The 57,671-nt window shown below is 65.7% G+C and carries 46 protein-coding genes and 1 tRNA gene (1 of these 47 running past the window's edge); 22 read left to right on the forward strand and 25 right to left on the reverse strand.

What is annotated here, in order from left to right:
- The 5 genes from MT490_RS10760 to MT490_RS10780 form a co-directional block, all read left to right on the forward strand.
- Nucleotides 1-675: radical SAM protein (locus MT490_RS10760; RefSeq protein ID WP_297387122.1), on the forward strand; the 675-nt coding region annotated here is incomplete at its 5' end.
- 249 nt (nucleotides 676-924) lie between these two features.
- On the forward strand, nucleotides 925-1,932 hold the full coding sequence (locus MT490_RS10765) for a PhoH family protein (protein WP_297387125.1): 1,008 nt from the start codon (nucleotides 925-927) through the stop codon (nucleotides 1,930-1,932).
- Nucleotides 1,933-2,094: 162 nt separating this feature from the next.
- A complete protein-coding gene (gene ybeY, locus MT490_RS10770; protein ID WP_297387127.1) occupies nucleotides 2,095-2,604 on the forward strand; it encodes an rRNA maturation RNase YbeY in 510 nt (169 codons plus the stop codon).
- A gap of 8 nt (nucleotides 2,605-2,612) precedes the next feature.
- Nucleotides 2,613-3,536, forward strand: a complete 924-nt coding sequence (locus MT490_RS10775) for a hemolysin family protein (protein WP_297387130.1) — start codon at nucleotides 2,613-2,615, stop codon at nucleotides 3,534-3,536.
- A 3-nt stretch (nucleotides 3,537-3,539) separates the two neighbouring features.
- Complete coding sequence (locus tag MT490_RS10780; RefSeq protein WP_297387132.1) at nucleotides 3,540-4,922, forward strand: sorbosone dehydrogenase family protein; 1,383 nt, start codon at nucleotides 3,540-3,542, stop codon at nucleotides 4,920-4,922.
- An 86-nt stretch (nucleotides 4,923-5,008) separates the two neighbouring features.
- Here the strand turns inward: MT490_RS10780 and MT490_RS10785 are convergent, their stop codons facing one another.
- On the reverse strand, nucleotides 5,009-5,311 hold the full coding sequence (locus MT490_RS10785; RefSeq protein ID WP_297387135.1) for a polyhydroxyalkanoic acid system family protein: 303 nt from the start codon (nucleotides 5,309-5,311) through the stop codon (nucleotides 5,009-5,011).
- 240 nt (nucleotides 5,312-5,551) lie between these two features.
- Between MT490_RS10785 and lnt the strand changes: the two genes are divergently transcribed.
- The 6 genes from lnt (at nucleotide 5,552) to MT490_RS10815 (ending at nucleotide 11,212) form a co-directional block, all read left to right on the forward strand.
- Nucleotides 5,552-7,111, forward strand: a complete 1,560-nt coding sequence (gene lnt, locus MT490_RS10790; RefSeq protein WP_297387138.1) for an apolipoprotein N-acyltransferase — start codon at nucleotides 5,552-5,554, stop codon at nucleotides 7,109-7,111.
- Between the two features lie 73 nt (nucleotides 7,112-7,184).
- Nucleotides 7,185-8,396 carry a methionine adenosyltransferase gene (gene metK / locus MT490_RS10795; protein ID WP_297387141.1) on the forward strand — a complete coding sequence of 404 codons (1,212 nt, stop codon included), beginning with the start codon at nucleotides 7,185-7,187 and terminating at the stop codon, nucleotides 8,394-8,396.
- Between the two features lie 143 nt (nucleotides 8,397-8,539).
- The gene (locus tag MT490_RS10800; RefSeq protein ID WP_297387144.1) at nucleotides 8,540-9,301 is read left to right on the forward strand and encodes an EAL domain-containing protein; all 762 of its coding nucleotides are present in this window, start codon (nucleotides 8,540-8,542) and stop codon (nucleotides 9,299-9,301) included.
- 197 nt (nucleotides 9,302-9,498) lie between these two features.
- Nucleotides 9,499-10,344, forward strand: a complete 846-nt coding sequence (locus tag MT490_RS10805) for an EAL domain-containing protein (protein ID WP_297387147.1) — start codon at nucleotides 9,499-9,501, stop codon at nucleotides 10,342-10,344.
- A gap of 25 nt (nucleotides 10,345-10,369) precedes the next feature.
- Complete coding sequence (locus tag MT490_RS10810; RefSeq protein ID WP_297387150.1) at nucleotides 10,370-11,050, forward strand: tRNA (guanine(46)-N(7))-methyltransferase TrmB; 681 nt, start codon at nucleotides 10,370-10,372, stop codon at nucleotides 11,048-11,050.
- 86 nt (nucleotides 11,051-11,136) lie between these two features.
- Nucleotides 11,137-11,212: transfer RNA gene (locus MT490_RS10815), tRNA-Lys, on the forward strand.
- Between the two features lie 82 nt (nucleotides 11,213-11,294).
- On the opposite strand, the gene MT490_RS10820 is transcribed toward MT490_RS10815, so the two are convergent.
- The 3 genes from MT490_RS10820 to MT490_RS10830 are packed head-to-tail and all read right to left on the reverse strand — an operon-like array spanning nucleotide 11,295 to nucleotide 17,031.
- Complete coding sequence (locus MT490_RS10820; RefSeq protein ID WP_297387152.1) at nucleotides 11,295-12,707, reverse strand: efflux transporter outer membrane subunit; 1,413 nt, start codon at nucleotides 12,705-12,707, stop codon at nucleotides 11,295-11,297.
- Nucleotides 12,708-12,711: 4 nt separating this feature from the next.
- Entirely contained in the window at nucleotides 12,712-15,882 is a 3,171-nt protein-coding gene (locus MT490_RS10825) for an efflux RND transporter permease subunit (RefSeq protein ID WP_297387154.1), read from the reverse strand.
- Nucleotides 15,883-15,888: 6 nt separating this feature from the next.
- Complete coding sequence (locus MT490_RS10830) at nucleotides 15,889-17,031, reverse strand: efflux RND transporter periplasmic adaptor subunit (protein WP_297387157.1); 1,143 nt, start codon at nucleotides 17,029-17,031, stop codon at nucleotides 15,889-15,891.
- 113 nt (nucleotides 17,032-17,144) lie between these two features.
- Between MT490_RS10830 and MT490_RS10835 the strand changes: the two genes are divergently transcribed.
- Entirely contained in the window at nucleotides 17,145-17,762 is a 618-nt protein-coding gene (locus MT490_RS10835) for a TetR/AcrR family transcriptional regulator (RefSeq protein ID WP_297387160.1), read from the forward strand.
- A 62-nt stretch (nucleotides 17,763-17,824) separates the two neighbouring features.
- On the opposite strand, the gene MT490_RS10840 is transcribed toward MT490_RS10835, so the two are convergent.
- The 3 genes from MT490_RS10840 to MT490_RS10855 are packed head-to-tail and all read right to left on the reverse strand — an operon-like array spanning nucleotide 17,825 to nucleotide 20,252.
- Entirely contained in the window at nucleotides 17,825-18,301 is a 477-nt protein-coding gene (locus MT490_RS10840; RefSeq protein ID WP_297387161.1) for a heme-binding protein, read from the reverse strand.
- A gap of 20 nt (nucleotides 18,302-18,321) precedes the next feature.
- Nucleotides 18,322-19,146, reverse strand: a complete 825-nt coding sequence (locus MT490_RS20350; RefSeq protein WP_363321742.1) for a carboxymuconolactone decarboxylase family protein — start codon at nucleotides 19,144-19,146, stop codon at nucleotides 18,322-18,324.
- Complete coding sequence (locus MT490_RS10855) at nucleotides 19,143-20,252, reverse strand: aldo/keto reductase (RefSeq protein ID WP_363321743.1); 1,110 nt, start codon at nucleotides 20,250-20,252, stop codon at nucleotides 19,143-19,145. The genes MT490_RS20350 and MT490_RS10855 overlap by 4 nt, the downstream gene beginning before the upstream one ends.
- A 181-nt stretch (nucleotides 20,253-20,433) precedes the next feature.
- Here MT490_RS10855 and MT490_RS10860 point away from each other — a divergent pair, with 181 nt between their 5' ends.
- Nucleotides 20,434-21,324: a LysR family transcriptional regulator gene (locus MT490_RS10860; RefSeq protein ID WP_297387164.1), complete on the forward strand. Its 891-nt coding sequence runs from the start codon at nucleotides 20,434-20,436 to the stop codon at nucleotides 21,322-21,324.
- Nucleotides 21,325-21,365: 41 nt separating this feature from the next.
- On the opposite strand, the gene MT490_RS10865 is transcribed toward MT490_RS10860, so the two are convergent.
- The 3 genes from MT490_RS10865 to MT490_RS10875 form a co-directional block, all read right to left on the reverse strand.
- Nucleotides 21,366-21,974, reverse strand: a complete 609-nt coding sequence (locus tag MT490_RS10865; protein ID WP_297387167.1) for a zinc-dependent alcohol dehydrogenase family protein — start codon at nucleotides 21,972-21,974, stop codon at nucleotides 21,366-21,368.
- Between the two features lie 334 nt (nucleotides 21,975-22,308).
- Nucleotides 22,309-24,711, reverse strand: coding sequence for a glycoside hydrolase family 31 protein (locus MT490_RS10870; protein ID WP_297387169.1), 2,403 nt, complete (start codon nucleotides 24,709-24,711; stop codon nucleotides 22,309-22,311).
- Between the two features lie 138 nt (nucleotides 24,712-24,849).
- Nucleotides 24,850-25,290: a MarR family winged helix-turn-helix transcriptional regulator gene (locus MT490_RS10875; RefSeq protein ID WP_297387174.1), complete on the reverse strand. Its 441-nt coding sequence runs from the start codon at nucleotides 25,288-25,290 to the stop codon at nucleotides 24,850-24,852.
- Nucleotides 25,291-25,423: 133 nt separating this feature from the next.
- On the opposite strand from MT490_RS10875, the gene MT490_RS10880 reads away from it, so the two are divergent.
- The gene (locus MT490_RS10880) at nucleotides 25,424-25,792 is read left to right on the forward strand and encodes an antibiotic biosynthesis monooxygenase family protein (RefSeq protein ID WP_297387176.1); all 369 of its coding nucleotides are present in this window, start codon (nucleotides 25,424-25,426) and stop codon (nucleotides 25,790-25,792) included.
- A gap of 83 nt (nucleotides 25,793-25,875) precedes the next feature.
- Complete coding sequence (locus MT490_RS10885; protein WP_297387179.1) at nucleotides 25,876-27,000, forward strand: arabinogalactan endo-1,4-beta-galactosidase; 1,125 nt, start codon at nucleotides 25,876-25,878, stop codon at nucleotides 26,998-27,000.
- Between the two features lie 111 nt (nucleotides 27,001-27,111).
- Here MT490_RS10885 and MT490_RS10890 read toward each other — a convergent pair whose 3' ends face one another.
- The 5 genes from MT490_RS10890 to MT490_RS10910 all read right to left on the reverse strand — a co-directional run bounded on the left by MT490_RS10890 (nucleotide 27,112) and on the right by MT490_RS10910 (nucleotide 33,869).
- The gene (locus tag MT490_RS10890; RefSeq protein ID WP_297387182.1) at nucleotides 27,112-28,704 is read right to left on the reverse strand and encodes an FAD-dependent oxidoreductase; all 1,593 of its coding nucleotides are present in this window, start codon (nucleotides 28,702-28,704) and stop codon (nucleotides 27,112-27,114) included.
- A gap of 83 nt (nucleotides 28,705-28,787) precedes the next feature.
- The gene (locus tag MT490_RS10895; RefSeq protein WP_297387185.1) at nucleotides 28,788-31,706 is read right to left on the reverse strand and encodes a TonB-dependent receptor; all 2,919 of its coding nucleotides are present in this window, start codon (nucleotides 31,704-31,706) and stop codon (nucleotides 28,788-28,790) included.
- Between the two features lie 82 nt (nucleotides 31,707-31,788).
- The gene (locus MT490_RS10900) at nucleotides 31,789-32,772 is read right to left on the reverse strand and encodes a FecR domain-containing protein (protein ID WP_297387188.1); all 984 of its coding nucleotides are present in this window, start codon (nucleotides 32,770-32,772) and stop codon (nucleotides 31,789-31,791) included.
- Complete coding sequence (locus tag MT490_RS10905; protein WP_297387191.1) at nucleotides 32,769-33,341, reverse strand: RNA polymerase sigma factor; 573 nt, start codon at nucleotides 33,339-33,341, stop codon at nucleotides 32,769-32,771. The genes MT490_RS10900 and MT490_RS10905 overlap by 4 nt, the downstream gene beginning before the upstream one ends.
- A 201-nt stretch (nucleotides 33,342-33,542) precedes the next feature.
- On the reverse strand, nucleotides 33,543-33,869 hold the full coding sequence (locus MT490_RS10910; RefSeq protein ID WP_297387192.1) for an autotransporter outer membrane beta-barrel domain-containing protein: 327 nt from the start codon (nucleotides 33,867-33,869) through the stop codon (nucleotides 33,543-33,545).
- A 148-nt stretch (nucleotides 33,870-34,017) separates the two neighbouring features.
- On the opposite strand from MT490_RS10910, the gene MT490_RS10915 reads away from it, so the two are divergent.
- Nucleotides 34,018-34,173, forward strand: coding sequence for a hypothetical protein (locus MT490_RS10915; RefSeq protein WP_297387194.1), 156 nt, complete (start codon nucleotides 34,018-34,020; stop codon nucleotides 34,171-34,173).
- On the opposite strand, the gene MT490_RS10920 is transcribed toward MT490_RS10915, so the two are convergent.
- Entirely contained in the window at nucleotides 34,170-35,150 is a 981-nt protein-coding gene (locus tag MT490_RS10920; RefSeq protein WP_297387196.1) for a fused MFS/spermidine synthase, read from the reverse strand. The genes MT490_RS10915 and MT490_RS10920 overlap by 4 nt on opposite strands.
- 206 nt (nucleotides 35,151-35,356) lie before the next feature.
- On the opposite strand from MT490_RS10920, the gene MT490_RS10925 reads away from it, so the two are divergent.
- The gene (locus MT490_RS10925; RefSeq protein ID WP_297387198.1) at nucleotides 35,357-35,683 is read left to right on the forward strand and encodes a helix-turn-helix domain-containing protein; all 327 of its coding nucleotides are present in this window, start codon (nucleotides 35,357-35,359) and stop codon (nucleotides 35,681-35,683) included.
- Entirely contained in the window at nucleotides 35,673-37,364 is a 1,692-nt protein-coding gene (locus MT490_RS10930) for a SulP family inorganic anion transporter (RefSeq protein WP_297387201.1), read from the forward strand. Before MT490_RS10925 ends, MT490_RS10930 begins: the two co-directional genes overlap by 11 nt.
- A gap of 680 nt (nucleotides 37,365-38,044) precedes the next feature.
- Here MT490_RS10930 and MT490_RS10935 read toward each other — a convergent pair.
- The 4 genes from MT490_RS10935 to MT490_RS10950 all read right to left on the reverse strand — a co-directional run bounded on the left by MT490_RS10935 (nucleotide 38,045) and on the right by MT490_RS10950 (nucleotide 41,613).
- The gene (locus tag MT490_RS10935; RefSeq protein ID WP_297387204.1) at nucleotides 38,045-39,058 is read right to left on the reverse strand and encodes a glycoside hydrolase family 43 protein; all 1,014 of its coding nucleotides are present in this window, start codon (nucleotides 39,056-39,058) and stop codon (nucleotides 38,045-38,047) included.
- A gap of 142 nt (nucleotides 39,059-39,200) precedes the next feature.
- Complete coding sequence (locus MT490_RS10940) at nucleotides 39,201-40,142, reverse strand: alpha/beta hydrolase (RefSeq protein WP_297387207.1); 942 nt, start codon at nucleotides 40,140-40,142, stop codon at nucleotides 39,201-39,203.
- A gap of 48 nt (nucleotides 40,143-40,190) precedes the next feature.
- Nucleotides 40,191-41,162, reverse strand: coding sequence for a glycoside hydrolase family 43 protein (locus tag MT490_RS10945; protein WP_297387210.1), 972 nt, complete (start codon nucleotides 41,160-41,162; stop codon nucleotides 40,191-40,193).
- A 94-nt stretch (nucleotides 41,163-41,256) separates the two neighbouring features.
- A complete protein-coding gene (locus tag MT490_RS10950; RefSeq protein WP_297387212.1) occupies nucleotides 41,257-41,613 on the reverse strand; it encodes a SapC family protein in 357 nt (118 codons plus the stop codon).
- A gap of 233 nt (nucleotides 41,614-41,846) precedes the next feature.
- Here MT490_RS10950 and MT490_RS10955 point away from each other — a divergent pair, with 233 nt between their 5' ends.
- Both MT490_RS10955 and MT490_RS10960 read left to right on the forward strand, forming a co-directional pair.
- Nucleotides 41,847-44,285, forward strand: coding sequence for a glycoside hydrolase family 2 TIM barrel-domain containing protein (locus tag MT490_RS10955; protein ID WP_297387214.1), 2,439 nt, complete (start codon nucleotides 41,847-41,849; stop codon nucleotides 44,283-44,285).
- Between the two features lie 29 nt (nucleotides 44,286-44,314).
- Nucleotides 44,315-46,195 carry a glycoside hydrolase family 97 protein gene (locus MT490_RS10960; RefSeq protein ID WP_297387216.1) on the forward strand — a complete coding sequence of 627 codons (1,881 nt, stop codon included), beginning with the start codon at nucleotides 44,315-44,317 and terminating at the stop codon, nucleotides 46,193-46,195.
- A gap of 37 nt (nucleotides 46,196-46,232) precedes the next feature.
- On the opposite strand, the gene MT490_RS10965 is transcribed toward MT490_RS10960, so the two are convergent.
- The gene (locus tag MT490_RS10965; protein ID WP_297387219.1) at nucleotides 46,233-47,240 is read right to left on the reverse strand and encodes a zinc-binding alcohol dehydrogenase family protein; all 1,008 of its coding nucleotides are present in this window, start codon (nucleotides 47,238-47,240) and stop codon (nucleotides 46,233-46,235) included.
- Nucleotides 47,241-47,395: 155 nt separating this feature from the next.
- Complete coding sequence (locus tag MT490_RS10970; RefSeq protein WP_297387222.1) at nucleotides 47,396-48,181, reverse strand: IclR family transcriptional regulator; 786 nt, start codon at nucleotides 48,179-48,181, stop codon at nucleotides 47,396-47,398.
- A 281-nt stretch (nucleotides 48,182-48,462) separates the two neighbouring features.
- Here MT490_RS10970 and MT490_RS10975 point away from each other — a divergent pair, with 281 nt between their 5' ends.
- A complete protein-coding gene (locus MT490_RS10975) occupies nucleotides 48,463-50,016 on the forward strand; it encodes an alpha-L-fucosidase (RefSeq protein WP_297387224.1) in 1,554 nt (517 codons plus the stop codon).
- A 113-nt stretch (nucleotides 50,017-50,129) separates the two neighbouring features.
- Nucleotides 50,130-51,473, forward strand: a complete 1,344-nt coding sequence (locus tag MT490_RS10980; protein ID WP_297387226.1) for an alpha-L-fucosidase — start codon at nucleotides 50,130-50,132, stop codon at nucleotides 51,471-51,473.
- Between the two features lie 104 nt (nucleotides 51,474-51,577).
- Here MT490_RS10980 and MT490_RS10985 read toward each other — a convergent pair whose 3' ends face one another.
- The 3 genes from MT490_RS10985 to MT490_RS10995 all read right to left on the reverse strand — a co-directional run.
- Entirely contained in the window at nucleotides 51,578-53,674 is a 2,097-nt protein-coding gene (locus MT490_RS10985; protein ID WP_297387229.1) for a glycoside hydrolase family 9 protein, read from the reverse strand.
- 56 nt (nucleotides 53,675-53,730) lie between these two features.
- The gene (locus MT490_RS10990; RefSeq protein WP_297387233.1) at nucleotides 53,731-56,694 is read right to left on the reverse strand and encodes a TonB-dependent receptor; all 2,964 of its coding nucleotides are present in this window, start codon (nucleotides 56,692-56,694) and stop codon (nucleotides 53,731-53,733) included.
- An 891-nt stretch (nucleotides 56,695-57,585) separates the two neighbouring features.
- Nucleotides 57,586-57,671, reverse strand: the 3' end of a protein-coding gene (locus tag MT490_RS10995) for a hypothetical protein (RefSeq protein WP_297387235.1). The gene runs 484 nt beyond the window's last position; only the last 86 of its 570 coding nucleotides appear in the window; its start codon lies beyond the right edge, outside the window — the gene reads right to left on this strand; it ends in the stop codon at nucleotides 57,586-57,588.

A 57,671-nucleotide genomic window follows, 5' to 3' on the forward strand; every position in this document is an offset into this window, starting at 1 on the left:
CTGATCCACGCGCTCGACCGGATCGAGGGGCTGCACCGCATCCGCTACACCACCAGCCACCCCAACGACATGCGCGAAGGGCTGATCCGCGCGCATGCCGAGGTGGAGAAATTGATGCCCTTCCTCCATCTGCCGGTGCAGTCGGGCAGCGACCGCGTGCTCAAGGCGATGAACCGCAGCCACAGCCGCGACTCGTACCTTCGCATCCTCGACCGCGTCCGCGCCGCGCGGCCCGACATCGCGCTGTCGGGCGACTTCATCGTCGGCTTCCCCGGCGAGACCGACGCCGAGTTCGAGGAGACGCTGAGCCTGGTCGACGCGGTCGGCTATGCCCAGTGCTTCAGCTTCAAATACAGCCCGCGGCCGGGCACTCCGGCGGCCGAGATGATCGACGGTTTCATCTCGGCACAAGCCATGGACGAGCGGCTCCAGCGCCTCCAGGCGCATCTCAACCGCGATCAGGAGGCGTTCAACCGCGCGACGATCGGCAAGACCTGCCACGTGCTGGTCGAGCGCCGCGGCAAGCTTCCCGGCCAGATGCTCGGCAAGTCGCCCTGGCTCCAGTCGGTCTATCTCGAGACCGGCGCCGCGATCGGCGACATGATCCAGGTCGAGATTCGCGCGGGCTATGCGAATTCGCTCACCGGCGTCGAGCGCGTGCGCGCGGCGGCCTGACTCGGTCGCGGCCGTGGCGGGCGGGCGTTCGCCTGTGGCAACTATCGCACACCGTTCGCGCTTGATCGAGCACCCGCAATTTGGCGCTGTCTTTGTAGGATTCGCTCTGCCATCCTCGCTGCGACTCATGCGCACGGAACCACCCGCTCCGCTTCCGGTTAGGCCTATCGAGGCCTCGCATTCCCCGCGTTCCAAAGTTGACGAATGGACCGCGACTCCCGCAACTTTGCCCTGCCCTGAAAGGACCGCATGAGCCGTAAGCCCGTCCCCGCCCAGTCCGGTGAACGCTCGCGGGTGGAAGTCACGTTCGACAAGCCCCAGCTGCTGCCGCAGCTCTTCGGCGAATATGATTCGAACATCCTCGCGCTCGAGGAGCGGCTGGGCGTCTATATCCACGCCCGCGGCCAGCGCGTCGTCATCGAGGGCTCGGCCGAGTCGGTCGCGCATGCCCGCGAGGTGCTCCAGGAGCTCCAGTCGCGCGTCATCCGCGGCGAGGACATCGACACCGGGCTGATCGACGCGGTGATCGCGATGTCGAGCGAGCCGATGTTCACCGGCATCGTCAGCGCCGAGGTGCCCGGGAGCGGCCCGCCGCCGCCGATCATGATCCGCACGCGCAAGAAGACGATCGTGCCGCGCTCGGTCGCGCAGACGCACTACATGCGCGAACTCGTCTCGAACGACATGATCTTCGCACTTGGACCCGCGGGCACCGGCAAGACCTATCTCGCGGTGGCACAGGCGGTGGCGCAACTGATCACCGGCAGCGTCCAGCGGCTGATCCTCTCGCGCCCCGCGGTCGAGGCGGGCGAGCGGCTGGGCTTCCTGCCGGGCGACATGAAGGAGAAGGTCGATCCCTATCTCCGCCCGATCTACGACGCGCTGTACGACTGCCTCCCCGCCGAACAGGTCGAGCGGCGGATCGCGTCGGGCGAGATCGAGATCGCGCCGATCGCCTTCATGCGCGGTCGCACGCTGGCCGACGCGTTCGTGATCCTCGACGAGGCGCAGAACACCACGCCCGCCCAGATGAAGATGTTCCTCACCCGCTTCGGCGCCAACAGCCGGATGGTGATCTGCGGCGACCCCAAGCAGGTCGACCTGCCCGGCGGCCCCCCGGCCTCGGGACTGAACGACGCGATCAACCGGCTAGAAGGCGTGGAGGGCATCGCCTTCTCCTGGTTCACCGCCGCCGACGTGGTGCGCCACCCGATCGTCGGACGCATCGTCCAGGCCTATGAGGGGCCCGATGCTTAGCCGTTACCATTCTCCCCTCCCTGCAAGGGAGGGGATCAAGGGGTGGGTCCAGCGGCTGCCGGGCTCGATGCCCGGCTGTCGCTTCTTGTCGATCCCGCCGAAAGGGCTCGCTGTCGCTCGCACCCACCCCCAACCCCTCCCTTGCAGGGAGGGGAGCGGCGTATGCTTGACGTAGCCGCCCTGCGCGAATCCCCCTGGCCCCCCGGCGACTGGGAGGCGCTTGCCGCGCGCGCCGCCGAGGCCGCGATCGCGGAGACGCCGTTCGGCGAGTGGCTCGACTGGCCGACCGTGATCGAGATCGCCGTCCGGCTGGCGAGCGACGACGAGGTCCGCATGCTCAACCACCAATATCGCCAGAAGGACAAGCCGACCAACGTGCTGTCCTTCCCGATGGTCCAGCCCGACCTGCTCGAGACGGTGACGCAGAACAGCGACGACGGCGAGGTGATCCTGGGCGACATCATCCTCGCGCACGGCATCTGCGTGGCCGAGGCCGAGGAGCGCGGCATCGGCGTGGCGGATCATGCGAGCCACCTGATTGTCCACGGCGTGCTGCATCTGCTAGGCTATGACCATATGGACGAGGCCGAGGCCGAGGCGATGGAAGAGATGGAGCGCGCCGCGCTCGCCGCTCTCGACCTGCACGATCCGTATCCCGTACGCGAGGACTGAACACGAACATGCCCGAGGGCCCCAGTACCGGACACAGTACCGGCACCCACGAGTCCACCCAGGAAAGCGGCGGCATATGGCGGGGAATCCGCAACTTGCTGTTCGGCGACGAGCAGGAAGAGACGCTGCGCGACCGCATCGAGGAAGCGATCGACGAGCATGAGGAGGAAGGCGGCAAGGCGCCCGCCGGCGACCTCGCGCCGATCGAGCGCCAGATGCTCAAGAACCTGCTCCATTTCGGCGAGCGCGACGCCGGCGACATGGGCGTGCCGCGCGCGGACATCGTCGCGGTCGAGGAGGCGACCAGCTTCGCCGGCCTGGTCCAGCTCTTCGCCGAGGCGGGGCACAGCCGCCTGCCGGTCTATCGCGACGAGCTCGATACGATCATCGGCATGGTCCATATCAAGGACGTGTTCGCGATCCTCGCCACCGGCGCCCCCGAGCCCGAGAGCATCGCGGGGCTGATCCGCCAGCCGCTCTACGTGCCCCAGTCGATGGGCGCGCTCGACCTGCTCGCGCAGATGCGCTCGAGCCGCACCCACCTCGCCGTGGTGCTCGACGAATATTCGGGCACCGAGGGGCTGATCACGATCGAGGACCTGATCGAGGAGATCGTCGGCGAGATCGAGGACGAGCATGACGAGGCGCCGACCGCGTTGCTCGTGCCGATCGACGGCGGCGGCTGGGATGCCGATGCCCGCGCCGAGCTCGAGGATGTCGCCGAGACGATCGACCCGCGGCTGGGCGAAGTCGACGAGGATGTCGACACGCTGGGCGGCCTCGCCTTCGTGCTCGCCGGCCACGTGCCCGAGCCCGGCGAGTGCCTGACGCACCCCAGCGGCTGGAAGCTCGAAGTGGTCGCGGCCGACAGCCGCAAGGTCACGCGGCTCCGCCTGCATCCGCCCAAGAAGCGCGCCGAGACCGAGGAATAGATCATGCTCAAGCGCATCCTCATCGTCCTCGCTTTGCTGGTCGCGCTGGCGATCGGCGGCTGGTTCTGGATCAGCCAGCCCGACAAGGCGCGCCTCAGCGAGCAGGCGGTCACCGGCCGGACGCCGCAGCTGACCGAGACGCGCACCGAGAGCTTCCCCACGGTCGGCATCGCCAAGCCGGTGGGCTGGGCGGACGGCGCCAAGCCGATTCCGGCCGCCGGGCTCCAGGTCGCCGCCTTCGCCGACGGGCTCGAGCATCCGCGCTGGCTCTATCGCTTGCCAAATGGCGACGTGCTGGTCGCCGAAACCAATTCGCCGCCGCGCGAAGGCGGCGGGATCACGGGCTGGGTGATGGGGCTGCTGATGGGCCAAGCCGGCGCCGACGTCCCCTCGCCCAACCGCATCACCCTGCTTCGCGACAGCAATGGCGACGGCGTCGCCGACCAGCGATCGGCTTTGCTCACCGGGCTCAACTCGCCCACCGGCATGGCCTTGGTCGGCAACTGGCTCTACATCGCCAACACCGACGCATTGGTCCGCTTCCCCTTCACGCCGGGCCAGACGAAGATCACCGCCAAGCCTGAGAAGATCGTCGACCTGCCCGGCGGCGGCAATCACTGGGCGCGCAACGTGATCGCCGCGCCCGACGGCAAGACCCTTTTCGTGAGCGTGGGCTCCGCCTCGAACATCGCCGAGAACGGCCTCGAGATCGAAGGACCGGCCTATACGGCGCAGACCGCCGCCGAGATGGCGCGCGCCTCGACCAAGCCGGGCCGAGCGATGATCGTGCAGGTCTTCCCCGACACGAAGAAGCTGCGCGTCTATGCCTGGGGCCTGCGCAATCCCAACGGCATGGCGTTCGAGCCCAGGACCGGCGCGCTGTGGACCGTGGTCAACGAGCGCGACATGCTGGGATCGGACATGCCGCCCGATTATCTGACCCAGGTCGATTTCGGCGCCTTCTACGGCTGGCCGTGGAATTACTGGGGCGGCTATGTCGACAAGCGCGTGACGCCCGAGCGCCCGGACCTGCGCGAATATTCGAAGCGCCCCGATTTCGCGCTCGGCGCGCACGTGGCTCCGCTCGGCCTGGCCTTTGCGAGCGACGCGAAGCTGGGCGACGCCTTCACCACCGGCGCGTTCGTCGGCCTGCACGGATCCTGGAACCGCGAGCCCAAGTCGGGCTACAAGGTCGTCTATATCCCCTTCGGCGACAACGGCTTCCCGGCAAAGGACGCCAAGCCCGTCGACGTGCTCACCGGCTTCCTCGCCTCCGACGGCAAGACGACGCGCGGCCGCCCGGTCGGCGTGATCACCGACGCGACCGGCGCGCTGCTGGTGGCGGACGATGTGGGGAACAAGATCTGGCGGGTGAGCGCGAAATAGGCCCCGTCATCCCGGCGAACGCCGGGACCTCGTGCCACGAACCGCTCGCTTGCCGCCTGAGATCCCGGCGTTCGCCGGGATGACGTTCATTTGAGCAGCTTCGTCCCCTTCTCCACCAGCTTCTCGCGGACCTTCGAGGCGAACAGAGCGAGCATCGGCGGCAGGTGGACCTCGGCATGGACATGGGTGTCGAACACCTGCAGCCGGCTCGCGACCGTCTGGCCCATCGCGCTGACGGTGAAATGGAGCGTGTCCCCGTCCCAGCGTTGCTCGACATGCCCGCCGCCGGGCACGATCTCGGCGATCTTGCTCATTCCGCCCGCGATCCGCGCGCGGGCGACATCGCGTCCCAATTTGTGCGGGATATCGACGACGACCGGATCAGCCATCAGCGCGCGAACAACATTGCATCATCACCAGACGCCTTGAATTCGGGCGCGTCGCCCGAAGGATCGCGAAGTGGAGTCATGTGGGCGTCGCTACCAGATCCTCCCCCGGAGGGGGAGGGGGACCGCGAAGCGGTGGAGGGGTACTCTCCACGAGCAACACCGCCTGCGGCAACTACCCCTCCACCAAGCTTCGCTTGGTCCCCCTCCCCCTCCGGGGGAGGATCGGCTAAGCGACAGTCGATGCTCTCCCGCCCCTTGCTCACCGCCCTGATCGCCGGCCTCGTCTCCGCCACCGGTTTCGCGCCGCTCGGCCTGTGGCCGGTCACGTTGCTCGCCTTCGCGATCCTGTTGTGGCTCACCTGGTCCGCGCCGACGCGCAAGGCGGTGCTGCTGCGCGGCTGGGTGTTCGGCGTGGGGCACTTCACCGTCGGCAACAACTGGATCCAGCACGCCTTCGACTTCCAGGACAAGATGCCCCCGGTGCTCGGCTATTTCGCCGTCGTCCTGCTGGCCCTGTACCTGGCGATCTATCCCGCATTCGCGATGGGATTGGCCTGGCGCCTCAGCCACGCCCTAAAGCGGCGCGACGGGGGCACCGGGCCCGATCTCGCCTTCGTGTTCGCCGCCGCGGCTTCGTGGATCGTCACCGAATATCTGCGCGGCGTGCTGTTCACCGGCTATCCGTGGAACCCGCTCGGGGTGATCTGGCTGCCCACGCCGATCGCCCAGTTCGCCGCGTGGATCGGCACCTATGCGCTGTCCGGGATCACCGTGCTCGTCGCCGGCCTGCTGCTGCTCGCCGCCCGGCGCCACTATCGCCCGCTGCTGATCGGCGCGCCCCTGCTGCTGGCGCTGGCATTGCTGCGGGGCGGCCTCGCCCCCACCCCCACCACGCCCGATCCCACCGCGCCCCGCGTCCGCGTGGTCCAGCCCAATATCGGGCAGGAAGGCGTGGGCGAGCCCGATTATCCCGAGCGCGTCCTGGTCAAGCTGCTCGAATGGAGCGGCCGCCCCGGCGCGGCGCCCCGGCTGCTCGTCTGGCCCGAAGGCACGGTCAATTACTATGTCGAGGACGGCTATGCCGATCCGCGCTTCTATGGCCGCGCCGATCCCGTCTGGGTGCGCACCCGCATCGCCGCGAAGCTCGGCCCGAAGGACATGGCACTGATCGGCGGGACCGCGCTCTTCTTCGGGCCGGACGCCAGGGTCAACGGCGCGGGCAATTCGGTGTGGTCGCTCGATTCGGCCGGCACGCTCGGCCAACGCTACGACAAGGCGCATCTCGTCCCCTATGGCGAATATCTGCCGATGCGGACTTTGCTCGCCCCGCTCGGGCTCGCCCGGCTGGTGATGGGTGAAGTCGACTTCGTTCCCGGCCCCGGCCCGCGCGCGATCGAACTTCCCGGCTTCGGCAAGGCGGGGATCCAGATCTGCTACGAGATCATCTTCTCGGGGCAGGTGGTCGATCGCGGCAACCGGCCCGATTTTCTGTTCAATCCGTCGAACGACGCATGGTTCGGAAAATGGGGACCGCCGCAGCATCTGGCGCAGGCGCGGCTGCGCGCGATCGAGGAGGGCCTGCCGATCCTGCGCTCGACGCCCACCGGCATCTCCGCGGTGATCGACGCTGAGGGCCGCCTGCTCGAATCGATCCCGCATGGGCAGGAAGGCGCGATCGAGCTGGCCCTGCCCCGTCCGCTCCCGCCGACCCCGTTCGCGCGCTTGGGCAATTGGCTCGCCTTCCTCGTCGCCGGCGCCCTGTATTTGTTCGCGATTGCGTTCCGGCGCCGCGCCCGCTAGGGGCAGCATATAAGGAAAGCTTTATATGGGCATGGCAACGGCCCGGCTCTCCTTCCCACGATCGAGGAAAATCATGCGTTCCAGCTATCTCTTCACGTCCGAATCGGTTTCGGAAGGCCATCCCGACAAGGTCGCCGACCAGATCTCCGACGCCATCGTCGACCTGTTCCTCTCGAAGGATCCCGAAGCACGAATCGCGTGCGAGACGCTCACCACCACCCAACTCGTGGTCCTCGCCGGCGAGATCCGCGGCAAGGGGATCATGGACGAAGCCGGCAACTGGGCGCCGGGCGTGCAGGAAGAGGTCGAGGCGACCGTCCGCAACACCGTCAAGCGCATCGGCTATGAGCAGTCGGGTTTCCACTGGGAGACGCTGCGCTTCGAGAACAACCTCCACCCGCAGTCCGCGCACATCGCGCAGGGCGTCGACGCCTCGGGCAACAAGGACGAGGGCGCGGGCGATCAGGGCATCATGTTCGGCTATGCGGCCGACGATACGCCCGATCTGATGCCGGCGACGCTCTATTACAGCCACAAGATCCTCGAGCGCATGGCTGCCGATCGCCATTCGGGCGCGGCCGCGTTCCTCGAGCCCGACGCCAAGAGCCAGGTGACGTTGCGCTACGAGGGCAGCAAGCCCGTCGCGGCCACCGCGATCGTCGTCTCGACCCAGCACGGCAAGGGCTATGACGAGGGCGACAAGGAAGCCGAGCTCCACGCTTATGTGAAGAAGGTCGTCGCCGACATTCTCCCGGCCGAGCTGCTTTCGGACGAGACCGTCTACCACATCAACCCGACCGGCAGCTTCGAGATCGGCGGGCCCGACGGCGATGCAGGCGTCACCGGCCGCAAGATCATCGTCGACACCTATGGCGGCGCGGCGCCGCACGGCGGCGGCGCCTTCTCGGGCAAAGACCCCACCAAGGTCGATCGCTCGGCGGCGTACATCACCCGCTATCTCGCCAAGAACATCGTCGCCGCCGGCCTCGCCCAGCGCGTGACGATCCAGCTTGCCTACGCCATCGGCGTGTCCAGGCCGCTGTCGCTCTATGTCGACACCCACGGCACCGGCACCGTCGGCGACGACAGGATCGAGACGGCGATCCAGGGCATCGCGAAGCTGGGCGGGCTGACCCCGCGCGGCATCCGCACGCATCTCGGCCTCAACAAGCCGATCTACGAGAAGACCGCTGCTTACGGTCATTTCGGCCGCAAGGCAGAGGGCGACTTCTTCCCCTGGGAGAAGACCGACCTCGTCGAGGATCTGAAGGCCGCCCTGGCCTGATCCGACCGCGAACGATCATGAAGGCCGGGGAAGCGATTCCCCGGCCTTTCTCGTTGCGGCGCGGCTCCGCAATTTTACGGAACCGTCGTTAACGCTCGGGTAACTGCACTTCTTCACTAGATAGCGTGTAAAGGAGCGGGACGGTGGATTCGCAAGCAGTGGCATCGGAATTGAAACGCAAGCCTGTGTCCGAATCGCGCATCACTATCGCCTTCCAGCCGATCGCCGACACCTCCGGCAACCGCGTCTACGCTTATGAAGCGATCGTGCGCGGCCCGCACGGCGAGACCGCCGCGCAACTTCACCAGTCGCTCGAACCCGAAGCGCGCGCCACGTTCGGCCAGCGCTGCGCCGCCGCGGCGATCCGCTGGTCGATGGCGGCGGGACTGGGCACCAGCGGCGCCCGCCTGCTGCTCCCCGTCCAGGCCGAGACGATCGGTTCGCCCGCCGAGCATCTCGAGCCGATCCTGCGCGTCGCCCGCCAGACCGGGCTTATCGCCGAGCGGCTGATCTTCGCGCTCGAAGGCTATCAGCAGCTACCCGGCCGCGATCTCGCCGAGATCATCGAAGTGCACCGCAAAGCGGGGCCGCTCACTGCGTTCGTCGGGCTCGGCCCCGGTCATGCCGGGCTGGCCTTGTGCGGCCGCTACCTTCCCGAGCTGGTGAAGCTCGAATCGGAGCTCGTCAGCGCGATCGCCAGCAGCTGGTCGCGCCGGCTGGTCCTCGAGGATCTCACGCCGCGCATCCGCAGCCTCGGCCTCAAGGTGATCGCCACGGGAGTCGACAGCGAGCCCGTGCTCCAGCGACTCCGCGGCTTCGGCATCCACCTCGTCCAGGGCGAAGAGATCGCCAGCCCCGCGATTCGCGCGCTGCCGACCCCGACGCCGCGCCGAGCCGCCGCCTGACGATCGGCGCGAGCGCGCCGGCCGCTTCCTTCTCGTACCGTAACGACCCGCGCACCGCCTTGGGCTCCGCGGCGCGACTCCGCGCCGTGGCGAGCGGAACCCCGGAGAATCCCTATTGGTGAGAATCCAACGCGGCGACGCACGGAATGGGCGGCGGTCGCGTTAACCAATATTTCAGGCTTCGAAAGGGGAGCCGTATGACCGCCACCACGTCCGCTGCCGCGCTCAACCGCGCCGATCCGCGCCTCGACCTCGCCATCGCCTTCCACCCGATGATCGCCAAGGGCACCGACCGTCCGTTCGCTTGGCAGGCCGTCGCCACCGGCGGCAACGGACGCAGCTTCGCGGCGCTCTCGGCCTCGCTGCTGCCCGAGCAGCGCCCGGCGCTCGAGGCGCGCCGCATCACGCTGGCGCTGGAGCAGGCCGCCGCGATGGGCATCCACCGCACCGAGGCGCTGATCGCCCTCCCGCTCGGCGCCGCCGCCGGGCTCGCCGAGCCGCTCCTCTCGCATCTGTTCCGCGCCGCGCTGGCGAACGGCGTCGCCACCGACCGGCTGGTGGTCGAGATCAACGCCGACGAGCGCGGCGACTTGGAATCCGCCGCGGCGCTCGCCGAGGCCTGCACCCGGCGCGGCCTCTCGGTGACACTCGACGGTTTCGCCGCGGGGCCGATCGCGCTCAAGCTGCTCGCCCGCTTCACCCCGCGTTTCGTCAAGCTCGACGCGTCGCTGGTCCGGGGCATCGACGCCAGCACCTCGCGCCGGCTGATGGCCGAGGGCGTGATGCGCCTCGCCCGCAACATGGGCGTCACCGTGATCGCGCGCGGCGTCGAACGGCGCGGCGAGCATGACGTGCTCCACGCGATGGGCGTGCGCCACTTCCAGATCGAGACCGCGGCCCTGCCCCAGCCCGGCCTTCGCCGCGAGCCGCGCAGCACCGTCGCGCAGCCCACGCATCGCCGGCTGGCGCATCGCAATCGCCCCGCCTTCCCGCTGCGCTCCACGCGCGCTTCCGACATCGCCTTCGTCGCACAGGTTGCGTAGCGCCGCGGCGACGCTAACAGGCGGCATGGCCGATCCGATCACCATCCGCCGCCTCTATGGCCGCGCCAAGGGACACAAGCTCCGTCAGGGCCAGGCCGCGCTCGTCGAGGAGATGCTGCCCCGCGTGAGCGTCCCCGAAAGCGGGCCGCTCGACGCCGCCACTTTGTTCGGCAAGGATCGCCCGCTCGAGTTCGAGATCGGCTTCGGCGGCGGCGAGCATCTCGCCGGCCAGGCCGCGATGCGGCCCGGACACGGCTTCATCGGTTGCGAGCCCTTCCTCAACGGCGTGGTCGGCGCGCTCAACCATATCCGCGACGACAAGCTCGACAATGTCCGCCTCCACATGGGCGACGCGCTCGAAGTGCTCGAACGCCTGCCCGACGCCAGCCTCGACCGGCTCTATCTGCTCCATCCCGATCCCTGGCCCAAGGCGCGCCACGCCAAGCGCCGCATGGTCAATAACGGCCCGCTCGACCTGATCGCGGCCAAGTTGAAGCCCGGCTGCGAGTTCCGCCTCGGCACCGACGATCCGACCTATTGCCGCTGGTCGATGATGGTGATGAACCAGCGCCGCGACTTCGTGTGGCAAGCACGCAGCGCCGCCGATTTCCTCACCCGCCCCGCCGACTGGCCCGAGACGCGCTACGAGCGCAAGGCGCGGCGGCAGGGACACGAGGTCTGGTATTTCCGCTACGTGCGGGTCTGAGCCTCATAGGCCGAGCTCCACTGCGGCGGAAGGGTTCCATCCTCCGGTTGACCGCCGCGATACCCGCGCCTAGGTGGCGGCAGCGTGGGTCCGTAGCTCAGTCGGTAGAGCAAGCGACTTTTAATCGAGAGGTCCCGGGTTCGAATCCCGGCGGACCCACCAACCTCTCTTGTGCACTGACACAAGTTGGCATTGCCACTCAGTGGGTGCAGCTAGTGCCTAGGCGCGACACAGGCTTGGGCTTTCAGGTCAGTCCGCCTCCGAGCGCCCGATAGAGCTCGACGAGGTTGGCTGCGTGCGTGAGCCGGGCAGTGACCAGCTGCTGCCGTGCGGCATAGGCCGTGCGTTGCGCGTCGAGGCTGGTCAGGAACGAGTCTACCCCGGTGCGGAAACGGGTGTCGGAAATGCGCGCCGCGATCTGAGCGGATTCGGCGCGCGCATTCTGCGCTGCCAGTTGCTCGCCGATCGTGCCGCGCAGCGCCAGCGCGTCCGCGACTTCGCGAAACGCGGTCTGCAGCGTCCGCTCATAGGTCGCGATCGCCGCCTTCTGGCTCGCCTCGGCATAATGGACATTGCCCTTGCGCCGCCCGAAGTCGAAGATCGGCAGGCTCGCGCTCGGGCCTGCCGACCAGCTCTCGCTGCCGCTGCCGAACAGGCCGGAAAGCGCAGTACTGATCGTGCCGAGCGAGGCGGTGAGCGAGATCGTCGGGAACATCGCCGCGCGTGCGGCGCCGATATTGGCATTCTGTGCGATCAGCTGGTGCTCGGCCTGGAGTACGTCCGGGCGACGCAGCAGCACCGCCGAGCTGAGGTTCGCGGGGAGGTCCGAAAGGGTATGTACCTCCTCGCCCAGCCCCTGCGGCAGCAATGCTGGCGCGAGCGGAGCGCCGACGAGCAGCTGGAGCGCATTCTGGTCACGCGCGATCTGGGTCTGGAGCGACGCGATGTCGTTGCGCGCGCCCTGATAGAGCGTGTCGGCCTGACGCACGGCGAGTTCGGAGCTGGTGCCGATGCGGAATTGCGCCCGAGTGAGCTCGAGCGACTGGCGATAGCTCTCCAGCGTGTCGCGGGCGATTGCGAGCTGGTCCTGGTCCGACGCGAGCGTCAGCCAGGCCGAGGCGATCTCGGCGATCAGGCTGATCCGCGCGGCGCGCTGTGCCTCCTCAGTGGCGAAATACTGCTCGAGCGCGGCGCGGCTGAGGTTGCGCACGCGGCCGAACAGGTCGAGCTCGAACGCCGAAACGCCGACATTGGCCGAATAGGTCTCCACGGTGTCGCCACCCGCGGTCCCCCCCGACGCCGTCGCGCCGGCGGCGTTGGCCACCGTCGCCGAGGCCCCTATCCGGACGGTTGGCAGTTGGTCGGCGCGCTGGACGCGGTATTGGGCGCGCGCCTGGAGGACGTTGGCGGCGGCGATGCGCAGATCGCGGTTATTCTCCAGGCCGAGCGCGATGGTGTCGCGCAGCTTGGGATCGACGAAGAAATCGCGCCAGCCGATCGTCGACACGTCGGGCGCATCGGTGGCGGCGGGCGGATAGACGCCTCCCTGGGGCAGCGCGGCGGGGATCGCGCCTTCGGGGCGGACATGCTCCGGCGCGAGGTTGCAGCCGGCGAGCAGCGAGGCGCCCGCCAGCAGCGCGAGGAGAGGCATTTTCATCGGATCAGGCTCCCTGCGGCGCCACGGCGCCATGGGTGATGTCGGAGAGCGCCGGCTTGTCCTCGCGGCCATGGCCGAACAGCCGGCTCACGACCACGAAGAACATCGGCACGAAAAAGATCGCCAGGACCGTCGCGGAGAGCATCCCGCCCACCACGGCGCGGCCGATCGCGTTCTGGCCGCCGGCGCCCGCGCCGGTCGAGATCGCCAGTGGCAGCACGCCGAAGATGAACGCCAGGCTGGTCATCAGGATCGGCCGCAGGCGCAGCCTGGCGGCTTCGATCGCCGCGTCGAACGCGTTCATGCCGGCGCGGACGCGTTCCTCGGCGAACTCGACGATCAGGATCGCGTTCTTGGCCGAGACGCCGATCGTGGTGATCAGGCCCACCTGCAGGTAGATGTCGTTGTTGAGCCCGGTGAACCGCGCAGCGAGCACCGCGCCGAGCACGCCCAGCGGCACCACCAGCAGCACCGAGATCGGCACCGACCAGCTTTCGTACAAAGCTGCGAGGCACAGGAACACGATCAGCAGCGACAGCGCATAGAGCGCGGGCGCCTGGCCGCCGGACAGCCGCTCCTCATAGGAGAGGCCCGTCCATTCGAGCGCCGTGCCGGGCGGCAGCTTGGCATGGATCTCCGCCATTGCCGCCATCGCGTCGCCGGTGCTCACGCCCGGCGCTGCACCGCCCTGGAGCTGCATCGCCGACTGGCCGTTGTAGCGTGTGAGCTGCACCGGCGCCGTGACCCAGCGGATCGTGGCGAAGGCCGAGAAGGGTGCCATCGCGCCGTTGGCACCGCGGACATAGAAGTTGGCGAGATCCTCGGGCGAGCGGCGATAGGGCTCGTCCGCCTGGAGATAGACGCGCTTCACGCGGCCGCGATCGATGAAATCGTTGACATAGGCGCTGCCCCACGCGCTCGAGATCGCATCGTTGATCGTCGCGATGTCGAGCCCGAGCGCGGCGGCCTTGTCCTGGTCGATATCGACCTTGAGCTGCGGCGCGTCGTCGAGGCTCACCGGCCTGACCTGCGCGACGCGCTTGTCCTGCATCGCCAGCCCGAGCATCATATTGCGCGCCTGGAGCAGCTTGGCATTGCCCATATTGGCGCTGTCGACGAGCCACAGGTCGAAGCCGGTGGCGTTGCCGAGTTCCTGCACCGCCGGCGGCACCAGCGCGAAGATCATCGCGTCCTTGTACTGCGAGAACGGCCCCATCGCGCGTGCCGCGATCGCCTGCGCCTTATGCTCGGCGCCCTTGCGCTCGTCCCACGGCTTCAAGGCGACGAAGGCGAGGCCGGCATTCTGCCCCTGCCCCGCGAACGAGAAGCCGCTGACGGTGAAGACCCCCTCGACGCTGTCCTTCTCGGCGGTGAGGAAATGGTCCCGGACCACCGCCAGCGCCTTTTCGGTGCGCGGCAGCGTCGCACCGGCCGGTCCCTGGGTCAGCGCGATCAGCGAACCCTGGTCTTCCTCGGGCAGGAAACCCGCGGGCAGCCGGACGAACACGATCGCCATCACGCCGGCGATCAGCAGATAGACCAGAGCCGAACGCTTCCAGCTGCGCGAGACGCGCGTGACGCCGCCTTCGTACTTTTGGGTGCCGCGATCGAAGCGGTCGTTGAACCAACGGAAGAAGCGCGCCAGCGGTCCGGTGCCTTCGTGCTTGCCCGGATCGTGCGGCCGCAGGATCGTGGCGCACAAGGCCGGCGTCAGGATCAGGGCGACGAGCACCGACAGGACCATCGCCGAGACGATCGTGATCGAGAACTGGCGATAGATCACGCCCGTCGAGCCGCCGAAGAACGCCATCGGCAGGAACACCGCCGAGAGCACCAGGCCGATGCCGATCAGCGCGCCGCTGATCTCGTCCATCGATTTCCGGGCGGCTTCCTTCGGGCTCAGACCCTCGGTCTGGATCAGGCGCTCGACATTCTCCACGACGACAATCGCGTCGTCGACGAGCAGGCCGATCGCCAGCACCATGCCGAACAGGGTGAGCGTGTTGATCGAATAGCCGGCGACCGCCATCACCGCGAAGGTGCCGAGCAGCACCACGGGCACCGCGATCGTCGGGATCAGAGTCGCGCGCCAGTTCTGCAGGAACAGGAAGATGACGAAGAATACGAGCACCACCGCTTCGATCAGCGTGGAGATGACCTGCTTGACCGACAGCCGCACGAACGGCGTGGAGTCATAGGGGTAGATGACCTTCACGTCGGCCGGGAAGGTCTTGGCGATCTCCGCTACGCGCGCCTTGACCGCGTCGACGGTCGCCAGTGCGTTCTGCCCGGCGGCGAGCCGCACGCCGAAGCCCGAGGCGGGATGGCCGTTATACTTGACATCGAAGCCGTAATTCTCGGCACCCAACTCGACCCGGGCGACGTCGCGCAGCCGCACGATCGCGCCGCTGGCGGCGGTCTTCAGACGGATGTTGCCGAACTCCTCGGCGGTCTGCAGCCGCGACTGGACCGAGACGGTGGCGTTGAGCTCCTGCTCCTTCGAGGCCGGGAGCGCGCCGATCTGTCCGGCCGATACCTGCGCGTTCTGCGCCTGCACCGCGGCGGTCACGTCCGAAATGGCGAGGCCGTAGCTCTGCAACTTCACCGGATCGAGCCAGAGGCGCATCGCGTACTGGCCGCCGAAGATCATCAGCTCGCCGACGCCGTTGACGCGGCTGACCGGGTCCTGGAGGCGCGAAACCACCATGTCCGACAGGTCGTTCGCATTGTGTGAGCCGTCTTCGGAATAGAGGCCGACGATCACCAGGAAGCTGGCGGCCGACTTGGCCACCTGCACGCCCTGGCGCTGGACTTCCTGCGGCAGCAGCGAAGTCGCTGCCTGCAGCTTGTTCTGCACCTGCACCTGGGCGATGTCCGGATCGGTGCCCTGTTCGAAGGTCAGCGTGATCGAGACCGTTCCCGCCGAGGAAGACGAGGACGAGAAATAGCGCAGATTGTCGATCCCGCGCAGCTGCTGCTCGATGATCTGCGTTGTCGTGCGCTCGAGCGTCTCGGCGTCGGCGCCGGGATAATTGGCGCTGACCGTCACGCTGGGCGGCGCGATCTCGGGGAACTGCGCGATCGGCAGGCTGCGGATCGCGAGCAGGCCGGCGAGCATCAGGATGATCGCGATGACCCATGCGAAGATGGGCCGGTCGATGAAATAGCGTGCCATGCGGGCCTACTTCGCTTCCGCCTGCTGGGCGGGCTTGTTGCTGAAGGGCACGGCCTTGACCGGGGTGCCGGGCTGGAGGTTCTGCGCGCCCTCGACGACGACGCGGTCGCCGGGCTTGAGCCCGCCGGTGACGAGCCAATTGGTGCCGACGGTGCGCGGCGCGGTGAGGATGCGCGGTTCGAGCTTGCCGTCCTGGCCGACCACCAGCGCCACCGGCTGGCCGCGCTCGTCGCGCGTGACCCCGCGCTGCGGCACCAGCATCGCATTGCTGCGCGTACCCTCGACCAGCTCGGCGCGGACGAACATGCCCGGGAGCAGCAGCCCGCGCGGATTGGCGAACAGCGCGCGGATCGTCTGGCTGCCGGTGGCGGCGTCGACGGTCACGTCGGCGAACTTCATCGTCCCCTCGACCGGATACGTCGTGCCGTCCTCGAGCTTGAGTTGCACGCGCGCAGCGCCGCCGCCGGCGAGGTCGCCGGCCATGATCTGCTGGCGCAGCTTGAGCAGGTCGGTGCTCGACTGCTGGATGTCGACATAGATCTGGTCGATACGCTGGATCGTGGTGAGCGGGCTCGCCTGCGCCGCGGTGACCAGCGCGCCGGTGGTGAAGGTCGAACGGCCGATGCGCCCGCCGATCGGCGCGCGGATCGTGGTGCGTCCGAGGTCGATCTCGGCCGAGCGCAGCGCCGCGGTCTGCGCGGCGACGTCGGCCTGTGCCTGCTGCGCGGAAGCGACGGCGTTCTCATATTCCTGGCGCGAAATCGCGTTGATCTTGACCAGCTCGCCATAGCGCCGCGCGAGCGCCTGCGACGCGGCGATCGCCGAGCGCGCCCGGGTCAGCGCCGCGCGGGCGCTCGCCACCTGCGCCTGATAGGGCGCCGGGTCGATCCGGTAGAGCGGCTGGCCCGCCCGGACCATCGCGCCTTCCTCGAACAGTCGCGCAGTGATCAGCCCGTTGACCTGCGGGCGCACGTCGGACGTCTCATAAGCATTGGTCCGGCCCGGCAGCTCGCTGCTCAGCGTGACCGGCTGAAGCTTGACGGCGACGACGCCGACTTCGGGCGGTCCGGCCGCCGGCTGCTGCTGTTCGCCGGCGCCGCAGCCGGTAAGGAGCAGTGCGAGGGCAATTGCCGAGGCGGTATTTTTCATGGGGCTTTCCGCGCAAATATGATATGTGAGTGATCGTTCACTCACACTTATAGGCGCCTAAAGACGATCGGGTTTGGCTTGGCAAGCAGATTTTTTGGGAAGAAGGTTAAGACGTGGAGACTTCGGACACGGGCATGTCGGCACGCGCCAACCGCGCCGGGGAGCGCCGGCAACACCTGCTCGACACCGCCCGCGACTTGTTCGTCGAAAACGGTTTCCACCGCACCGGCATGGCGCAGATCGCCACTGCCTCGGGGATCAAGGTCGGCCAGATCTACCGCGATTTCGCCAGCAAGGAGGAGATCATCGCGGCGATCTGCGAGGCGGACGTCACCGACTGGCTGCGCGAGGACCTGCTGAGTGCCGCGGTGGCCGCCAACGACCTCGTCGCCGTCCGCCAGTGGATCGACCGGTTCGGCGCGTCGAGCGATTCGCCTGGTGACGGATCGATGCTGGCAGAGATCGTAGCCGAGGCATGGCGCAACGAGCGTATCGCCGAGCTCAACCGCAGCATCGACGAGCGCGTACGCGGCAGCCTCGATTCCGCGCTCGCGGCGCTGGCCCCGGCTCCCGAGCGCGCGCCCGGACGGGCGCTGCTGGTCGAGGCGATCCTGGCGATGGGCTTCGGGATGGAGATGCGGCGCATCATCCGGCCCGAACTGGATGTTGCCGGGCTCGGCAGAATCATCAACACGATGATCAGTCGCTACATCGACGACGACATGCGATGATCGCTGTCGGGCGCCTGCCCGACGATCGAGAAATGCGCGGCGCTGCGCGGGAAATGGAGAGACTAGGGCGAAGCGACCGTTGATGCGGCGATTTCCGCATCTTCGACGGCGGTGCCACCCGACACGCCCAAGGCGCCGACCACTCGACCGTTGACGATGATCGGCACGCCACCGCCAATTGCGATCACTTCGTCGGACGACAAGAGTACCGTCCGCCCGCCCTGCACCCGCTCCTCCATTGCCGCGGTAGCGATCCGCAGACGCGCGGAGGTGCGGGCTTTCTGCTGGGCCAGCCGGATCGAGGCGTAGGGCACGTCATCCATCCTGGCGAAGGCAACGAGCTCGCCGGAGGGTTCGACGACCGCGAAAGCCATCTTCAGGCCTTTCGCCGCGCTTTTCTCCATGCCTCGACGGATGAGTGCCAGTGCTTCGTTCACCGCGATAGGCGACCCGTAACCGCTTGGTTGCGTGGTCGGCGTCTGCGTGGCGGCGGGGCTGGTGGCCAGGAGGGCGCAGACCAGAGCGATCCGTTTCTTCATTCGAACCTCCAGTCCTCGGCTCAGCGGGGACCGCGCGCATATTCGGCATCGGTCACGTGCTCGAGCCACTCGACTGCATTGCCGCCGGACAAGGCGATATGGGTCATCGCTGAATTGACCGTGGCGCCGTGCCAATGCTTCTCACCGGGGGCGACCGTGACGACATCCCCGGCGCAAACCCGCTCGACCGGGCCGCCCTCGCTTTGGGTCCAGCCGCAGCCCTCGGTCACGACGAGCGTCTGCCCCATCGCATGGCGGTGCCAGGCGCTCCGCGCGCCCGCCTCGAATCGCACGGTCGCGCCGCCAATATCCGTGTCTCCGGAACCGTCGAACCGCGCCGACACGTGCACGGTGCCGATGAAGTTGGTGGACGGACCGCGCGCGACGAGGCCCGCCCCCTTTCGGACGATGCCCGAGCGACCGGTCGCCGAAGCGGTCGGCACCTGCATCTCGGCGGCGGTTATCCCGCGCGCCTCCAACACTTGCCGCGCCTCCCCGAGCGCGGAGACGGCGTTCGGCCATCCCGCATAGAATGCGAGGTGCGTAATCAGGGCGCCGATCTCCGCGGGCTTCACGCCATTGTCGAGCGCGCGGTTGAGGTGGCCGGTGAGTTGCGCGGTGTTTCCGCCCGCGATGAGCGCCGATAGCGTAGCCATGCTCCGGTCGCGCGGGCCGAGGTCGCGTCGCCGCCACACCTCGCCGAACAGTATTTCGTCGGTATAGCCGGCAAGCGCGGGCGCGACCCAGCGCATGTCCTCGGGCGCGACCCGCAGAGGCTGTTCCTGGGCGGCGGCGGGCATGGCGAAGCCCGTGGCGGCGAGCGCGCCGATCGCGAGTCCCCTCATCGACGCACCGCCGGCGGCGCCTCGCGGCCCGAGTGGACCAGCACGGCATCGGGCAAACGCTGGCCCCGGATTTCGATCGAGCGCACAGCCGTATCGAGTTCGGCCAGTTCGCCCTTTGTGAAGCGGACCGATGTCGCGCCGACGTTCTGGCGCATATGGGCTGCGTTGGTCGTACCCGGAATGGGGACGATCCATGGCTTCTGCGCCATCAGCCACGCCAGCGCGATTTGCGCCGGGGCAGCCCGTTTCCGTTCCGCCCATTGCTTCACAAGCGCCACGAGCTGCAGGTTGTGGGGCAGGTTCTCGGGTGCGAACCGGCCCTCGACAGCACGAATGTCCCCCGCCGCGAACCGCGTGTTGGCATCGATCCAGCCGGTGAGGAACTGCACGCCCAGCGGGCTCCACGGTACGAAGCCGATGCCGAGTTCCTCGCAGAGTGGGAGCACTTCGCGTTCCGGCCCGCGCCACAGCATCGAATATTCGTTCTGGACGGCAGTGACGGGCAGTGCCGCATGCGCCCGGCGGAGCGTGTTCAACCCCATCTCGGACAAACCCCAGTGCCGGACCTTTCCCTGCTGCATCAGATCCTGGACCGCGCTGGCGACATCCTCGATGGGCACCTCGGGATCGACCCGATGCTGGTAGAGCAGGTCGATGCGATCGGTGCGCAAACGCTTCAGCATGCCGTCCACGACCCGTTTGATGTGGTCCGGACGGCTGTTGAGCCCTGGCCGCCGCTCGCCGGTATCCTGGTCGATGTTCCAGCCGAACTTGGAGGTGATCACCACCTGGTTGCGGAACGGCTGGATCGCCTCGCCGAGGATGCGCTCGCATTCGTGCAGGCCATAGGCCTCGGCGCAGTCGAAGAAGGTCACGCCATTGTCGAAGGCGGCGCGGATGAGGTCGACCTGCTCGGGCCGAAACGGTGTCTCGGTGGTGTATTTGCGGCTGTTGTTCTGGACGCCGAGGCCGATGCTGGACACCTCCAGCTTGCCGAGCCGACGCCGTCCCTCGACACGGGTCGTCGCGGAGCCCCGTGCCTGACCAGCCTGCGCGGAGGGTGCCGCCAGCAGGGGGGAAGCCGCGAGCGCGCCGGCCGCGGCCAATATCCCTCGTCTTTTCACAGGAAGGTTTCGGTCCTCGGTCATGATTTTCAGGCCTTTCGCTTGCGACGCGCCCGAGCGCCTCTCGCGTTCTAGTTAGCCCGTTGCCGCTCATGCGATTAGGCAGGGTAAATCTCTTGGGCCTATGACAAGGCGTCATGAAACGCGAAAAGCTGGAGCGATCATGCGGCGTGAAGACCTCGGAAGCCTAGCCATGTTTCTCTCGATCGCGGAGGAGCGGAGCTTCACCCGGGCCGCCGCAAAGCTCAGCATTTCGCAATCGGCGCTCAGTCACGCCATGCGACGGTTGGAGGCGAAGCTGGGGCTACGCCTCCTCACCCGGACGACGCGAAGCGTCGCGCCGACCGAAGCGGGAGAGCGGCTGATCGAGACCTTGCGGCCGGCATTGCGCGAGATCGACGACAGGATCGCGGCTTTGACGGACCTGCGTGAGCGGCCTGCGGGGACGATCCGGATCACGACGCCCGAGCACGCAGCGCGCACGCTCCTCTGGCCGGTGGTCGATCGTCTGACTGCGGAGCATCCGGACATTCATGTCGAACTCAATATCGAGGCCGGCTTCACCGACATCGTCGCGGAACGCTTCGATGCGGGCGTTCGTCTCGGCGAGCGGCTGGAGCAGGACATGATCGCCGTGCGCATCGGGCCCAGGTTGCGGATGGCCACTGTCGGCGCTCCCGCTTACTTTGCCCGGCATGGCCAGCCTGCGAGCCCGCACGAACTCGCCGCGCACCAGTGCATCAACCTCCGCATGGTGAGCGGCAGCGTCTACGCCTGGGAATATGAGAGGGACGGCCGCGAAGTGAACGTCAAGGTCGAAGGCCAGTTCGTTCTGAACGACGCCAACCTGATCGTGGCCGCAGCCGTCAACGGGCACGGCCTGGCGCATCTGGTCGAGGACCGAGCCGCTCCGTTGATCGCCGATGGCAGTTTGGTGCGCGTTCTCGAGGAGTGGTGCGAGCCCTTCGACGGCTATTACCTCTATTATCCGAGCCGCCGGCAACCGTCACAGGCGTTCAGCCTGTTCCTTGAGGCAGTGCGGTATCGAGATTGAGTGGCGACCCTTGGCATCGCCCCATTGCGGACGTCGTTGGATCAGAGCGTGACGACGATCTTCCCGAGCTGCTCATTCGACTCCAGGAACCTCGTCGCTTCCTGGATCTGGTCGAATGGGAACGTCCGCGAGATCAGTGGATCAAGCCTGCCGGACTCCAGTCCATGGGAGATGAAGGCTTTCGCGCGATCAAGCGTCGCGTCGTCATCAATGATCTCATTGTAGAGATAGCCTTTCAGGGTCAGACTTTTGGCAAGCACCGCGAATTGCGGGAACGGACCGGTGTCCGGGCTGAGCGCGCCATATTCCAGCAGGATGCCGCGCTTCGCCATCGCATTCGCCAGCTGCTCGACGGCAGGGCCGCCGATGGAATCGAATACGACGCGCGCACCCTTGCCACGGGTTATTTCCATGACCTGCGCCACCAGATCCTCTTCGGCGGTGGCAATGACGTAATCGGCGCCGGCATCTAGCAGCGCCTGGCGCTTTGCGGCGGTGCGGGTCGTCGCGATCACCTTCGCGTCGACGGAATGTGCGACCTGGAAGGAAGCGATGCCGACGCTGCTGGACGCGGCGGTCACGATCACGAAGTCCCCGGCGGTGAGCTTGGCCTGATCGATCAGAGCTCCCCATGCCGTGATGTACTTCATCCAAGCCCTGGAGCGCGTACTGCCGGAATGGCGTTACGAGGCGCAATGCGTTCACGTCATCTACCCGTCAAACCGCTATATTCCACGCAGGGTCAGGGCGTTCGTAGAAGCGTTCGCATCGCACCTGCGCAAGCTTGGCTAGCCTCCCGAACAGCGCCGGAACCCCGGCTCATCGCAATGTTCGCTTCCCAGCCATTTTCGTGAGAACCCAGCAGCTCCTAAACGCTGTCCCCTTCGCCTGACGAGCGACTGCAGTCTGCGCGAACGGCAGGTTCAAGGCATCCTGGGCGCCATGGGAGGGCAAACAATGGGTGCCTAGCTGCCGCTGCCACCACTACGGACGTTGCGAGTTGTTTCCACCAGCCAGACGGACCTCGACAGCGCTGCCGTCGTATCGAACCTCATGCCCGACCGTTTGCGCCACGCCCACGCCGGTGCCTGGCGACACCTCGACCACCCGAAATAGGCGTGTCTTCGGCATGCCGGGGTAAGCTCCCTGCCGCTGGCCGATGGTCAGCCTGCCTGCCTTGTCATCCAGTCTCAGCTCGATCGCCGCGCGTTCGCCGCGTCGCCAGCCTTGACCGTCGCCGGCGTCGTCATACAGCGTGAAGCTGCCGTCCGCGCCGCGGTAGATGCGGAGCTCGATCGGGAGCCCCGGCGACTGATCGGCATATTGCACGGGTTCGCCCAGCGGCAGGATCGCTCCCGCAGCGACGTGCAGCGGCATCCGCCCGATCGGCGCCTCGACCAGGATGCGCTTCCCGCCTGCGTGACGCTCGCCCGTCCAGAAGTCGTACCAGTCCTTCCCCGCGGGCAGGTACACGTCCCGGCGCTCCGCACCTTTCTGCACCACCGGACTGACCAGGACCGAACGGCCGAACAGATATTGATCGGGCAAGTCGCGCGCCTGCGAATCTCCGGGGAAGACCGTGCCGAGCGGATAGAGGAAGGATGCGCCCTTGTCGGCGACCTGCCACGACTGGGCGTAGAAGAACGGAAGCAACCGATACCGCAGCTTCACTGCGTCGATCAGGGGCCCGCGGGCCGCTTCGGGGAAGCTGTAGACTTCCTTGCCGGCGCCGGTCCCGTGGATTCGGAACATGGGATTGAACACGGCGAACTGGAGCCAGCGGGTGAACAGCTCCTGATAGGCGGGGTCGGTCGGGCTTCCGCCGAAGAAGCCGCCGATGTCCGCCGACCAATAGGGAATGCCGCTCATCGAGAAGTTGACCGCCGCCGGCACCTGGGCGCGGAAGACATCCCATCGTCCGGCGACGTCGCCCGACCAGGTGATGGCGGCGTTGCGTTGCTGCCCTGCCCAGGCCGAGCGCGTCAGGATGAACGGCCGCTTGGAGGGGTAGTCCTTCACCATCCCGTCATGCACCGCCGTGGTGTGCATCAGCGGATAGGCATTGTAGACGGTCGCTCCCGAGCCGATCGCCGTCGCCACGTTCCGCATCTCGCCCCAGCGGCCGCCAAGCTCGGCCTCGCTGCCGTCCAGCCAATAGCCGTCGAAGCCCAGCGTCCCAAGCCGTTCGGACACGTATCGCCAGTAGAGCCGGCGGGCCGGCGCGGAGAAGGCGTCGTACCAGCGGCCTTCGCCCGCGGGATACACGTTGGGATAGGTTTCCGAGTAAAGGCCGCCAATGGCGTCCAGCGCCTGGGTCGTATCCAACTCCTTGTCGAAACGCGGCCAGATGGAAACGATGCTGTGGACGTTCTGCCGATGGAGCGCATCCAGCATGCCCTTGGGATCCGGGAAGCGCGCCGGGTCCATCCGGTGGCCGCCCCATTCGCCCGGCTTCCAATATTGCCAATCCTGGACCACCGCATCGAGCGGAATGCCGAGCCGCCGATATTCCGCGGCGACGCCGAGCAGTTCGGCTTGCGACTGATAGCGTTCCTTCGACTGCCACAGCCCCCAGGTCCAGCGCGCCATCAGGGGCGCCGGGCCGGTGAGTTGCCGATACGCGCCGATCACCTCGTCGACATCGGGTCCGCCGAAGAGGAAATAGTCCGTTCCGGTTCCGGCCTGCGAGCGGAACACGATCCGGTTCACTGCCTGCGGCGTGGCGACATCGACGTCGGTCACCGCCGGATTGTTCCAGAAGATGCCGTAGCCCGCCGTCGAGACGAGCACAGGAACGCCCACGTCGGTGTTCGCCTGTTGCAGCCGTACCGTCGTGCCGCGATAGTCGAGCCGTCCGGCCTGGTGCTGGCCGAGGCCGTGGATCGCCTCGTCTCCACCGATTGCGAAAGAGAGTTGGACGGCCCCGTCGGGATCGGAAACGTCGCCGAGCTTGCGGCCGGCGCCGCCGACCTCGGAGACCAGCGGCTTCCCATCGGCGCCGAGCAGCGCCACCGCGCCTGTCCTTCTGTCGAACGCAAGCCGCATTGCCGGCGTGGAGAGAATGTAGCGATCCGCTTCCTCGGCCATTGTCCAGGCGACTCTTGCGGGCGTGCCGACCACTGCGAGCCCTGCCGATTCGGGAAACGCGTCCGTCTTTTGCACCGTGACGCGCACGATGCGATCGCCCCAGAAGACAATCCTCAGCACGCCTTCCTTGACCCGGAAGCGCACGCCCGCTTCGTCGCGGGCAAGGAGGTCGGCCGAAGCGCTTTGACCGGCAGCCGGCGGCTGCCAGGGCGACTGGGCCCATGCCGGCGCGACGCCCAGAACCAGAGCAGCACCTCCCGCAAGCCGCGCCATCCAGAACGCCATCGTCCGTCCAGCCATTCGATCCCCCACCTGAAATAAATTTGTCTGACTAATCGATGCCAAGAAATCCGGGCGCGAACAAGCGGTACCGCTCGCGCGCTATCGATGCTCGACGCGCCGCTTGGCACGAGGGCACAGCCCCTCAACCTGCAGCCATCAATCCTGCGCTTCGGAACCTCCATCGCCTTCAAGCTTGCGGCGAAGCGCCGTCAGGACTTTGTGCGTCGTTTCAATGTCCTCAACCCGAAGATCTTCCGAGAGTTCGTTGATCCAGGGCGCCTGCAAGCGCATGGCCGTCTCGTAAACCTGCCTCCCCTTGTCGGACAGAACGACGAGTTGCGCGCGCCGGTGATGCGGATTGGGCTGGAACGCGACGAGTCCCTCCTTCTCCAGGTCGTTGACGATGCGTTGAATATTCTGCCGGTGCGCCCCCAAGTCGCGCGCAAGCCAGGCGACCGGCTGCGGCCTGTCCGCCGCCACGATGGTGCCGAGGATTTGCCACCGGGCGCTGGTCAGGCCGAGGTCGGCGACCAGCTTGTCGCCCGCGGCAATCATGCGGTTGTTGAGGCTGAACAGCTCGAGGACGAGCTTGCTCAAGACGGCTCCAGCCGGGGTTCGCTTGGTTTCTCGCATCTGCCCGCATCTATCCATATTGACATCACGATGTCAAATAAATATGTCCTTATAGAGTCAAATTGACATCATATTACCATATAGAACGGAGCCTACGATGTCGCTATTGCGTCCAATGGATTCAGCCTTTCCGATAGAGCGTCAGCTCGGTGTCGATGCGTCCCCTGTGGTGCTCGTGAACGTCTTCACGCTCGACAAGGCGGACGAACAGACCTTCCTGCAAGCCTGGCAGGACGATGCGGATTTCATGAAGCGCCAGCCGGGCTTCATCTCGACCCAGCTTCACCGCGCGATCGGCGAAAGTCCGACATATCTCAACTATGCGGTCTGGGAATCGACAGCGGATTTCCGTGCTGCGTTCACGCACCCTGAGTTCATCGCCAAACTCTCGGCCTACCCATCCGCGGCCGTCGCATCGCCGCACCTTTTCCAGAAGGTCGCGGTGCCGGGCGTCTGCGTCGCATAGCCGGCGCCATTCGCGTCGCTGCGGAGGCCAAGGGGTTACGCAGCGGCGGCGTGACGACAGTCGCGGTTCAAGGAGGCAGAAGGATGACCCTCGCACGGATCGGCATCGGTACCGCTTCGATCGGCATGGCGCTGATGCTGGCGTCTGCGGCGCCCGCGCAGCAATCGGCGGCGCCAAACGCGGGCCTCTATCTCGGCGCCGACCTTTCTTATGTGAACGAGATGGAGGATTGTGGCGCGATCTTCCGCAAGGGCGGCAAGCCGGTCGATCCATTCGCGCTGCTCAAGGCGGAGGGCGGCAACACGGTGCGCGTACGCATCTGGAACGACCCGCGCTGGACGCGATACAGCAACTATCCCGACGTGCTCAAGACGATCCGCCGCGCCAAAGCCGCGGGCCTGCAAGTGCTGCTCGATTTCCATTATTCGGACGACTGGGCCGATGGCGAGAAGCAGCGCGCGCCGGCCGCATGGGAGAAGCTCGGCACCGAGGAGCAGGCCAAGGCGCTGTACGACTATACGCGGGAGATTCTGGGGAAGCTCGCGGCCGAGAGGTTGATGCCCGAGCTCGTCCAGGTGGGCAACGAGACCAATCCCGAGCTGATGGGCGGCGTGAAGGAGCGTCCGATCGACTGGACCCGCAACGCGCTGCTGCTCAACGCCGGCATCAAAGCGGTGCGCGACGCGGGCAAGGCAAGCGGGACCCGGCCCAGGGTGATGCTCCACATCGCACAGCCGGAGAACGTCGTTCCCTGGTTCGACGACGCGACCGTGGCGGGGGTGATGGACTACGACATCATCGGCATCAGCTATTATCGGAAATGGTCGACCCGGACGATCGCGCAGCTCGGCGAGGTGATCGCCATGGCGAGGAAGCGTTACGATGCCGATGTCGTTGTGGTGGAAACAGCCTATCCTTTCACGAATGCCGGGGCAGACAAAGCCGCCAACCTGCTCGGCCCCGACACGCTCATCCCCGGCTATCCCGCGACGCCTCAGGGGCAGAAGGAATATCTGGTCGACCTGACCCGCGCCGTCGTGCACGCGGGCGGCATCGGTGTGGTTTATTGGGAGCCGGCCTGGGTCTCGACAAGGTGCAAAACGCGTTGGGGCGTTGGCTCCAATTGGGAGAATGCCGCCTGGTTCGACCTCGAGACGCATGAGGCGTTGCCGGCGTTCGAGTTCCTGCGGCAGCGTTACAGGGAATAACGCGCGAGCAAGGGAGTAACGCGCAAGCATAAGCGCCGCCGCGGGATAGGGATGCTTGGACGAGCCGACCAATGCCTATACGAATGGTCGCTTTCGGGCTCTACATGCCGGCTATCGTGCAAGCTCCAGAATTTGCCCGTCCGCAAGCAATCTCGCGCGGAGCCTGGCGTAATCGACGTCCTGCACCGGGACGCCCTCATCGATTGCGATCGACGCCGCCGTGGCGGCGGATTGGCCGAGGATCATGAACACCGGCTCCATCCGGATCGAGCCGTAGGCGATGTGCGATGCCGAGAGCGCGACCGGCACCAACAGGTTCGCCGCCTCGCCCTTTCGCGGCACGATCGCGTCGTAGCTGATCGGATAGGCCCGACCAGGGCTCACTTCGATATTGCCTTCGTTGCGCACGAACCCGCGCGCATCGACGATGCGCTGCACATTGTGCGAATCCATGTTGTAGGAGCCCATGCCGATTGGCCTGGGCATTGGCCGGGTGCCGCGCAGATGCGGCTCGGCCATCACGAAATCGGACACCATCCGCCGGGCCTCGCGCACGTACATCTCGCGCGGCCAATGGGCGGTCTTCACGAACTCGTCCTTGCACAGCCCCCATTTCGACATTTCGGCACGCGTCTCGGCGGGGACACCGGGATCGTTCGCCATGAACCACAGCAGCCCCTGCTGGTAGGTCGTGTGCTCGCGCGCGATCGCGGCACGCTCGGCGTCACTGCCTTCGGGATAGCGATAGTTCATCCCGATATTATCGAACGAGAAGGCGCCGAAATTGTTGGTGTCGGTCTTGCCGTTCGGGATCCGGTCGAACTTCTGGAAGAAGTTGCGATGGCCTGCATGCATATAGCGCTTGAGCAGCGTGTACTGGCTGGCATCATAGGCCGTGGGCTTGGCGAACGGCACGCGGTTGGCGGGCACGTCGGTCAGGCACATGCGATAGGTATAGGCCTGGATCTTCGTATCGGCGGTACCGTCGGGAGCCGGGCGCTCGGCGCTGACCCGCGGCACCAGCCCGCTCCGGGGATCGCCGGGAACCCGGTAAGGGTCCACGTCGAGCGTGAACTGGTGGTTGGTGGTGTTCTCGAGCTGCACGCCGTTGAGCGTCTCGCCATAGGTCGCGTTGGCCTCGCGCCCCACGGTGAAGCGCACGCCGGCGCCGGCCATCAGGTCGCCTTCATAGGTCGCATCGATGAAGACCTTGCCCTCGAAGCGCTGCCCCGATTTCGAGTGGAAAGCAGTAATCTTCCCGCCGGCCATCTCCACGCCGCGCTTCGACCGGTCGAGCGGCTGGTTGCGGACGATCGTCACTCCGGCCTCGCGCGCCCAATCCTCGTAGATCCGCTCGCCGACCTTGGGCTCGAACTGCCACATCGCGTCGCCATCGACGAAATTCTCGGCGCGGGCGGGACGCGGTGCGTGGACCCAGACCGCGGCGTCGTCATAGTGGCGTTTCACCTTGCGGTAGAAGTCGAGCGAGAGGCCGCCGATCGCACGATGGTTGCCGGTGTCGGACCAGCCGAGCCCGTTGGTCGACATGCCGCCGAGATAGTCCTCGCGGCACACCAACAGCACCGACCGTCCCAGCCGTCGCGCCTCGATCGCCGCGACGACGCCGCCGGAGGTGCAGCCATAGACGACGATATCGGCGGACATCGGCGACTGCGGCAACGCGTCGGCTTGGGCCACAGCCATTGTCGTCGGCGCAAGACAGGTCGCCGCTGCGAGCGCGCGGCAGAGAATGCGGTGTATCATGACGTACCTCTCGTCCCTGCTGCTCAGAAGCTCGCGGCGACGCCGAAGAAGATGCGGCGGTCCTCGCGTGCGGTGAAGGTCAGCCGGTCGGGCTCGCCAAGGTACTGGGAGTCGATCTCCTTGGTGAGGTTGATGCCCTCGACCGTCAGCCTCAGATTGGGAGTCAGGTTGATCTGTGCCGATGCGTCGAGCTGTCCGCGTCCCGCGACATAGTTGTTGCCGCCGCTGGCCGCGCCCCCGACGCTGTTCAGATATTCGCTGCGCCAAGTATAGGCCGCGCGCACCGAGAGTGTATCGTCCTCATAATAGCCGATCAGCGTGAAGCTATCGCGCGACAGGCCGGGTAGCGGCAGCTGCTCTCCGGTGATGGCGTCGGTGAGCGGGGTCCTGCTGTCGACATAGGTGTAGTTCGCCTGGATGCCCAGATTGTCGAACGGCGCCGGCAGGAAGCGGAAGGCGTGCTGATAGGCGATCTCGAACCCCCGGATGCTGCCGTCCTCGCCATTTTGCGGCTGCGAGATGTCGAACAACCCGAAGCGTTCCGAGAAGCCGGGAACGAACTCGCGGTTCACGGTGGTCACCGTGAACGAGTCGACCTTCTTGTAGAAGGCCGCGGCCGTCAGCGAGCTCGCGGGCGCAAAGTACCATTCGAGCGTGGCATCGGCCTGCTTCGCCTCGAACGGCCGCAGATTGGGGTTGCCGCGCGAGCCGGTCATCGAAACCGTGTTGGGCACGAAGCTGGCGCTGACCTGGTTGAGGCTCGGCCGCGACACGACCTTCGCGGCGGCGAGGCGCAGCGTCAGATCGTCGCTGAAATCCACCGAGAGATTGGCGCTCGGCAGCCAATAACCGAAGTCCGACTTGATGACGTTCGTCGCAGTCGGCGACAGATATCCCAGCGTCGCGCGGGCGGTGTCGATATAGCGCACGCCCGCATTGCCGCTGTAGCGCAGGGTACCGGCGGTGCCTTCGAAGTTCGCCTTCACATAGGCGCCGAGCGTTTCCTGCGTAACGTCCTTGATCGAGGTCGGCCCGACGGTGATCCTGGTGTCATAGGGATCGGGCGCCGCGAGCCCGAGCCCGTCGCGCGCGGTGCTTTTGTCGAGCGTGCCGCCGAGCAGGTCGCGCGGGAAATCGCCGTCGACGCCGGGAAAGAAGGCGCCATAGTCCTTGCCGTAGCTCAGCCCGGGAAGCTCGTCGACGGTGAGGATGCCGTCGCCGTTGCGGTCGCCCGCGGCGAGCAGGCTGGCCGCGACGGGCAGGTTCTGCGGATCGGCGGCGAGCAGTTCGACCCGCTCGTAGCGCATGCCCACCTCGACCGACGAGAGCGCGCCCCATTCGGTCTTGTATTCCCAGTCGAGCCGCGCGTCGTAGCCCTTGTTGTCGGTCACTGCGTCGTAGTCGAAGATCGACAGCAGCTGGTATCGCGTCGGGTCGTTCGGGTTGAAATTGGCGTCGATCGACAGGTCCGGCACGGCATGGCCGGCGCGGAAGTCGTAGCTCGCATTGGCGACATTGCCCGCACGCGGCACGACGACATAGGTGAAGGACGCGCCCGGTCCTCCGTCGCTGCCCTTGCCGCGGCTGTACGACATGTCGAGGCTCACCCGCGCGCGGTCGTCCTCCCATTTCACCGATCCGCCGAAGAGCGTCGATTTGAGGTCGGTCGGCTCGTCGTAGATGAGCGGGCGGACGGTGACCCCCTGGAACGCGCCGGCGACGACGGTGCCCTGCTCGTTGACGGTCGCGTCCACGTCGTTGTTGTTGAACAGCACCTGATAATTGACGCTGTTCCGCTGGCGCTTCAGCCGATTGTAGGTCGCATCGAGGATGATCTCGAGCGTGTCGGTCGGACGCCATTGTGCCGTGCCGTTCAGCGTCAGCCGCTGCTCGGCGCGATCGAATATCCGTGCCATGAAGCGGTTGGGACGAAACAGCCCGGGATCGTCGACACCGTCGCCATCGCCGTCGATCGCGTTCGTCTGCGTCCATCCGCCCGCATCGAAAGAATAGCCGAGCGTCCTGGTGTCGGAATAAGCGACGCTGGCGAGCATGCCGAACCGGTCGCCGAGCTTCTTCGAGACGAACGCCGATCCACGATAGCCGACATGATCGGCCTGGTCGGCATAAGCGCCCTGAATGCGCCCGGCGACCACCAGGTCATCGAGCTCGAGCGGGCGCTTGGTGCGCAGGTTGACCGTCGCACCGAGCGCGCCCTCGGGCATGTCAGCAGTGGGCGACTTGATCACCACGATCGACGCGAGGATCTCGGGGCTGATCGTCTCCAGCGCCGCGTTGCCGCCATTGCCCGGGCCGATGAAGTTGCGGCCGTTGATCTCGAGCCGGTTCTGCGAGATGCCGCGGATGGTGAAGTTGGAGCCGTCGCCCTCGCGCCGGCTGATCTGGACTCCGGTGACGCGGCTCAGCGATTCGGCGACATTCTGGTCGGGCAGCTTGCCGATATCCTGCGCGGTGATGACGTCGACGATGCTGTCGGCCGCACGTTTGACGTTGATTGATTCCTGCAGCGAGGCGCGGATTCCGGTAACGACGATATCCTCTTCCGGGGTCTCGGCCGACGGATCGGCCTGGGAAGTATCCGACGATGGTGCGCTCGCGCCTATGGATTGCCCGTTTCCCGCGCGTACAATCGCGATGGCGCCGGCCTCTCCGCGCCTGCTGCTCAATCCCGTGCCGCGGAGCAGCGCAGCCAGAGCGCGTTCGGGAGAATCCGAACCACGAAACCCTGCAGAATTGATGCCGTTGACGTCCTCGGCCCTGTAGATGACCGGTCGGCCGGATTGGCGTCCGAAGGCGTCCAGAGCAGCCTTGAGGCTGCCTGAAGGTATGTCGAAGCTCCGCTGTTGCGCTTGTGCCGGCGCCGCGATTGCGAACATACAGGCGCTGGCGGCGAACGCCGCAGCGAGGCTGGTGGACCGCATCCTCTTCCCCCTATCGTGCGGGTGCTCCATCAGTCACCCGTCTCGGGGAATAGAGACAATCAACCTCCCGCAAGCTGTAATGTCATTTTTGAATTTTGATCGCGTCCTGCGTTTCCTCGATCTCGAGCGCATAGGCATCGCGCAGCAGCCGCGCGAAAGCGCCCGGCTCCGATGCGGGAAACGCGCCGCCAATACGGATATTCGCAGCCTCGGGATCGTCGACGAAGATCTTCGTTCGATTGTAGCGGTTGAACTCCAGAGCGATGTCTCCGAGCCGCTCATGATCGAAGCGCAGCATCCCGTCCCGCCATGACAGCGCCTGCTCCACGCGTTCGGGCGAAGCAGACGTAACCAGCGTCGCCGCCCCATCGCTCAGCGCGACACCGCCAGCCGTGACGACCGCCGAGCGCGCCACGCTCGCATGCTCGACATTGTCGACGCGCACGCGCCCTTCGCGCACCCATACCGTGATCTTGTCGCCGAGGCGGCGCACGGAGAACTTCGTGCCCAGAACCGTGATCTTCCGCGGACCGGCGTGCACCACGAAAGGCAGCCCGTCGCGGCGCGCCACCTCGAAGAACGCTTCCCCCTTGTCGAGCCACACCGCACGGCGATCCCCGCCGATCGCGGTTCGCACCCTCGTGTCGGTGTTGAGCTCGACGCGGCTGCCGTCGGATAACCCGAGCGACCGATGCCCACCCACTTCCGTGGCGAAGGCGGCCGTGGCCACGGCGGCCTCCTCTACCCCCGGGCGCCCTTCGTGCAGGCTCACACCGACAACCACCGCAGCGGAGGCCGCGAGGGCAGTCAGGGCCACCCAGGTACGCGGCCGCAGCCGCCGGGCCAATGCGCGCCGTCGCGGCGTCACGGCGAGGCCGCCGCCAAGGGCTGCAAGGCGGTCCGCTTCGCGCCAGCTGTGCTCGAGGCGCCAGAAAGCGGCCTTGTTCAGGTCCGACTCCGCGAGCCAGGCATCCAGCGCCGCCTGGTCGCGATCGGACCAGTCCTTCTGCTCGCGCGCGACGATCCAGTCGGCTGCGCGGTCTCGTGCCGAGCGAGCGTCGGTCATCCTTCGCTCCTTTCCGCGCGCCGTGCGCCGTATCTGCGCCGGACGATCTTGCCGGCGCCGCCGAGCATATGATCGGCAAGCGCCTTCATGCCCATTGCGAGCTGATGATTGACCGCATCCTTGCCGATGCCCAACCGCTCCGACGTCTCGGCGACGTCGAGCCCCTCCACCTTGCGCAGCAGTACGATCTCCCGGACCCGGGGCGACAGCTTGTCGATCCCGGCCTGGACGCGCCGCAATGCATCGCGCGCGTGCAGGTGCCGCTCCGCTTCGAACATATCGATGTCCGCGACCACGGTCTCGAGGTCGGCGACGAGTTCGAAGGAAACGATCCGCGCCCGCTTGGCGCGGTTGATCAGATGATTGCGCGCCACGGCGAACAGATATCCGGGCGTATGGTGTGGAATCGCGTTCCGGGCGCCGCCGATAGCGAGTTCGTAGACGTCGTGCATCAGATCGGTTGCGTCGTCGGCCGCTGGCCAGTTCCGCCGGATGAAACGCAGCAGCGATGGCTCCAGAGGAAGCACCTCCCGGCAGAACCATTCCCGAACTGCCGTATCTTTATCCAAGTGGTCCCATCCGGCTCTCACTGCCCGTTGCAGCTGTTTCCCAAGCCAAGACAATCCGGGCCAGAATATCTGTAATCGAAAATTGTGCCCTTGTCCGTTGCGCACGCTTCACGAGCCACCCTTTCGCACCCACCGGGACGAGCGGCGGCTTCTGGGCACCGCCGCAGGGTCGCCGAACGACCGACTTGGGGCGCATACCTGTCACTCTTCGCGGACGGCTGAAATCGGGCCGGCATCGGCTTCGAGACCGAGATCGACCACGGCGGCATCCTCCGGCAACCGGGCGCCGACGATCCGGAACCCGCTGGCACCACCTGCAAAGCGATTGTCGACCGTCGCCGCGAGGTCCCCCCAGCCATGCTGCCAGCCGGCGCCGAGCCTCGCCGCTACGCTCGAACCGAGCGGGAGCCGCGCATCCGCGCCGAGCGTGAGGAAGGTGCTTTGCTGCTCCGCCTCGCCGATCGACAGCGCAGCGGCGCCCCCGGTCTCGGCGAACGCGTCCGAATGGACGCGGACATTGAAAATCAATGTCTTGACCTCGATGACTGCTCCTTCGCGGAGGTCCGCGTCTGCTTGGAATCGGTTTCGCGCGGGACATTTCGCGCCATTTCGGCGGCTTTGCGGACCGTCCACCGAGCGGGGGGGCGCTTGTGACGAGCCCCGAACCCTCGATAATGTGGTCTCCGACGACCTAAGCTGGCTCAACGAGATCGTGTTTGCGGTATCGGGACGCGACGTCGAGATGAAGTCGCTGCTCGCCGAACGGCTGGCGCAGGAGTATCGTGGTTTTCGAGCGGTGCATGGAACGCGCACCGACGAGGCAGATGGCTAAGGCTTTCCGAACCTCCGCGCCATTCGCGTTGCCAGCTTGGAGAAATCGACGCCATGGCCCGCGTTGAGGATGGCGGCGTGCTGCAGTTGGTTCGCGTCCGGGACGCCCAGAGTTCTGGAGGCAAAAACGATACGGTTCTGCTCGCCTTCGATCGGAACGACGGCGAACGCATCCCCGAATGCGTGTCGCAGGCGACTTTTGGAGATCCCGCGCGCGAGCGGATTATCACACAGATTGACGACGAGGAGGCCATCGTCGCCGAGCCGGTCCCTGCAGTCCCGATAGAATTCGAAGCGGTCGAGCCGCTCCGTCTGCCCGTACCGGTCGAAACCATCGACCAGAATGACATCGGGACGCGATGGATCGTCGCGCGCGAAGTCGGCGCCGTCGGCATGGATCACCCGAAAGCGGCCGTCGTCCTGCGGGATCCGGAAGCGGTCGCGCAGCGCAATCACCCGCGGATCTATCTCGACGACCGTGATGTCGGCATCGGGGAGGTAACGGTGGCAAAATTTGGCCAGCGACCCGCCGCCGAGTCCAATCATCTCGATGCGACGCGGCATGGGGCGCAGCAGCAGAAACCCCATCATGACGCGGGTATAGTCGAGAAGGAGCCTGTTCGGGTCGCTGAGACGCATCACGCTCTGCATCATTGAAGGGTCGAACAGCAACGCGCACAGGTCGCCGAGCTCAAGCAGCGCCGGACCGTCGATGCCGAACGGGGCATCGAGCACCAGCGCAAAGTCGCGCGCGTCGGCTTCGTGTTCGCGCAGGCAGGCCGCGATCGCCGGCCGCCCATGATCCAGCGCGGCCACGACATCGAGCAGTAGATTCACCTCGGCCCGGTCGCGGCGCGTCCGGTCCGCTTCCGTATCTTCCTGGACGCGTGCAACCCTCGGCCAGGAAACGCCCGGCGATAGGTGGTTCGAGGTGCAGGATCCGTCAGGGGCCGCGGGCGGGTCGAACGGAAAGGCCATGCAGTCAGGCATCCCGGCGCAGCCCTGAGCCCGGACGGGTGACGGTTTCGCCGTTCCCCGTTCGCGTGCGTTCGATTGCCATGGCTCCTCCCTGGCGTCCGGGATGGCGCGCCTCATTCATGGTTGCAGCAGAAAGATCACTATATCATACGCGCATATGCATTGATAAGATTGTAATTTGATGTTTCATACATCATTATAGGTGAATGATCACTTCGCAACAGCTTCGCGCCGCGCGCGCGCTTCTCGGGCTTGACCAGCGCCAGCTCGCCGAGCTCGCCGGCGTCTCGCTGCCGACCATCCAGCGGATGGAGGCGTCCGATGGCCAGGTGCGCGGCGTGGTCGACACGCTGGTCAAGGTCATCTCCGCGCTCGAGGAAGCTGGTATCGAGCTGCTCGGCGAGAACGCCCCCAGTACCGGCCTGGGACGTGGAGTGCGGCTGCGCGAGACAGCGGCCGGGCGCGCCCCGCGGGGCAAGCTGACCCTGCTCTTCGACCGCAAGCCCGAAGGGGCGGGCGACGATGCTACATGACGCGCGGATGACGGCGTTCACGCCCAAGCTGATCACCACGGTCCGCGAGGGCTATGGCTTCGATCGCTTCCGCAAGGACGCGATTGCCGGGCTGACGGTCGCGGTGGTCGCGCTTCCGCTCGCCATGGCGCTCGGCATCGCCAGCGGAGCATCGCCCGACAGGGGGTTGATCACCGCGGTGATCGCCGGCTTCTTGATCTCCGCGCTCGGCGGGTCGCGCGTGCAGGTGGGTGGCCCCACCGGTGCGTTCGTCGTGGTCGTGTTCAACGTCATCGCCGCGCATGGCTATGACGGCCTGCTCTTGGCGACGTTGATGGCGGGCGCGATCCTCGTTGTCGCCGGCTATGCCCGGTTCGGGCAATTCGTGAAATTCATTCCGCACCCGGTCGTGACCGGCTTCACCGCCGGGATCGCGGTCATCATCGCGTCGAGCCAGGTCAAGGACTTCCTCGGGCTGGCGATCGAGAAGGTTCCCGCCGACTTCGTGCCCAAATGGCAGGCCTATCTGGGCGCGTCCGGTACGATCGAACCCTGGACGCTCGGAGTCGGACTGGGCTCGCTGGCGCTGATCGTCGGGTTACGCCGCGCGGCGCCGCGGCTGCCCGGCTATCTCATTGCGGTCGTGCTCGCCTCGCTCTGCGTCGCGCTGCTGCACTTGCCGGTCGACACCATCGGATCGCGATTTCCGCCGCTGCCGCACGGCCTCCCCGCGCCGGGACTGCCGGCCTTCTCGCTCGCCAAGGTACAGGCCGTGCTGCCCTCGGCCTTCACCATCGCGTTCCTCGCCGGCATCGAAGCGCTACTATCGGCGGTCGTCGCCGACGGCATGATCGGGTCGAAACACCGTTCGAACCAGGAACTGGTCGGTCAGGGTGTCGCGAACATCGCCTCGGCGCTGTTCGGCGGCCTTCCCGCGACCGGGGCGATCGCGCGGACTGCGACCAACGTCAAGTCGGGCGCGCTGACGCCCGTCGCGGGAATGCTGCACGCCGCGTTCCTGCTGTTGTTCATGCTCGCCGCCGGCGGCCTGATGGCCTATGTCCCCATGGCAGCGCTCGCCGCGATCCTGTTCATGGTGGCATGGGGGATGAGCGAGCACCGGCGCTTCTTCGCGCTGCTGCGCATGCCCAATGGCGATCGCTCGGTCCTGCTGCTGACCTTCGGTCTGACCGTGCTGGTCGACCTCACCGTCGCGATCGGTGTCGGCGTGACCGTCGCCTCGCTCCTGTTCATGGCGCGGATGAGCGAGACGGTTCGGGTCGATGCCCAGGGCCGCCTTCTGACGGACGGCGACGAGGAAGCCGAAGAGATCGGCCAGCGCGACGCATTGCCGCCGGGCGTGGAAGTGTTCCGCATCGACGGGCCGTTCTTCTTCGGTGTCGCGGGCGAGTTGCTCGATGCGCTGCGGCGGATCGGCCAGAGCCCACGGGTGATCATCCTGCGGATGCGGCGCGTTCCGTTCCTCGACGCGAGCGGCGTCACCGCCGTGGTCGAGTTCGTGCATCAGGCAAGCGCGGCGGGCGCCCAGGTCATCGTGTCAGGCGCGGCCAGCCAGCCGCGTACCATGCTCGCCCGCACGGGGCTCGGGTCAGCTGACAGCCACCTCGTCCACTATGCCGTCGACTATGCCGAAGCACTCGGGATTGCGGACGCGATCGTCGAGACGCCGGACCAGATCTAGCGCGCGCCAGGGTGACCTGCAGCCGCCGAAGCGGGACGGTGGCGATCATCGGCCCACAATTGTGGCGAACCTGCCTGGCACCGGGGTCGACCGTCATTCCTCCGTCTCGACGGTGAGCTGCATGACGCTTCGGGCGCCTACTTCCGCGACTCGGCGGAAGCCCACGAAGAAACGGGTGGGCGCAGTGAAGCTGGCGCCTGGGCGCCCCTTTTTTGCGTGAGGGTTCAGCACGGACAGCGTCAGCCTCGACTGGGACGGAGATTCGTCGAGATCCGTTCGATTCTATCACCTCGCATCCGCAGGCTCGCCAGATCCGCGCCGATACTCGCCCGAGCGAAAGGCAGGAGCTTCAGCGCTCCTTGCGAGATCTGCGGTCTGTCGTGGCGATCAGCAAAGCAGCAATAACGTCGAAACATTCGCCTAACTCTGGCTTAGGAGAATTAGGCGCCCAGCTATCACGATGCCGACGGCTCGATTCCCGATATGACCCAATCACGCCCTTCCTGCACCGTCGCCACGATACGGGCATAGGGTTGGGTGAAGAGGCGGCGGACCTGGGCGTGTAAATCGGCAAGCGGATTTCCGTACTCTTCCGGTCCATCATTCAGGTGTCCCAACGACGCGGCACTATATTGCGCCACTGCACATGATCCCGGCATTGGGCTCCCGTACACTCAACGTCATTTGGCTTTGGAGGGTCCGTAGGCCGCCTTGATCCGCTCCATCTCCTCGCTCGACAGCGGCAAGATGGAACCATGGCGGAATTCGAAGGGAAAGCTGAAGCCGCCGCTGGCGTCGAACTGTCCGGAAGACAGGTTCCTGGTCACGAAGGGCTGATAGCCTCGCCCGGCGGAATAATGGTCGAGGATGAGCGCCCAGGTTGCGGGTCGCTGCGCATTCCCCGGTTCGATCACATAGGCTTCCGGCCCTTCGTAACCGACGAGTTTCGCAAGCGAGAAATCAGGCACCTCGCGCCACGGGCCTTCCAGGCGTTCGGCCGCCTCCATCGTGATGGCCTTGAACTTCTCGTCCTTGGTGAAGCGGTAATATTTCCCGCCGTCACGCACGATTGTCGTGTCGATGATGGTCGTGGGCTTCTCGATATAGACGAACGGCGCGCCAAAGGTCCGGAAGTCCTTCGTCCGCGCGCCCCAGATGCGATGCTTGGAAAAGCCGTCCCTCTTCGTGGTGGACGCCCAGAAGACCAGATAGTCGCCGCGCTCCTCGTCATAGATCGCCTCCGGTGCCCAGGCGCAGCCGGCGTCTTCCGGCGCCACTGCGACGGCACGCGGCGACGACCAGTGAACCAGATCCTTCGATTCCCAGATGATGATGGATCGACTGCCTGCGTTGACGGCGCGCTTCCAGTCCCGGGTGTGATGCATCGAGAGATCGGTAGCGATGAGGTAGAAGGTCTTCCCGTCATGCGCCCGCAGGAGATACGGGTCGCGCACGCCCTTGTCCCCGATCGTGCTCACCAGCACAGGCTTCGCGTCGTTGAGCGCGGTCCAGTTCCGCCCATCCGAGCTCAGTCCGAAATAGATCTGCTCGGCCGCCGCATCTCCTCCGTTCTTGAAGGTTGCAAACAGATATCCGGCCTGGGCCGCCGCAGCTTGAGTCGTAGCCGCGACGCCGACGAGGGTCAGCGCCATCATCCCCAGGCAACGCCGGGCGAAGCTGATATGACGATACATGGCTTTGACTCCGTGACGGTCGAGAACTGTCGGCAGACTGCGACGGCACGCCCCTAATTCCATATGCCCTGGAGCGGAAGTATCTCGCGGGCCGTCAGCCGTTCGTCCGCTTCTCCCGGGACAGGAGAAGGCGGACGGACCGTCAACTACGGACGAAGCCGTGCATACGGAGCCAGTCGGTAAAGGCGTCGAACCAGCCGGTGCTGGTGGTCTCCTTCCTGTACATGCCGAAGCCGTGTCCGCCCTGCTCGTAGAGGTGGAACTCGACCGGCCGCTTCGCCGCTCTCCAGCCATCGACAAGGCCGTACTCGCGGCTCCCGAAGAGCGGATCGTCGGCAGCAAGCGCGACGAACAGCGGCGGCGCGTCGGCTGGCACCGTCACCGGCGCGAGCGGGCCGTAAATGTCGGCGATGAACGCGGGCTTCGCGTCCTGCCCGGCGAGCGTGGTGGCGATCGTCAGCATCGCGCCCGCCGAAAAGCCGATCATGCCGACGCGTTCGGGATCGATCCGCCATTCCTTCGCGCGGCTGCGGATCAACGCGAACGCGGCGCGGGCGTCGGCGATTTGCGGCGCGAGGCGGGCGATTGCGGCCCCGGGCGCGGGACGCGGCGGCCGGGCCGCACCCGAGAACATCTCCTGCGTCGAGCGCTCGAAGGCTGCCATATCCTGCGGCGTCTGGTTGAGGCGGTATTTGAGCACGAACGCCGCCACGCCTCTGTCCGCGAGCGCCTTGGCGACATCCCAGCCTTCATTGTCCATCGACAGGGTCCGGAATCCGCCGCCCGGCGCGACGACGACCGCTGCACCGGTGGCCTTCGCCGGATCCGGAAGAAAGGGCGTGAGCGTGGCGACGGTGACGTTTCGTGCGAACCTGCTGCCATATTGGCGGTGCCACGCCTCGGAGGCGGCGGCCCCCGGCAATGCGCCCGTCCCCAGCTCGATCGCATCCGGCTGCGCGGGTGCCGCTATCGGCGTCATCCTGTCGTCCTGCGCGCGGGCGCTCGGCGCAAGCGCGCCGGAGGCGGCGAGCGCAACCGCAAACACATTGGTACCGATCCAGCGTAGTCGATGCGTGACAGCCATCGTCCTCATCCTCTCCATCACATGCTCTCGTGGAAGTTCGGTTTGCGGTTACCGGGAAGCCGGCACCGAGACCCCGGCCTCGGTCTGGGCCACCGGCTTCATCGTGCCGTCGGGATTGTATCGAAGATGCTCGACGGTGACTGCGCGCCGTCCGATCGCGCCGCTCAAGTCGCCGATCGCGAGGGTCGCGTTGTGGAGGAAAAGGTACCAGTTCCCCTTGAACTCGGCGATGCCGGGATGGATCGTGAAGCTGTACTTGCCCGATCCGGTCAGCTCGCCGCGATACGTCCAAGGGCCCTTGATCGAAGACGCGGTGGAATAGGAGATTTTCTCGTCGCGGTGCTTCGACCGATCGAGCGAGGCATAGGTCAGGTAATAGAGCCCGCCGCGCTTGTGCAGCCACGGGCCCTCTTCGAAATGCGGCGGGGTGATCTCGGTGATCGGGCCGTCGATCTCGATCATGTTGGGCTTGAGCTTCGCGATGTAGCACTGCCGGTTGCCCCAGGCGATCCAGGTGGTGCCGTCATCGTCGGTGAACACCGTCGGATCGATGTCCTCCCAGCTGTGCGTGCCCTTGGGCGTCATCTCGTTGGTGATGAGCGCCGAGCCCTTGGCGTCGACGAACGGGCCGGTGGGGCTGTCGGACACGGCGACCGCGATCGCCTTGCCCGGATGCGTATTGTCATGCTCGACCGCCGCGTAGAACCAGAACTTGCCGTTCTTCCGGATCGCCTGCGACGCCCAGGCGTCCTGCTTCGCCCATTTGAAGTCGGCCACCTTCAGGATCGGGCCGTGGCCGGTCCAATGCTTCATGTCGGTGGTGGAATAGACCAGCCACTCGCGCATGTTGAACATCTCGTCGCGCTGCGCTTCGTCGTGCCCGACATAGAGGTAGAGCCGGTCGTCCACCACGAGCGGCGCCGGATCGGCGGTGAACTTGTCCCGGAAGAGCGGATTGGCCCCCTGCGTCGCGGGCGCCGTCTGTCCGAATGCGGCAACGGGCGATGTTAGCGCTATCATAAATGATGCCGCGAAGGCCGCCCGCCTGATCCTCTCTCTCACATCGCTCTCCAGGATTATTTGTGGAAATATTAGTCTGACTATTATCGGAGATTCAATCCCGCGCGCTTTCCGGGGTCTCGATCGGGTTGGTGGATAGCTGGTTACGCCGCCGGGCGAGCACCGCCACCTGGCCCAGCGAAAAGCTGACGCACAGCGCAAGTTGCAGATAGCCTTTGCGGAACAGCGAGACGATCCGGGCATCGTCGAGATCGTCCAGCCGGTCCCGGCTCACGGTATAGAGGCCCTGGAGCGACAGCTTCCGGCCATCGTCGAAGCGCAACTGCGTGGCCGTTGGGCTTGCGGGGCGCGCGCGGCGGAGCGGGCGCTGCAGGAAAATCGCGTGTAGAGCGAGCGGTTCCGCAATCGCCTGCCCAGGCATCGAGACCTCATCAACAAGATCGCCGAGCATGGACTGCAGCCCGTCTGAGCTGCACGCGCCGACGTTTCGACACGAGCGAGCATCGCTTCTGTGGATATGAAAATCATTTGCCACATATGAAAAATAAGCTAGGAATCTTTTCCGCAAAGCGAGCATCGGCACGGGATGAAATTACACTAGGCGCGAGCGCTCCCGCGTCCAAGGTCGCGATCGAGCACGTGCCGGACGATCGCCGCGTCGCGGAGAGACGGAGACAGAAGGGCATGTCGTCAGTCAGAGGTTTCAAGCCGGGATTGCTATTGGCCCTGGCTTTGGCTGCCGTCCCGGCCTGGGCGGAAACACGCAGCCTGTCTCAGGACTGGCTGTTCCATGCGGGTGACGCCGCGGGGGCAGAGAAGCCTGGCTTCGACGATCGCGGATGGCGTCCGGTCGTCGTCCCGCACGACTGGTCAATCTTGGACAAGGCCGATGGCAGCTCGCCCTTCGATCCGAACACGCCCTCGGGGCAGGATTCGGGGTATCTGCCCGGCGGTATCGGTTGGTACCGGCGCCATTTGACGCTTTCGCCCGCCGAGGCCGACCGCGTCGTCAGGCTGAATTTCGAAGCCGTCTATATGGACGCCGACATCTGGCTGAACGGCGAGCATCTGACGCGGCACCGCTATGGCTATACGGCCTTTGCGCTCGACGTGACCGGCAAGGTGCGCGCGGGCGACAATGTCATCGTCGTGCGTGCGCACCACGCGGATCCCTCCTCGCGCTGGTACGCCGGGTCCGGCCTGATCCGGCCGGCGAGCGTCGAGATACTGGACCGGGTGCATCTGGATCCCGACAGCATCTTCGTAACCACGCCCGAGGCGACCGAGGAACGCGGCGTGGTATCGGCCCAGGCGACGGTCGCCAACCGGTCGAACGCCGCGCAGAACCTCGAGTTGGTGACCCGCGTGGTGTCCGCGCGGGGCGAGACAGTCGCCGAGGCGCGCCGGACGCAGACGCTCGCCCCCGGCGCGCGATCGGAGGCCGTGCAAAAGCTCGAGCTGGCGCGGCCCCGGTTGTGGTCGCCCGGTTCCCCCAACCTCTACACCCTCGTCCAGGAGGTGCGCGTCGGCGGCGCAGTGGTCGACGAGAGGCGCACGCGCTTCGGCCTGCGCACCGTGACCCTGGACGCTCGCAACGGACTGCGCATCAACGGCAAGCCCGTGAAGCTGCGCGGCGGTAATATCCATCACGACAATTACATGATCGGCGCCGCCGGCGCGCCGGACGCCGACGCGCGCAAGGTCGCGCTGATGAAGGCGGCGGGATATAATGCCATCCGCAACGCCCATAATCCGGCCAGCCAGGCCACGCTCGATGCCGCCGACGAACTGGGCATGCTGGTCATCAACGAAGCCTTTGACAGCTGGAACAAGACCAAGCGCCCGCAGGACTATGCGCGCTTCTTCGCCGACAATTGGGCGCGGGATATCGACAGCCTGGTAATCAGCGGCCGAAACCACCCGAGCGTCCTGTTCTGGAGCATCGGCAACGAGATTCCCGAAGACGGAACGCCGCAGGGCATGGAGACCGGCCGGAAACTGGTCGATCGGGTTCGCCGCCTCGATTCGACCCGCCCCGTTACGCAGGGCATGAACGCCGATCCTCCCCGAAGCTCGAACCAGGCCGCTTTGCTCGATGTCGGCGGGTTCAACTATCACGCGCACGATTTCGACGCGGAGCACGCGAAGTTCCCCGAGCGGATCCTGTACACCTCGGAGTCGCTCCCGAAGGACGCCTTCTCCTATTGGCAGTATGTCGAGACCAAGCCCTGGGTCATCGGCGACTTCGTCTGGACCGCGGTGGACTATATCGGCGAGAGCGGCATCGGCTGGATGGGCTACAGCCAGGACTGGCAGAAGCTCGGGCCCTATCCCTGGAACCTCGCCTATAGCGGCGAAATCGACGCGACCGGACGCAAGCGTCCCGCCGCTTATTACCGCGAGATCCTCTGGAAGACGGGGATCGATCCGATCGCGGTCTTCGTCCGGCAACCCGCCGGCACCGAGGATCTGCCCGACCGCCATTTCTTCCCGATCACGCCCCCACATCTCGATTGGTCGCTCGACGATGTGCACCCGAGCTGGACCTGGCCGGGCCAGGAGAACAAGCCGCTCGAGGTCAACGTCTATTCGGAATTCCCGGAAGTCGAGCTGTTCCTCAACGGGAAGAGCCTGGGCCGTCGCACCGTCGGCGTGGAAAGCGAGTATAAGGCGGTTTTCAAGGTGCCCTATGCGCCCGGAAATCTCACCGCCATCGGCTATCGCGACGGTCGGGAGGCCGGAAGATGGACGCTGCGCACCGCAGGTCCGCCCGCGCAGGCCCATGTCGCGATCGACCGCGCACGCATGACCGCGAATGGCGAGGATCTCGCCTATCTCACGGTGGAGCTCGAGGACGCCGACGGCACGCCCATCTACGCGCGCGACAAGGACCGGCAGGTGCGCGTCCATGTTCGCGGCGCGGGCACACTGGCGGGCATCGGCAACGGCAATCCGATGGATGTGTCCAGCTTCCAGACCGGTGCGCGCAAGACCTTCCACGGCCGCGCGGTTGCCGTGATCCGCGCCGGCACGACGGCCGGCCCCATCATCCTCGACGTGGAGGTCGAAGGGCTGCCGGCCCGGCAGGTCCGGCTCGATGCGATCGCCGGGACCGTCCGGTGACTCTCCCCTGGTTCTGACGGAGAGCAAATGTGATCCTCCTCGCTTCCGTACTTGCCGCATCTCAGGTCGTGCTGGCTTCCCCCGACGACCGCGTCAGCATCGCTGTCGCTTCCGATGGCGGAAGCTATTCGGTCACGCGCAGGGGGGAACGGATTCTTGCGGCATCGCCTCTGGGGCTGGAGCTCGCGGATGGCGGCGATTTCTCGGGCCTGGAGCTCGTCGACGTCACGCGGCAGAGCGGCCGCCGCGAACTTTCGCTGATCGCGACCAAGGCGAATAGCGCGCGGGACTGGTACAACGGGGCGACTATCCGCTTCCGGGAGCGCGCGGGCGCCAGGCGCAGCATCACGCTCGAGCTTCGCGCCTATGATGACGGCGTGGCGTTTCGCTATCTGCTGCCGAAAGGCGCACCCGTTGCGCTGCGGGGAGAGAAGACCGGGTTCCGGTTCGTTGGCGATCCGACCTGCGAAGTCACCGAATATTCCGGCTCGCACGAGAATGCGTTCCAGACCCTGAAGATCTCGCAACTCGACAAGGCCAAGCTCTACGATCTGCCGGCTCTCTGCGCATCGGTGTCGGGCCGCACGCATTTCGCGTTCGCACAGGCCGGAATCGAGGCCTATGCGGGATCGAGCCTCACGCCCCTTCCCGACGGTCTGCAAGTGAAAGTGACGCCGCGGCCGGATCGTCCGGACGTGGCGGTCCTGTCGCCCGACGGGCTGCGGAGTGCGTGGCGTGTCGTCATGATGGGCGACCGCGCGGGCGACTTGATCGAGTCCACGCTGATCCAGAGCCTGTCGCCGCCTCCAAAGGGCGATTTCGCATGGGTGAAGCCGGGCAAGGCGGCCTGGGACTGGTGGTCCGGTCCGATCGTGGGCGAAAAGCCGACCATGGAGCGATATCGCCGCTTCATCGATTTCGCAGCCGCGTCCGGCTTCCCCTATTTCATGATCGACGTCGGCTGGGCGCTCAACACCGGTCCCTGTTGCGCCGCGGACCCGAAGACCGACGTGACGAGGAGCGAGCCGTCCATCGATGTGCCCGCCCTCGTGGAATATGCGTCGAGCAAGGGCGTCGGCCTGCTGCTCTGGCTTCACTGGCAGCATATCGAGCCCCGGATGGACGAGGTTCTGGACACCTATCAACGGTGGGGGATCAAGGGCGTAAAGGTCGACTTCATGGAGCGCGACGACCAGGAAATGGTCGCCTTCTATGTCCGCCTGGCCGCGGCGACGGCGCGACGCCATCTTCTGCTCGACATGCACGGCGCCTTCCCGCCGGCGGGCCTCGCGCGAACCTGGCCCAATTTCATCACGCAGGAAGGCGTGATGGGGGCCGAGTACAACAAGTTCGACTGGGGGAAGGTGACGCCGGGGCACAATGTGAAACTGGCGTTCACGCGTATGCTGTTGGGGCCGATGGACTTTACGCCCGGCGGATTTCGCAACAGCACGCCCCAGTCCTACAAGGCGCAGGACGTCATGCCGATGACCCGGAATACGCGTGGCCAGGCGCTGGCGCAGTTCGTCGTGTACGACAGTCCGTTGCAGATGGTGGCGGACGCGCCGGAGGCCTATGCCCGCGCTTCCGGCTTCGAGTTCCTCGAGATGGTTCCGACGGCCTGGGACGAAACCCGATTCATCAGCGGATCGCCCGACAGCTTCATCGTTCTCGCCCGCCGCAAGGGAAGGAGCTGGTACATCGGCGCCATGACCAATGAAGAGGGGCGCGATGTTGAAATTCCCCTCCGGATCCTTGGCACTGGCAAATACCGGGCGACGATCTGGCAGGATGGCGCCTCAGCCAATGACGTCGTGCGGACAACGACCGACGCGACACGCCGGGACAGCTTGAGCATCCGCATGCGCCCAGGCGGCGGCGCGGCCGTTCTTCTCGAGCCGGTCCGATGAGGCGTCGTTGATCCTTTGAGCAGAGTTCGGACCGTGGTCAGAACTTCGCGATCGCCTTGAGTACCGAATCCGCGTTCGCGATGAGATCGGGCATGCGGGTCGGCAGTTCCTCCGCGTCGATGCTGTTCGTCTGCAATGCATCGGTCGGAATATCGCCCGACTTGATCGCGGCGATCACGCGTTCGAAATCCGCCGGCAGCGCGTTGCGGCTTGCGATCAACGTGGCTTCCCGCTTGTGAAACTCGGGATCCTCGAAAGTCAGCTCTCCGGGTGCCACGCCGACCAGCACCAGCGCGCCGCCGTGCGCCACCAGTCCGAGGCTGCGGCGCATGGCGGGAAGCGAACCGGTGGCGTCGACGACCACGTCGAACATGTCCCCGTGTGTCCGTTGACCGAGCACGTCTTCCAGATCTGCGTCCGCCGACACGCCGTCGAAGCCAAGCCGATCGCGCGCATATTCGAGCCGGGCCTGCCGGCGATCGACAAGGCTTACCTCGAAGCCGTTCAGCCGCCCGAAGAGCGCGGTTGCAATGCCGATCGGACCGGCACCGACGACGAGCATCCTCTCGCCACCCGCTGCCGGAGCGCGCGCCACCGCGTGCGCGCCGACCGCAAGGAACTCGACCATTGCGGCCTGGTCGGCCGAGAGCCCGTCGGCGTCGATCACCGCGCTTTCGGGGACGACCAGCATATCGCACATGCCGCCGTCGACATGGACGCCCAGCACCTTGATGTTGACGCACGCGTTGGGCTTGGCCTTGCGGCAAGCGATACAGGCGCCGCATGCGATATAAGGGTTGATCGTGACGAGCTGCCCGACGCGCAGCCCCGTCCCCGCGCCGAGCGCCGCGACTTCGCCGCTGAGTTCATGGCCCATGACGCGCGGATAGGTGAGGAACGGATGCCTGCCCGCGAAGATATGATAATCCGTACCGCACAGGCCGACCCTGCGGATGCGGACCACAACCTCGCCCGGCCCGGCGACCGGATCCTCCCTTAGAATCGAACCGAGACGAAACGGCTCCTGACAGACGATAGCACGCATGGTGGCGAGCCTCCTTTGCCGTCTCGTTGCACGGCGATTTTCGTATTTACAAGTTCATTTCCGCATACACGAGAACAGATACTCGATTTAGCAAGCCGGATCGGCAGCGCGCAGGTTTCACGGATTGGCGGTCGTTCGGGTTCGGACGCTGGCGGTCAGCCACCCGGTTGGTAGCCGAGACGATCCGAAATGCGCGAGGTCGCGGTTCGCAGCATCCCGCGCGCTGCGTCGATATCGACCTTCTGCGACCCGTCGATCAGCTCCAGAAAGGGGATCGTCAGCGCGGCGACGACGTTCCGGTCGAACCCGAATACGGGGAAGCTGATGTCCGTCACGCCGCGGGTTATCGGGCTTTTGCGACTGTCATACCCTGTCCGCCGGATGGCCGCGATTCGCTCCGCCAGCCAACTGCGGTCGACCGAGATTTCCTGCTCCTCTTCGGCCGCGCGAACGATCCGCTCGGTGCGCTGAAGATTCGAGAAGGCCAGGATCACCTGTCCCGAGCAACTCTGGATGATATCGATATGCGCCCCAACCTTGAGCGCGAACCCCCTCGTGCCGGGTTGCTCCTCCCGCGCCACCACCATTCCGCGGCTTCCGTTGGCCACGACGAGATGGCAGGACTGCCCAGCTTCGAGCGCCAGCGCCTGCATCTCCGGCATCGCCGCGCGAATGAGATCCTGCGAGGGGGTCGCGCGAAATGCGACGTCGAGAAGCTTGTACGTCGCGGTGTAGCGATCGGTTGCCTCTGACTTACGCAGATAACCGAGCTGCTCCATCACCACGACGATGCGAAAGAGCTCGCCGACCGTGCGGTTAAGATCGGCCGCCATCTCGGTGATCAATGCGCCCTCAGGCCTGGCCGCAAGCAGCTCGAAGACTTCGAATGCCTTCTCGATTGCGGGAGCGGCGTAGGTCCCCTTGAGCCCAGAACGTGCCATTATGCCTCTCAATCCATTCGGACGCACCGCAGCGGCGTGATCTCGCGCGGAAATCGGTGTCATGCAAGCTGGAACGTTTTGGTGCAGCGTCCGGGATCGTGGTCCTGGTCGACCGCCGACGTCCTGTGCGCAGGAATCGCGGAGGGCATGCCCGATTGGCGAACTTATAAGTTGAAAATCTATTTGCAAATATGCAATCGCTCCGCAACGGCGCGACCAGGACCGATTCTTTCTGGAGCCGCATGAGCGTCGCGATCGATCGGATGCACGGAGGCAGGGTGATGGTTACTTTCAGCAAGCGCGACGTCCTGCTGGCGCCGGCGGCCGCCTTAGGCCTGGGGCTGGCCGCGCGCGCGCGCGGCGCGAGCGATCGCGACGCCCTTCAGGACCTTCGGCTCGAGGTCGCGCCCGGTCGTTTCAAGCCGACCGTTGAATCGCTCAAGGCCTATCAGACCCCTGAATGGTTCCGTGACGCCAAACTCGGGATCTGGTCGCACTGGGGGCCTCAGTCGGTGGCCCGCCAAGGCGATTGGTATGCGCGCTTCATGTATGTGCCGGGTCACCCGCATTATGATCACCATGCCAAGACCTACGGCCACCCCTCCGAGTTCGGATACAAGGACATCCTCCCGCTCTGGAAAGCCGAGAAGTTCGATCCGGAAGCGCTGATGGACAAATATGCCGCAGCCGGCGCGAAATACTTCGTGACGATGGGCGTGCACCACGACAATTTCGACTTGTGGAAATCCAGGCACCATCGCTGGAACGCAGTCGCCATGGGGCCGAAGCGCGATATCGTCGGCGCCTGGAAGGCCGCGGCGAAGCGCCGGGGGCTTCGGTTCGGCGTGTCCGAGCATCTGGGCGCCAGCTATACCTGGTGGCATCCGAACCATCTCTACGATCAGTTCTGGCCGAAGCTGGGCGTGCGCTACGACGGCGCGGATCCGCGATACTCGGATCTCTATCACGACAACCGCGACGAACCGTACCTCAACACGCCGGCCAGCTGGTACACTCGGAACGCGAAATTTCACGCCCACTGGTTCGAACGCATCCGCGATCTGATCGACTCGTATCAGCCCGACCTACTCTATTCGGACGGCGGGCTGCCCTTCGGCGCGGTGGGGCGTTCGCTGCTCGCGCATCTGTACAACGGCAACATGGCGCGCAGCGGCGGCCTCGAGGCGGTGTACGCCAGCAAGGATTGGGGTGCAGGCGATTTCCACAAGGAATGGGGCGTGCAGGACGTCGAGCGCGGCGTGCTCAAGGGCATCAATCCTCTGCCCTGGCAAACCGACACGTCCAATGGCGACTGGTTCTTCAACGACCGCGACAAATACAAGACTGCGCCGGAAGTAATTGCCATGCTGGCGGATATCGTCAGCAAGAACGGCAACATGCTGCTCAACGTCGTGCAATATCCCGACGGCAGCCTGCCGCCCGAGTCTGAGCAGTTGCTGGCCGAGCTGACGACCTGGATGAAGGTCAATTCGGAGGCGATTCACGACACGCGGCCCTGGAAGGTGTTCGGCGAGGGACCGACCGAAGCCGCCGCGGGCATGTTCAAGGAAAAGGCCGACTATACCGCGCGGGATATCCGGTTCACCACCAAGGGCGACGCCCTTTATGCCATCACGCTCGGCCAACCCTCGGGCACGACCACGATCGCCGCACTCGCCGTCGGCAATCCGCTCGAGCCGCGTCGCGTGCAACGGGTCCGATTGCTTGGCCATCGCGCCCCGATCAACTTCCGGCAAACGAGCAGCGGATTGGCCCTCGAAATTCCCGATACGCTCCCCACGCGGCACGCCAGCGTCTTCAAGATCGACTTCTAGCGGACCGACCTCGGCGACACCGCGAAGTCGTTTGAACATAGGAGACAGTCTTGGAGCGCTTCACGGATTGCAGGGCTCTTCCCAGCGCGCGGAACCGCAAGCGGCGCCTTGCAATGCTGCTGGCACTCGGCATGGCGTGCAGCGTTCCCGCCGTGGCGGGGTCACCAACCATCCAGCAGGTTACCACCGACGAACAGAAGTCGGCGCTGAAAACCGCCAATAGCAATACCGCCCTTGCCCCGGAACTGCGCCTGTCGGAAGCGGACATGTCCTGGTGGCGCGACGCCAAGCTCGGCGTATTTGTCCATTGGGGGCTCTATGCCATTCCAGCCGTCGGCGAATGGCACATGTTCAACGACAAGGTGCCCGCCGCCGAATATGCGAAGCTGGCGCAGCGTTTCGCTCCCAAGCGCTACGATCCCGCGCATTGGGCGGCGATCGCGCGCGGCGCCGGCGCCCGCTACATCGTGCTTACTGCACGACATCATGACGGATTTGCCCTGTGGGACAGCCCCGGCAGCTTCGGCCGGTTCGACGCCATGCATTCCGCGGCCCGCCGCGACCTGGTGAAGCCGTTCGTCGAGGCGGCACGGCATCAGGGGCTGCGCGTGGGGCTCTATTATTCTCCGCTGGACTGGCGGTTCCCGGCCTATTTCCACATCCGCGAAATGCCGGAGAATGCGGCCGCCTTCCGCAAGCAGACCTATGACCAGGTCCGCGAGTTGACCACGCGCTACGGGCGCATCGATATCCTCTGGTATGATGGCGGATGGCTGGCGCACCAAGGCACCGACGCCGATGCCGCCTGGTTCTGGCGCCCGGAGATCCTGAATGCCGAAGTGCGACGGCATCAGCCCAAGGTAGTGATCAATCCGCGCTCCGGCTGGCAAGGAGATTTCGACACCGAGGAAGGAGCCGGCCCAATCGCGGGTCCGATCCGGCGCAAACCCTGGGAGAAGACCTTCTCGCTCAATCAGAAAGCCTGGGGATATACGCGCGAGCAGCAGCTCATGCCGCTGGATCGATTGAAGCGACTGTTCGTCGATGCCGTGATCCGTAACGGCAATTTGCACGTCAATGTCGGGCCCGATCCCGACGGCGTGGTCCCCGAAGGCCAGGAACGATTGCTCCATGCGTTCGGCGCCTGGAATAAACGCTACGGCGAAAGTCTTTTCGGAACGCGCCCGGGGCCGTTGCAGCCGGTGGACGGCAGCTACGGAACGACGCATCGCGGCCGAACGGTTTATCTGCACGTCCTGAGCTGGCCGCAGGAAACCCTGGCCATTCCCGCACTGCCCGGCCGTGTGTTGCGCGCCACCAACATGGTCGACGGCGAGAAAATCGCTCTGCAGCAGAGCCAAGGGGAAGTCAGGATCCGGGCCCCGCGCGCCCGGGATTCCGTCGATACGGTCCTGAAGCTTGAACTCGAGGCTCCAGGCGGCGGTACAGGTCGCTGATCCGTCAGGACGGCGCAATCATGTTCCCAGAATGGAAACCGCGCCCGCCCCCGCGATTGCAATCACGGAGACGGAACCGATGAATGGAATACCTACCCTGTTTGTCAAACAAAGCGGGCAAGCAGACGGATATAGGCCGACTGGTAGCCGTTCGAGTTTTCAGTGACCGACCATGAGTTCAGCGGCCAACTGTCGTTGAAGTCCTTGTAGGACTTCTGCGGGGGTTGGCCGGCTGGAGGTGAGGGTTTGGCCGACCCGCACGCCGAACTTACACCAGGGCAGCGGTTGTCCCAATCATAGGACGGGTTCGGCCCGCCGACCAGGAAGCCGGGAGCGGGGCCGTAAGTCGACGTCTTGACGTTGTCCCACTGGGCCGAACCGTTCCAGAACCAGGTGTGATAGAACTCATCGACCGAATTCTCGGCACCGAACGACCCCATGTTGGAGAGGTAAACCTTGCCCAGCGGATTAACGCCATGAAGATAATGGATGAAATGAGCGGCGGCGGCCATATTGGCTTCCGCTCCATGGGAGCCCAACCCATATCGGGCAAGATAGGCGAACATGTTGCCCTGGTGGCATTTTACGGCGTTACTGCCCCACACATAGTCCTTTAGATAGGCCATATAAGGGTCCGATCTGTTCGCGACGGCACCCCAATTGATATCGGATTCCATTCCGTTGACGTATATATTCCTGATGGAAGTGGCTGTCGAGGAAGTCGCTCCGGGCAGGCTCGCATGATAGAGCAATACCTGCTGGGTCTGCGGCTCGAAAGGATACACATAGTTCCATTGAATCAGATGGGTCTGAGTGTAATTTGCATCGACGAAACTATTGTAGACCGCGCTTCCGGTAAGATCATATAGGTAGATTGCCGCCGCGATCTTCAAGGTAAGCCGCCCATAGTCGTCGACTTCCTGCTGGCCGGCGCCAAGCCCTTCCGAGCCGTTCGAAGCATCATTGTTGCGAAAGGTGACATTGGGATTGGCGGCCGCCCAGTTCCAGGCGTTCTCGGCGCGCGCCCGAAGGCCCGACGCATAGGCCGTCAGCGCCGGGACGGTGCCCAATATCTTGGCCCCGAGCGCAAAGGCGCCTGCGGAGGCGAGCGTAGCCGAAGTGCTGGCCGGACCATAACGGCTGGGACCGGTTGCCGCCGACGGGGGGCTGGCGCCCGCGAGCCCCACGATCGACAGGACCGAGCCGTTGGGCTCCTGCATCCTGCAGAGCCAATCAAGGCCCCATTTCGCCTCGTCGAGAATATCCGGGATGCCGTTGCCCGATTCCGGAATATTGTAATCGTCGCGCCATGCCGATGGATTTTCCAGATAGGCGTGCAGCAGATCGATGACGTAGCTGGCCGTCCAACTTGTGTATTTGTTGAAATCCCCGGCGTCGTACCAGCCCCCGGACAGATCACGCTCGGCGGAGGCATCGTTGGGCGCGCTGTAGAGGCGAGCGTTCCTGTCCTGGAGCGGGCCGATGTGCGAGGCGCCATCCGCATAGCCGACGCCCGCGTTGGCGGCCGTCTTCTGCTGCCCGGCGCGCTGGTAGTAGAAGACGCGAACCGCGGCACGAAGGATGGGTGCGTAGACATCCGCGGCGATCTTGAACGTCGGCGATTTGACGTTGCGCTGGACGTCCCGAACGAAATAGTCACCGACGGCGGTGATCGCGCTGAAATCGAAATGCCACGCCTTGTCCCCGGATCCGGGGTCGGTCGCGCCGGCGTTCCAGGCGGTGGGACTCCCCGAATGAACCACGGCATTCGTCGTCGAGTTGACGAGTTCGTAGACGGTTCCCGGGACGAACGAATCGGAGGCGTCGAACCCGACTTGCGGATCTCGGATCACGGCTATTTTGGCTCGCGCCGGCAGATACCCGAATTGATCCACGACGATCGCCGGACCCAGCACCATGGTCGCGGCCGGCGCGGGAGTCGGTGTGGGAACAGGCACGGGCGTGGGCGAGCCACCGCCGCCGGTTCCCGCTCCCCCGCCACCCCCACCGCAACCGGCCAGGGCGAACGGAACGAGGCTGGCACCAGCGACGAGAAGCAGCTTTCGACGGCTGCTATCGAACGGGGCACTCTTCATCATTTTCTTCCCGATTGTGAATCTCGCCCTGGCGAGATAGCCCGCCGTCAGCCACCCCGCGGTCCCGCCTCCCACAATCAGGATCCGCCGGCCATCGGAAACCATGGATGCACTCCGAAAAAAGGGTGGCGGGCTTGTTACGGCCCGCCACCAGGAGGGTCTCAGAATGCCAGATTGATGCCGGTGCTGATGCGCCTGTCGCTCTGGAACCAGCTGCGGACGTACAGCGTGTCGTCGGGATACCCGCCCATCAAGGTGCGCGCCGTCGCGTTCAACAGATTGGTGCCCTGGACGGAGAACGAGAAGTTTTCGGTCACCTTGAAGCGCACACCCGCGTCGAGCGTGCCATAGGCATCGCCATAGACCGGCAAGGCGATCTGCACGCTTCGGGAAACACCGGGCCCCGAGAAGAAGCTATATTGCGGATTCGTCCCGTTGCTGTTGGTCGACTGGAGATATTTGGACCGCCACGAATAGGCGACCCGGAACGAGATCGGATTCCTCTCATACATCAGCGACACGTTGAAATTGTGCCGGGACATACCCTGTACCGGGGCATCGTTGTGCGACACCCCATCGATGTCGCGATACAGATCGCCGGGGTTCTTGCTGTCGATGAACGTGTAGTTGGCCTCGATGCCAAGGCCGCTGAGCAGGCCGGGCAGCATATCGAAGAAGGCCCGTCCGCCGATCTCGATGCCCTTGATCTTCGCCGGATCGACCGCGTTGGCGGCATCGGTCGCAGCCGCCAGTTCCTCCGAGCTCGAGCCGTCGGCGTAATGGACCGTGACCGGCTGCTGCGTGAGCGTGTAGATCGGAAGATTGGAGATGTGCTTGTAGAACGCGGCCACGTGGAACGTGGTGCCCGCTCGCGGATACCATTCGAACGACAGGTCGAAGTTGTTCGACATGGTCGGCTTGAGCGTCGGATTGCCCGAGTTCGTCGTGAAATTGACGAAGATCGGTGGAAGCCGCGGTGCGTTCGGATCGGTCGGATTGTTGGGATTGTCCACCGTTGTCACGCCGAGTCCGCCCGACGCCCGCAATGCGCTGAACGAGGCATTGTCCATGGTGATGTTGTAGCCGGCCCGGATCTTGGTCGACTCGCTCGGTGCGAAGCTCAAATTGACCGACGGAAGAAAGCGCGTGAACTTGGCGCCATTGCTGACGACCGCGGACCGCTCGGGAAGCGTCACGAGCGTTCCGTCGCGGAAGAACTGGTTCGCGCCCTGCGTATAATAGCCGGAGCTCCGGTTCTCGACGCGCACGACACGCACGCCGACGTTGCCCGAGATGCCGAGCCCATCCTCCTGGCCGAACCGCACCAGCGCGTAGCCCGCCCAGGTCCGCGTCAGATAGTCGGTCTGGTCTTGCGGCAGCACAAAGGCGCCGTTCGTGCGCGTATAGCCGGGCCCGCCATAGCCGGAAGCAGGCAGCGGCCCCGCGGACGAGCAATTGAAATAGGTGGCATTGCCCCAATCGAACGGACCGCAGAAGTTGACCGGCGGAGCCCGGTGAACGAGATCGCGGTCAAGCTGGCCGACCAGCGCCTGCGACGGGAACATAAGGTTGGCCGGCACCGGCAGGCCGCCGCGGAAGAAGTCCTTGAAGACATGCTTCTCGATATCGCCCGGCGCCGCATTGGCGAACGTCAGCTGCGGAGCGTTGACGGTTGCGCTTCCGTTCCAGCCGCGGCCGAGCGCCGACCAGTTGAAGCCGGTGTTGAGGTCGCGCTCGGTCCGCTCGGCCCAGCGCCCGCCGATCTTCACGGATTTGAAGAACCCGTCGCCGAACTTGTACTCGAGATCGAGGTTCGCCGAGTCGAGTCGGCCCGTATTGTCGACGGTGTTCGGCATCGTAGCCGTCCAGAAATAATTCGCCGGATTGTCGAAGCCCGTGGTCGCGCTCTGCGGCAAGGTGACCTGCGGTAGGTTGCCCGTGAGGTCTAGGCCGAAGCTCGAGGGGAAGGCGACGTCGCGGAAGATGTTGAGGGCATCGCTGTTCGCGGTGGAATCGACGCGCTGGATCGCGCCCCGGATCGCCAGCGGGCTATCGGACGGCGCCCATTCGAACGACAGCGCGTAATCGCGGGTGAGCGAGTCACTCTTTGAAAAGGCGCTGTTGCCGCCGCTGTTGATGGCCGAACCATTCGGCAGGAAGGTCCCCGTATCGCGGGTGAAAACCGAATCCGAGGACAGCAGGCCGCCGATGCTGTCGAACTTGCTCGTCGCCGGATCGACGCCGAGGGTTTGCGACGTGACGAAGGAGCCCCAGCTCTTGAGCTTATTCTTGTAGCGCGACTGGAAGAAGGTTCCGGTCAGCGTCAGCGCGTCGCTCGGCGCCCATTGCACCGCGCCATAGATGCCGCTCCGCTTGCGCTGGAACCGCTCCTCGCCATAGTCGAAGCCGCCCGGGATGAAGTAGCTCGCGCCACCGACCGTCGTCCGGAAATAGGGCTCCATCCGGAAGAACTGCGAGCTGGAGGAGAATTGGCTATATGCCACATCGGCAAGGATGCCGATGTCGCCGATCGGCGTGGACCAGCGGCCGGCGATGAGGCCCGACCCGGCCATATCGGCTTTTTGCGCCAGATCCCCCATGCTGAGCTCGCCCGTGGCGGCGAAATGCCATCCCTCGGAATAGTCGAAGGGAAGTTTCGTGCGCAGGTCGATCTGGCCGCCGGTGCCGCCCTCGATCAGATCGGCCGTCGAGGCCTTGTACACGTCGACCGCGGCCATCAGCTCGGGGGTGACGTCGCCCCACAGCAATGCGCGGCCGTTGTTGGCGCTGAAGATCTCGCGGCCATTGAGGCGCGACGCGACACCTGAAAGGCCGCGGACCTGGACGCCCGAACCTTCGACCGAGAAGTGGTCCGGATCGCCCAGCGCGGCAAAGCGGACGATCGTAACGCCCGCTACGCGCTGCAGCACTTCGGTGATCGAGTTGTCGGGGAGCTTGCCTGCCTCGTCCGACACGACCGAGTCGATGATGGTCTCGCTGTTGCGCTTGCGCTCGTCGGCCGCCTGAAGCGCCGCGCGTCGCCCGGTGACGACGATCGCGTCCTGGGCGTCCTGATCACTCGGCTCGGGAGTATCCTGCGAAGCCGCGGGAGCGCCTTGCGACACTGTTTCTTCCGTGGGCTCCGCAGCCCAGGCGGGCGTCGCAAGCCCCGCCGCGACCAACGCGCACAGAGATACTCCGGCACGCGAGAAACTCCGCATGCGGCGCGACGTCATATTCTCGCTCATTCTTATCATCTCAGCAGCCTCCCCAACCCGGCTCCTCTTGAAGCCGCTTCTTGAACCTCTGGAGGGCGCGCCAGTGCTTATGTCCGGTGCGGCCCTTTTCCGTCCTCGCATGTTCTTTTTATCTACGAAAACAGAAATCTCCTAATGAGATTCATGCAGATCTGCAACAGCTTTGATTTCTCTCGCGCACTGTGGCTGGATAGCTACATGGCCAACCGCAGAGAGGAAGCGGATCCGAGAACTAAGGTACGAAGATTCGGGCTGTTTCTAACGATCTGGGGCGAGCTGTGAGTAACCGTGGGGAGCCATCCCTCACCACAGACACGCCCCAACGCGGCGCCTGCAGAATTGGCATATTCGAGTTGTATATTTTATATATGGAATCAAAGCTCGTTATCGACTCAAGCTAGCACCCATCGAAACGGCCGCGCCGCCTCCCCAGCTGCCAGTCCTGGATCCATCACATCAACGCGTGCGGTGGCGGAACTCATTGCGAAGCTCTCTGCCGAGCGGTCGCGCCGTGGACCCTGCGTCAAACGAGTCGAGCTTCACCGCTTGCGGATGGCATGCGACCTATTGGCCGTGAATCCGAATGCGGTGGGCCCCGCCGCGTCGCTTTCAACCCGATCGCTCGACATCGGAGCGAGGCGGCCGCCACCCTCTTCTTCCTTCCAATCGATCCCGTGCGAATGGCGAGAACGAAGGCACTTCGCTGACGTCACTGGCCCCGGGCCGATGGCAATCTATCGGCAACCAGGCCTCGCCCCATCATCCACCGACCGGCTTGAAGCGCGGATCGTAGCGGATGTGGCAGGCGTCGCAGGCCGCATCCAGCTTCTCGCCGGCGCTGAAGA

Origin of the sequence: Sphingomonas sp. (assembly GCF_026460985.1) — a bacterium.
Taxonomy (GTDB): domain Bacteria; phylum Pseudomonadota; class Alphaproteobacteria; order Sphingomonadales; family Sphingomonadaceae; genus Sphingomonas.

Excerpts from the sequence above, each read along its gene's own strand:
- MT490_RS10765 (WP_297387125.1), top strand. The coding sequence starts at position 925 with ATGAGCCGTAAGCCCGTCCCCGCCCAGTCCGGTGAACGCTCGCGGGTG.
- ybeY (WP_297387127.1), top strand. The coding sequence starts at position 2,095 with ATGCTTGACGTAGCCGCCCTGCGCGAATCCCCCTGGCCCCCCGGCGAC.
- MT490_RS10775 (WP_297387130.1), top strand. The coding sequence starts at position 2,613 with ATGCCCGAGGGCCCCAGTACCGGACACAGTACCGGCACCCACGAGTCC.
- MT490_RS10780 (WP_297387132.1), top strand. The coding sequence starts at position 3,540 with ATGCTCAAGCGCATCCTCATCGTCCTCGCTTTGCTGGTCGCGCTGGCG.
- MT490_RS10785 (WP_297387135.1), bottom strand. The coding sequence starts at position 5,311 with ATGGCTGATCCGGTCGTCGTCGATATCCCGCACAAATTGGGACGCGAT.
- lnt (WP_297387138.1), top strand. The coding sequence starts at position 5,552 with ATGCTCTCCCGCCCCTTGCTCACCGCCCTGATCGCCGGCCTCGTCTCC.
- metK (WP_297387141.1), top strand. The coding sequence starts at position 7,185 with ATGCGTTCCAGCTATCTCTTCACGTCCGAATCGGTTTCGGAAGGCCAT.
- MT490_RS10805 (WP_297387147.1), top strand. The coding sequence starts at position 9,499 with ATGACCGCCACCACGTCCGCTGCCGCGCTCAACCGCGCCGATCCGCGC.
- MT490_RS10810 (WP_297387150.1), top strand. The coding sequence starts at position 10,370 with ATGGCCGATCCGATCACCATCCGCCGCCTCTATGGCCGCGCCAAGGGA.
- MT490_RS10820 (WP_297387152.1), bottom strand. The coding sequence starts at position 12,707 with ATGAAAATGCCTCTCCTCGCGCTGCTGGCGGGCGCCTCGCTGCTCGCC.
- MT490_RS10825 (WP_297387154.1), bottom strand. The coding sequence starts at position 15,882 with ATGGCACGCTATTTCATCGACCGGCCCATCTTCGCATGGGTCATCGCG.
- MT490_RS10830 (WP_297387157.1), bottom strand. The coding sequence starts at position 17,031 with ATGAAAAATACCGCCTCGGCAATTGCCCTCGCACTGCTCCTTACCGGC.
- MT490_RS10840 (WP_297387161.1), bottom strand. The coding sequence starts at position 18,301 with ATGAAGAAACGGATCGCTCTGGTCTGCGCCCTCCTGGCCACCAGCCCC.
- MT490_RS20350 (WP_363321742.1), bottom strand. The coding sequence starts at position 19,146 with ATGAGGGGACTCGCGATCGGCGCGCTCGCCGCCACGGGCTTCGCCATG.
- MT490_RS10860 (WP_297387164.1), top strand. The coding sequence starts at position 20,434 with ATGCGGCGTGAAGACCTCGGAAGCCTAGCCATGTTTCTCTCGATCGCG.
- MT490_RS10865 (WP_297387167.1), bottom strand. The coding sequence starts at position 21,974 with ATGAAGTACATCACGGCATGGGGAGCTCTGATCGATCAGGCCAAGCTC.
- MT490_RS10870 (WP_297387169.1), bottom strand. The coding sequence starts at position 24,711 with ATGGCTGGACGGACGATGGCGTTCTGGATGGCGCGGCTTGCGGGAGGT.
- MT490_RS10880 (WP_297387176.1), top strand. The coding sequence starts at position 25,424 with ATGTCGCTATTGCGTCCAATGGATTCAGCCTTTCCGATAGAGCGTCAG.
- MT490_RS10885 (WP_297387179.1), top strand. The coding sequence starts at position 25,876 with ATGACCCTCGCACGGATCGGCATCGGTACCGCTTCGATCGGCATGGCG.
- MT490_RS10890 (WP_297387182.1), bottom strand. The coding sequence starts at position 28,704 with ATGGCTGTGGCCCAAGCCGACGCGTTGCCGCAGTCGCCGATGTCCGCC.
- MT490_RS10895 (WP_297387185.1), bottom strand. The coding sequence starts at position 31,706 with ATGCGGTCCACCAGCCTCGCTGCGGCGTTCGCCGCCAGCGCCTGTATG.
- MT490_RS10900 (WP_297387188.1), bottom strand. The coding sequence starts at position 32,772 with ATGACCGACGCTCGCTCGGCACGAGACCGCGCAGCCGACTGGATCGTC.
- MT490_RS10920 (WP_297387196.1), bottom strand. The coding sequence starts at position 35,150 with ATGGCCTTTCCGTTCGACCCGCCCGCGGCCCCTGACGGATCCTGCACC.
- MT490_RS10925 (WP_297387198.1), top strand. The coding sequence starts at position 35,357 with ATGATCACTTCGCAACAGCTTCGCGCCGCGCGCGCGCTTCTCGGGCTT.
- MT490_RS10930 (WP_297387201.1), top strand. The coding sequence starts at position 35,673 with ATGCTACATGACGCGCGGATGACGGCGTTCACGCCCAAGCTGATCACC.
- MT490_RS10935 (WP_297387204.1), bottom strand. The coding sequence starts at position 39,058 with ATGTATCGTCATATCAGCTTCGCCCGGCGTTGCCTGGGGATGATGGCG.
- MT490_RS10940 (WP_297387207.1), bottom strand. The coding sequence starts at position 40,142 with ATGGCTGTCACGCATCGACTACGCTGGATCGGTACCAATGTGTTTGCG.
- MT490_RS10945 (WP_297387210.1), bottom strand. The coding sequence starts at position 41,162 with ATGATAGCGCTAACATCGCCCGTTGCCGCATTCGGACAGACGGCGCCC.
- MT490_RS10950 (WP_297387212.1), bottom strand. The coding sequence starts at position 41,613 with ATGCTCGGCGATCTTGTTGATGAGGTCTCGATGCCTGGGCAGGCGATT.
- MT490_RS10955 (WP_297387214.1), top strand. The coding sequence starts at position 41,847 with ATGTCGTCAGTCAGAGGTTTCAAGCCGGGATTGCTATTGGCCCTGGCT.
- MT490_RS10965 (WP_297387219.1), bottom strand. The coding sequence starts at position 47,240 with ATGCGTGCTATCGTCTGTCAGGAGCCGTTTCGTCTCGGTTCGATTCTA.
- MT490_RS10970 (WP_297387222.1), bottom strand. The coding sequence starts at position 48,181 with ATGGCACGTTCTGGGCTCAAGGGGACCTACGCCGCTCCCGCAATCGAG.
- MT490_RS10975 (WP_297387224.1), top strand. The coding sequence starts at position 48,463 with ATGGTTACTTTCAGCAAGCGCGACGTCCTGCTGGCGCCGGCGGCCGCC.
- MT490_RS10980 (WP_297387226.1), top strand. The coding sequence starts at position 50,130 with ATGCTGCTGGCACTCGGCATGGCGTGCAGCGTTCCCGCCGTGGCGGGG.
- MT490_RS10985 (WP_297387229.1), bottom strand. The coding sequence starts at position 53,674 with ATGGTTTCCGATGGCCGGCGGATCCTGATTGTGGGAGGCGGGACCGCG.